The sequence below is a fragment of the Fodinibius salipaludis genome, from assembly GCF_002287075.1.
GTDB classification, from domain to species: Bacteria; Bacteroidota; Rhodothermia; order Balneolales; family Balneolaceae; genus Fodinibius; species Fodinibius salipaludis.
This window is the reverse complement of sequence record NZ_NSKE01000005.1, coordinates 115,343-173,013: the sequence shown is the minus strand read 5'-3', so window position 1 is coordinate 173,013 and position 57,671 is coordinate 115,343. Positions and strand designations below refer to the sequence as shown.

At 44.0% G+C, this 57,671-nt stretch carries 48 protein-coding genes (2 of these 48 running past the window's edge); 30 read left to right on the top strand and 18 right to left on the bottom strand.

Annotated features, from left to right (window positions below; genetic code table 11):
• Positions 1 to 1,453: the 3' portion of a ribonucleoside-diphosphate reductase subunit alpha gene (locus tag CK503_RS08250; protein ID WP_095606328.1), read on the top strand. It extends 983 nt beyond the left edge of the window; only the last 1,453 of its 2,436 coding nucleotides appear in the window; the start codon falls outside the window, past its left edge; the stop codon is at positions 1,451 to 1,453.
• 175 nt (positions 1,454 to 1,628) lie between these two features.
• Here the strand turns inward: CK503_RS08250 and CK503_RS16445 are convergent, their stop codons facing one another.
• The 5 genes from CK503_RS16445 to CK503_RS08225 all read right to left on the bottom strand — a co-directional run bounded on the left by CK503_RS16445 (position 1,629) and on the right by CK503_RS08225 (position 5,007).
• Positions 1,629 to 1,853: an energy transducer TonB gene (locus CK503_RS16445; RefSeq protein WP_095606327.1), complete on the bottom strand. Its 225-nt coding sequence runs from the start codon at positions 1,851 to 1,853 to the stop codon at positions 1,629 to 1,631.
• Positions 1,854 to 1,856: 3 nt separating this feature from the next.
• Positions 1,857 to 2,075: a hypothetical protein gene (locus CK503_RS08240; protein ID WP_095606326.1), complete on the bottom strand. Its 219-nt coding sequence runs from the start codon at positions 2,073 to 2,075 to the stop codon at positions 1,857 to 1,859.
• Positions 2,068 to 3,486: an NAD(P)(+) transhydrogenase (Re/Si-specific) subunit beta gene (locus CK503_RS08235; RefSeq protein WP_095606325.1), complete on the bottom strand. Its 1,419-nt coding sequence runs from the start codon at positions 3,484 to 3,486 to the stop codon at positions 2,068 to 2,070. Before CK503_RS08235 ends, CK503_RS08240 begins: the two co-directional genes overlap by 8 nt.
• A complete protein-coding gene (locus CK503_RS08230) occupies positions 3,479 to 3,772 on the bottom strand; it encodes an NAD(P) transhydrogenase subunit alpha part 2 (protein WP_095606324.1) in 294 nt (97 codons plus the stop codon). The genes CK503_RS08235 and CK503_RS08230 overlap by 8 nt, the downstream gene beginning before the upstream one ends.
• Positions 3,773 to 3,882: 110 nt before the next feature.
• The gene (locus CK503_RS08225; protein ID WP_095606323.1) at positions 3,883 to 5,007 is read right to left on the bottom strand and encodes a Re/Si-specific NAD(P)(+) transhydrogenase subunit alpha; all 1,125 of its coding nucleotides are present in this window, start codon (positions 5,005 to 5,007) and stop codon (positions 3,883 to 3,885) included.
• A 287-nt stretch (positions 5,008 to 5,294) separates the two neighbouring features.
• Here CK503_RS08225 and trxB point away from each other — a divergent pair, with 287 nt between their 5' ends.
• A complete protein-coding gene (gene trxB / locus CK503_RS08220) occupies positions 5,295 to 6,275 on the top strand; it encodes a thioredoxin-disulfide reductase (RefSeq protein WP_095606322.1) in 981 nt (326 codons plus the stop codon).
• 129 nt (positions 6,276 to 6,404) lie between these two features.
• On the opposite strand, the gene CK503_RS08215 is transcribed toward trxB, so the two are convergent.
• Entirely contained in the window at positions 6,405 to 6,830 is a 426-nt protein-coding gene (locus CK503_RS08215; protein WP_095606321.1) for a DUF4342 domain-containing protein, read from the bottom strand.
• A gap of 126 nt (positions 6,831 to 6,956) precedes the next feature.
• On the opposite strand from CK503_RS08215, the gene CK503_RS08210 reads away from it, so the two are divergent.
• From CK503_RS08210 to CK503_RS08155, 12 genes are all read left to right on the top strand, one after another.
• Complete coding sequence (locus tag CK503_RS08210) at positions 6,957 to 8,498, top strand: YifB family Mg chelatase-like AAA ATPase (protein ID WP_095606320.1); 1,542 nt, start codon at positions 6,957 to 6,959, stop codon at positions 8,496 to 8,498.
• 174 nt (positions 8,499 to 8,672) lie between these two features.
• Complete coding sequence (locus tag CK503_RS08205; protein WP_095606319.1) at positions 8,673 to 9,140, top strand: hypothetical protein; 468 nt, start codon at positions 8,673 to 8,675, stop codon at positions 9,138 to 9,140.
• A gap of 463 nt (positions 9,141 to 9,603) precedes the next feature.
• Positions 9,604 to 12,909: a SusC/RagA family TonB-linked outer membrane protein gene (locus CK503_RS08200; RefSeq protein ID WP_095606318.1), complete on the top strand. Its 3,306-nt coding sequence runs from the start codon at positions 9,604 to 9,606 to the stop codon at positions 12,907 to 12,909.
• 12 nt (positions 12,910 to 12,921) lie between these two features.
• Positions 12,922 to 14,565 (top strand): SusD/RagB family nutrient-binding outer membrane lipoprotein, encoded by a 1,644-nt coding sequence (locus CK503_RS08195; RefSeq protein ID WP_176466253.1) that lies wholly within the window; start codon positions 12,922 to 12,924, stop codon positions 14,563 to 14,565.
• A gap of 344 nt (positions 14,566 to 14,909) precedes the next feature.
• Positions 14,910 to 17,345, top strand: coding sequence for a replication restart helicase PriA (priA, locus tag CK503_RS08190; protein WP_095606316.1), 2,436 nt, complete (start codon positions 14,910 to 14,912; stop codon positions 17,343 to 17,345).
• A gap of 177 nt (positions 17,346 to 17,522) precedes the next feature.
• A complete protein-coding gene (locus CK503_RS08185; RefSeq protein WP_095606315.1) occupies positions 17,523 to 19,310 on the top strand; it encodes an InlB B-repeat-containing protein in 1,788 nt (595 codons plus the stop codon).
• A gap of 262 nt (positions 19,311 to 19,572) precedes the next feature.
• Complete coding sequence (locus CK503_RS08180) at positions 19,573 to 21,531, top strand: glutamate-cysteine ligase family protein (RefSeq protein WP_095606314.1); 1,959 nt, start codon at positions 19,573 to 19,575, stop codon at positions 21,529 to 21,531.
• The gene (locus CK503_RS08175; RefSeq protein ID WP_176466252.1) at positions 21,509 to 22,462 is read left to right on the top strand and encodes a succinylglutamate desuccinylase/aspartoacylase domain-containing protein; all 954 of its coding nucleotides are present in this window, start codon (positions 21,509 to 21,511) and stop codon (positions 22,460 to 22,462) included. The genes CK503_RS08180 and CK503_RS08175 overlap by 23 nt, the downstream gene beginning before the upstream one ends.
• Positions 22,463 to 22,536: 74 nt before the next feature.
• Positions 22,537 to 23,400, top strand: a complete 864-nt coding sequence (scpB, locus tag CK503_RS08170) for an SMC-Scp complex subunit ScpB (RefSeq protein ID WP_095606312.1) — start codon at positions 22,537 to 22,539, stop codon at positions 23,398 to 23,400.
• The gene (locus CK503_RS08165) at positions 23,372 to 24,178 is read left to right on the top strand and encodes a pseudouridine synthase (protein WP_095606311.1); all 807 of its coding nucleotides are present in this window, start codon (positions 23,372 to 23,374) and stop codon (positions 24,176 to 24,178) included. Before scpB ends, CK503_RS08165 begins: the two co-directional genes overlap by 29 nt.
• Before the next feature lie 158 nt (positions 24,179 to 24,336).
• Positions 24,337 to 25,212: an alpha/beta hydrolase family protein gene (locus tag CK503_RS08160; protein WP_255233363.1), complete on the top strand. Its 876-nt coding sequence runs from the start codon at positions 24,337 to 24,339 to the stop codon at positions 25,210 to 25,212.
• Between the two features lie 33 nt (positions 25,213 to 25,245).
• Positions 25,246 to 26,406, top strand: coding sequence for a tetratricopeptide repeat protein (locus CK503_RS08155; RefSeq protein WP_095606310.1), 1,161 nt, complete (start codon positions 25,246 to 25,248; stop codon positions 26,404 to 26,406).
• A gap of 67 nt (positions 26,407 to 26,473) precedes the next feature.
• Here CK503_RS08155 and CK503_RS08150 read toward each other — a convergent pair whose 3' ends face one another.
• Entirely contained in the window at positions 26,474 to 27,139 is a 666-nt protein-coding gene (locus CK503_RS08150) for a DUF4412 domain-containing protein (RefSeq protein ID WP_095606309.1), read from the bottom strand.
• A gap of 156 nt (positions 27,140 to 27,295) precedes the next feature.
• On the opposite strand from CK503_RS08150, the gene CK503_RS08145 reads away from it, so the two are divergent.
• Positions 27,296 to 27,784, top strand: coding sequence for a metallophosphoesterase (locus tag CK503_RS08145; protein ID WP_095606308.1), 489 nt, complete (start codon positions 27,296 to 27,298; stop codon positions 27,782 to 27,784).
• Between the two features lie 12 nt (positions 27,785 to 27,796).
• Here the strand turns inward: CK503_RS08145 and CK503_RS08140 are convergent, their stop codons facing one another.
• The 4 genes from CK503_RS08140 to CK503_RS08125 all read right to left on the bottom strand — a co-directional run bounded on the left by CK503_RS08140 (position 27,797) and on the right by CK503_RS08125 (position 31,508).
• On the bottom strand, positions 27,797 to 28,801 hold the full coding sequence (locus CK503_RS08140) for an isocitrate/isopropylmalate dehydrogenase family protein (protein WP_095606307.1): 1,005 nt from the start codon (positions 28,799 to 28,801) through the stop codon (positions 27,797 to 27,799).
• Between the two features lie 108 nt (positions 28,802 to 28,909).
• Complete coding sequence (locus tag CK503_RS08135; RefSeq protein WP_095606306.1) at positions 28,910 to 29,902, bottom strand: zinc-dependent alcohol dehydrogenase family protein; 993 nt, start codon at positions 29,900 to 29,902, stop codon at positions 28,910 to 28,912.
• A 14-nt stretch (positions 29,903 to 29,916) separates the two neighbouring features.
• The gene (locus tag CK503_RS08130; RefSeq protein WP_095606305.1) at positions 29,917 to 30,351 is read right to left on the bottom strand and encodes a DoxX family protein; all 435 of its coding nucleotides are present in this window, start codon (positions 30,349 to 30,351) and stop codon (positions 29,917 to 29,919) included.
• 14 nt (positions 30,352 to 30,365) lie between these two features.
• Positions 30,366 to 31,508 carry a PQQ-dependent sugar dehydrogenase gene (locus CK503_RS08125; protein WP_095606304.1) on the bottom strand — a complete coding sequence of 381 codons (1,143 nt, stop codon included), beginning with the start codon at positions 31,506 to 31,508 and terminating at the stop codon, positions 30,366 to 30,368.
• A 422-nt stretch (positions 31,509 to 31,930) separates the two neighbouring features.
• On the opposite strand from CK503_RS08125, the gene CK503_RS08120 reads away from it, so the two are divergent.
• Both CK503_RS08120 and CK503_RS08115 read left to right on the top strand, forming a co-directional pair.
• Positions 31,931 to 32,476, top strand: a complete 546-nt coding sequence (locus tag CK503_RS08120) for a fasciclin domain-containing protein (RefSeq protein ID WP_095606303.1) — start codon at positions 31,931 to 31,933, stop codon at positions 32,474 to 32,476.
• Between the two features lie 207 nt (positions 32,477 to 32,683).
• A complete protein-coding gene (locus CK503_RS08115) occupies positions 32,684 to 33,220 on the top strand; it encodes a fasciclin domain-containing protein (protein ID WP_095606302.1) in 537 nt (178 codons plus the stop codon).
• Positions 33,221 to 33,297: 77 nt separating this feature from the next.
• On the opposite strand, the gene CK503_RS08110 is transcribed toward CK503_RS08115, so the two are convergent.
• The 4 genes from CK503_RS08110 to CK503_RS08095 form a co-directional block, all read right to left on the bottom strand.
• Positions 33,298 to 33,897 (bottom strand): DJ-1/PfpI family protein, encoded by a 600-nt coding sequence (locus tag CK503_RS08110; RefSeq protein WP_095606301.1) that lies wholly within the window; start codon positions 33,895 to 33,897, stop codon positions 33,298 to 33,300.
• A 114-nt stretch (positions 33,898 to 34,011) separates the two neighbouring features.
• The gene (locus CK503_RS08105; RefSeq protein ID WP_217988372.1) at positions 34,012 to 34,476 is read right to left on the bottom strand and encodes an NUDIX domain-containing protein; all 465 of its coding nucleotides are present in this window, start codon (positions 34,474 to 34,476) and stop codon (positions 34,012 to 34,014) included.
• 23 nt (positions 34,477 to 34,499) lie between these two features.
• Positions 34,500 to 35,225 carry an SDR family NAD(P)-dependent oxidoreductase gene (locus CK503_RS08100; RefSeq protein ID WP_095606299.1) on the bottom strand — a complete coding sequence of 242 codons (726 nt, stop codon included), beginning with the start codon at positions 35,223 to 35,225 and terminating at the stop codon, positions 34,500 to 34,502.
• Positions 35,222 to 36,166, bottom strand: a complete 945-nt coding sequence (locus CK503_RS08095) for a cobalamin-binding protein (protein ID WP_095606298.1) — start codon at positions 36,164 to 36,166, stop codon at positions 35,222 to 35,224. Before CK503_RS08095 ends, CK503_RS08100 begins: the two co-directional genes overlap by 4 nt.
• 182 nt (positions 36,167 to 36,348) lie before the next feature.
• On the opposite strand from CK503_RS08095, the gene CK503_RS08090 reads away from it, so the two are divergent.
• From CK503_RS08090 to CK503_RS08055, 8 genes are all read left to right on the top strand, one after another.
• A complete protein-coding gene (locus CK503_RS08090) occupies positions 36,349 to 36,762 on the top strand; it encodes a hypothetical protein (RefSeq protein WP_095606297.1) in 414 nt (137 codons plus the stop codon).
• 136 nt (positions 36,763 to 36,898) lie between these two features.
• Positions 36,899 to 40,687 (top strand): efflux RND transporter permease subunit, encoded by a 3,789-nt coding sequence (locus tag CK503_RS08085; protein ID WP_095606296.1) that lies wholly within the window; start codon positions 36,899 to 36,901, stop codon positions 40,685 to 40,687.
• A complete protein-coding gene (locus CK503_RS08080; protein WP_095606295.1) occupies positions 40,687 to 42,021 on the top strand; it encodes a TolC family protein in 1,335 nt (444 codons plus the stop codon). The genes CK503_RS08085 and CK503_RS08080 overlap by 1 nt, the downstream gene beginning before the upstream one ends.
• Positions 42,014 to 43,837, top strand: coding sequence for an efflux RND transporter periplasmic adaptor subunit (locus tag CK503_RS08075; RefSeq protein ID WP_176466251.1), 1,824 nt, complete (start codon positions 42,014 to 42,016; stop codon positions 43,835 to 43,837). Before CK503_RS08080 ends, CK503_RS08075 begins: the two co-directional genes overlap by 8 nt.
• A gap of 67 nt (positions 43,838 to 43,904) precedes the next feature.
• The gene (locus CK503_RS08070) at positions 43,905 to 44,390 is read left to right on the top strand and encodes a DUF3347 domain-containing protein (RefSeq protein WP_141239903.1); all 486 of its coding nucleotides are present in this window, start codon (positions 43,905 to 43,907) and stop codon (positions 44,388 to 44,390) included.
• Between the two features lie 78 nt (positions 44,391 to 44,468).
• On the top strand, positions 44,469 to 46,478 hold the full coding sequence (locus CK503_RS08065; RefSeq protein ID WP_095606292.1) for a copper-translocating P-type ATPase: 2,010 nt from the start codon (positions 44,469 to 44,471) through the stop codon (positions 46,476 to 46,478).
• Between the two features lie 75 nt (positions 46,479 to 46,553).
• Positions 46,554 to 47,882 carry a Na+/H+ antiporter NhaC family protein gene (locus tag CK503_RS08060; protein ID WP_095606291.1) on the top strand — a complete coding sequence of 443 codons (1,329 nt, stop codon included), beginning with the start codon at positions 46,554 to 46,556 and terminating at the stop codon, positions 47,880 to 47,882.
• A gap of 219 nt (positions 47,883 to 48,101) precedes the next feature.
• Positions 48,102 to 48,590 carry a DUF4168 domain-containing protein gene (locus CK503_RS08055; RefSeq protein ID WP_095606290.1) on the top strand — a complete coding sequence of 163 codons (489 nt, stop codon included), beginning with the start codon at positions 48,102 to 48,104 and terminating at the stop codon, positions 48,588 to 48,590.
• 58 nt (positions 48,591 to 48,648) lie between these two features.
• Here the strand turns inward: CK503_RS08055 and CK503_RS08050 are convergent, their stop codons facing one another.
• Together CK503_RS08050 and CK503_RS08045 are read right to left on the bottom strand one after the other, a co-directional pair.
• Positions 48,649 to 49,254 carry a DNA-3-methyladenine glycosylase gene (locus CK503_RS08050; protein ID WP_095606289.1) on the bottom strand — a complete coding sequence of 202 codons (606 nt, stop codon included), beginning with the start codon at positions 49,252 to 49,254 and terminating at the stop codon, positions 48,649 to 48,651.
• A gap of 2 nt (positions 49,255 to 49,256) precedes the next feature.
• Entirely contained in the window at positions 49,257 to 50,162 is a 906-nt protein-coding gene (locus tag CK503_RS08045; RefSeq protein WP_095606288.1) for a YihY/virulence factor BrkB family protein, read from the bottom strand.
• Between the two features lie 129 nt (positions 50,163 to 50,291).
• Here CK503_RS08045 and mutS point away from each other — a divergent pair, with 129 nt between their 5' ends.
• Positions 50,292 to 52,976, top strand: coding sequence for a DNA mismatch repair protein MutS (mutS, locus tag CK503_RS08040; protein ID WP_095606287.1), 2,685 nt, complete (start codon positions 50,292 to 50,294; stop codon positions 52,974 to 52,976).
• Positions 52,977 to 53,291: 315 nt separating this feature from the next.
• Here mutS and CK503_RS08035 read toward each other — a convergent pair whose 3' ends face one another.
• Complete coding sequence (locus CK503_RS08035) at positions 53,292 to 54,926, bottom strand: redoxin domain-containing protein (protein ID WP_095606286.1); 1,635 nt, start codon at positions 54,924 to 54,926, stop codon at positions 53,292 to 53,294.
• Positions 54,927 to 55,333: 407 nt separating this feature from the next.
• On the opposite strand from CK503_RS08035, the gene CK503_RS08030 reads away from it, so the two are divergent.
• The 4 genes in view from CK503_RS08030 to CK503_RS08015 are tightly spaced (at most 56 nt apart) and all read left to right on the top strand, a layout consistent with a single transcriptional unit that may run on beyond the window.
• A complete protein-coding gene (locus CK503_RS08030) occupies positions 55,334 to 55,819 on the top strand; it encodes a GbsR/MarR family transcriptional regulator (protein ID WP_095606285.1) in 486 nt (161 codons plus the stop codon).
• A gap of 56 nt (positions 55,820 to 55,875) precedes the next feature.
• The gene (locus CK503_RS08025) at positions 55,876 to 56,832 is read left to right on the top strand and encodes an alpha/beta fold hydrolase (protein ID WP_095606284.1); all 957 of its coding nucleotides are present in this window, start codon (positions 55,876 to 55,878) and stop codon (positions 56,830 to 56,832) included.
• 3 nt (positions 56,833 to 56,835) lie between these two features.
• The gene (gene fabG, locus CK503_RS08020) at positions 56,836 to 57,579 is read left to right on the top strand and encodes a 3-oxoacyl-ACP reductase FabG (protein WP_095606283.1); all 744 of its coding nucleotides are present in this window, start codon (positions 56,836 to 56,838) and stop codon (positions 57,577 to 57,579) included.
• Positions 57,579 to 57,671, top strand: the start of a protein-coding gene (locus CK503_RS08015; protein WP_095606282.1) for a 3-oxoacyl-ACP synthase III family protein. The gene runs 897 nt beyond the window's last position; only the first 93 of its 990 coding nucleotides appear in the window; it begins with the start codon at positions 57,579 to 57,581; its stop codon lies beyond the right edge, outside the window. Before fabG ends, CK503_RS08015 begins: the two co-directional genes overlap by 1 nt.

Below are 57,671 nucleotides of genomic sequence, written 5' to 3'. Positions count from 1 at the left end.
CGACGAAATGATGCGTCGTATCAAAGAAGGGGAACCCCTGTACTTTTTTGATCCGGGAGAATGCCCCGAGTTGGTGGATGCTGTAGGAGACGACTTTAGAGCAAAATATGAAAAGCGTATTGAGCAGGCTGAGGCTGGAGGTTTAAAACAGTTTGACAAGCGCGATAGCAAAAACTTCTTCAAAAAATACCTCTTTAAATTGGCTAAAACAGGTCATCCGTGGTTAATTTTCAAAGACGAGCATAACCGTCATAACCCATGTCCGGAGTACAGCGTAATTAATAGCTCGAATCTCTGCACTGAGATTTCTATCCCCAATCACTCTGACTCTACCGCGGTGTGCACACTGGCATCGGTTAACTTGTCGAAACACCTAACCGATGATGAAAGTGACATAGATTGGGACAAGTTTGAAGATACGTTGGAGACGATGACGCGCGGACTCGATAACGTACTTGATAAGAACTTTTATCCCTCCGAGCCTGCCGAAAAGAATACTATGGATTTGCGTCCGCTGGGTATCGGACTCATGGGATTTGCCGAAGCACTGGTTGATTTAGGAATTCCCTATGATTCTGAAGAGGCTGTTATCCTGGCCCGAAAAATTGGTGCCTTTATGCGAAAAGTGACATATCGTACGTCTCAACAGTTGGCCGAGGAGCGCGGTGCTTTTGAGCATTACCGAGAGATGAAAGAAGCAGGTAGTCCCTATGATTACAAACCACGGCGTAATGCGGTACTGCTGGCCATTGCACCTACGGCTTCGATCTCTATTATTTCGGGTACGACTTCATCCATCGATAGTTATTTTAGTAACCTGTACTCTCGGGACACCTTGTCTGGAAAGCATATCGTTATCAATCGTCAGCTAATTGAGGATCTCGAAGAAAAAGGGCATTGGAGCGACGAGATGGCTCAGAAAATAAAAGCGAATAATGGCTCGGTGCAACCGATTCAAGAATTGGATGGTGTGATCAACAAAGATTTGTATAAGACCGCATATGAAATCCATCCGGAGCGACAAATTGATATTGCTGCAGCGTTTCAGGAGTCTATCGATCAGTCAGTTTCTAAATCGTTGTATATTGCTGAGCGTATGCGCGATGATATGGAGGAATTTTATCTCTATGCATGGGAGAAAAAACTAAAATCCACGTACTACTGCTTTATCGACAAAGTGGTAAAAGGCGAGAAATATACCGAAGAGGTCAACAAACGAGGTTCCCGTAAAGGGTTCGGAGCGGTTTCCTCCGATACCGGCAGTGAATCCTCAAACGGGACATCGTCTAAACCGGGAAAAGAGGAACAGGAATCGGTCAGTGATCGGGAAGAGCTGGAGGCCAGAGCACGGGAAAAATTCGGAGACGAAGTTGTTGATCAGGCCTTAAATGCTGATGCAGGTTCGTGTCCCACCGATCCGATGCTGCAGAAAATTTGCCCCAGCTGTGAATAATGTAGATAGTTTTCTGATATAATCATCAGCCTGGTTGCTGAGCATCTTGTTTTGGCAACCAGGTATATATTTTACTGTTGAAGTGTGGGGAGGTTATTGTTCGTAGTTTTGCGGAGGATCTGAGTCGGATGATCTATACCAATCAACTATCTACTTTTTCGCAATTCCATGTCTGTCAATGGCGTTGTAGTTCGGACTTTAAAGCCATTCTAAAATAAAAAGGTAGGCTGTACCATGTGTTAACAGGCTGGGAATTGATTTTACCCTGGGTAAATTTGGTTTCTTTAATAAGACGAAGAGCTTCTTTTGATAATATAGGATGGGGTGAGGATTCAATATAGTGTCCAATTCCATCCCCTTCTTTGGTAACCAAAAAGTTCACAACTACTTTTCCTTTAATTCCTCAATCTCTGGCTTTCCGGGGATATTCCATTTTAGATAACATATGTTGGTAGCCGCCCACCGGTTTTGGTTTCGGAGTAACTTCGGCTACTGAATACGTTTCAAGAGAATCAACGGGAATGGTGTTATGGCGGGGTATTTGATAGTTCGGGTTACATCCAGTAATCCAAATACCGAAAACTGCTAATAGTACAAGCAGTGAAATACTTTTCTTAGACATCGTCTAATGATTTTGCCAGGGATTGCAAGGTTTTCTTGGCATCACCGAAGAACATTTGGTTGGATTCTTTATAAAAAAGCGGATTATCAATACCGGCAAAACCGGGACTCAGGCTCCGCTTAAAAACAATCGTTCGTTCTGCCTCATCCACATTCATGATCGGCATACCGTAAATGGGACTGCCGGGTTCCGTTTTGGCTACAGGATTTACCACGTCATTTGCCCCAATGACCAACACCACATCTGTCGATTTAAATTCCGGATTGATCTGCTCCATGTCATAAAGCTGATCGTAAGGCACATCGGCCTCGGCCAAAAGCACATTCATGTGTCCAGGCATACGTCCCGCAACGGGATGAATACCGTATTTAACTTCAACGCCACGTTTTTCAAGCTTGTCGACAACTTCTTTGAGTACGTGTTGTGCTTGGGCAACCGCCAATCCGTATCCGGGAACAACAACCACGCGGTCAGAATAGGCGCATTGCAGAGCTACGTCATCGGGGGTCGTTTCTCGGACTGTTTTATCAGTGTCTGCGGCCGGTCCGGCCCCGGAACCACCGTCTCCCCCAAAAGCGCCAAAGAGCACATTGCCGAGGGAACGATTCATCGCTTTACACATAATATTTGTGAGGATGAGTCCCGCTGCTCCTACCAGCGCACCGCTGATAATGAGCAGATTGTTGTTGATTACAAATCCGGCCATCGAGGCAGCAATTCCGGAGTAGGAGTTCAATAGTGAAATGACGACCGGCATATCGGCCCCGCCAATGGGAATGACCGTCAAGATTCCGAGCAGGAGTGCAATCCCAAATAGGAGCCAAAAGATTAGTTGACTTGTGGGATCATAGGTGAGCCAGCCAACGAGTCCCAGCGTGCCGACAGTTAACAATCCGTTAAAAATATTATGTCCTGGAAAGGTAATCGGATTTCCACTGATGAATCCCTTAAGTTTCCCAAAGGCAATAAAACTGCCGGTAAATGTAATAGAACCGATAAGGATACTGAGTCCGATTGTCACCAAGTCTTGCGTAGCAATGGCGGAAGCTTCGAATCGGGTAAATTCGCCCCAGGCAACTACTGCTGATGCGCCGCCGCCGAACCCGTTAAAGATAGCAACCATCTCGGGCATAGCTGTCATTTCAACTTTTTTCGCTGCATAGGCGCCGATTGCGGCTCCAAATACAATACCAGCTATAATGTACTCATAGGTAATAATTTGTTGATCGAATAAGGTGACGACAACACCAATAAACATACCCAGTGCTGCCAGTTGATTTCCTGATCGTGCAGTTGCGGGAGAGCCGAGTCGTTTAATTCCAACAATGAAAATACCGGTAGCTACCAGGTAGACAAGCTGGATGAGGTCAGGTAAGATTGCTTGGATTGATGGAGGTAGAAAATCACTCATTGTTCTTATCTTTTTTCTTGAACATTTCCAGCATACGGTCGGTTACCATAAATCCGCCCACTACGTTGATGGTTGCAAAAACGATGGCAACAAACCCGATATACTGGGCAATTTGGTGATCCACCTGTCCTGCAACAATGAGCGCACCCAAAATGGTAATGCCCGAAATGGCGTTAGCACCCGACATCAGTGGAGTATGTAGTGTTGGAGGAACCTTCGAGATAAGTTCAAAGCCGATAAATGAGGCCAGTACGAAGATAAATAAATTAAAAATGAGTCCAGACATAGATTACTAATTTTTTTAAGATCTTATGTCATCCTGAACTTGTTTCAGGATCTGTACTAAACTTGGTAACTGTAGATGCTGAAATGAATTCAGCATGACATGGGTTTCTTCTAATTATCCTTTAGCATGGGGCTGATGATTTCGCCCTGATGTGTTATAGTTGTATTTAGCGTAATTTCATCCTCAAAATCGAATTCTGCTTTTCCGTCTTGAATCAGATGGTTCAGCAACGACAGCATATTTTTCGAATATAATTGGCTTGCATGATAGGCCAGCTGGCTGGGAATATTCAACGGGCCGATAACTTTCACGTCATTTTTTATGGCCGTTTCGCCGGGATCGGTAAGTTCGCAGTTCCCCCCTTGTTCGGCAGCCAGATCTACAATAACCGCCCCGGCGTGCATATCTTCAACCATCTCTTTTGTTATCAAAAGCGGAGCGGGTTTCCCGGGGATGAGCGCGGTAGTAATGATGATATCCGATTGTTGAGCGTGCTCATGAATAACCTGTCGCTGGCGCTCCTGCTCATCTTCCGCCAGTTCTTTGGCATAGCCGCCCTCGGTTTCGGATTCTTCATCAAGATCAGGAACCTCCACAAAGGTAGCACCCAGACTTTCAACTTGTTCTTTAACGGCAGGACGAATATCAAAAGCTTCTACTTTAGCGCCCAATCGTTTGGCGGTTGCGATAGCCTGTAGGCCTGCAACTCCTGCTCCTAATACCAATACTTTTGCCGGAGCCACCGTCCCCGCTGCCGTCATCATCATGGGCATATAGCGATCCAGTTCGTTAGCTGCAATAAGGGCTGATTTGTATCCGGCAATAGAGCTCATCGAAGAAAGTGCATCCATACTCTGGGCGCGCGAAATGCGAGGAATGGCGTCCATTCCCAGTGCCGTAATTTTCTTTTCTTGTAAAAAAGAAACCGTTTCTTCGTTTTGAAGCGCCCACAGAAAGCAGATCAGTATGCTTTCGGGTTTCATTTTTGCAAGATCTTCTTCCGGCGGTGTTTGGATACTGATAAGGATATCGGAATCAGCGAAAAGCTTGGTGCGATCGGTGATAATTTCAGCGCCCGCTGATTGATAGGTTTCATCTAAATAACTGGAAGCTTTGCCGGTATCAGATTCAACCCAGACATTGTGGCCATTTTCAACAAGCTTTGAGATGGTATCTGGGATAAGGGCCACCCGGTTCTCTCGCTCCGCCGTTTCTTTTGGAATAGCTATAATCACAATAGGTAACAGAAAAATTTAAGGTTAAAGCACAACTTATTGAAAAGTCACAGTATTGCAAATGTGATTTTTCTGATAACAAAGCAGGAAAGGATTTATATTGGGCTTCGTTAAGGGTTGACAAACTTGTGGGGTAAGATTTAGATGGATTAAGTCATCGAAGTGAGGTGAGTAGGATTTTTAATTGATGAATACTATAAGCGGTATAGGAAATATCGACTCAATTCTCACCTCTTATTTTTGTACTTTAACATGAAATTATTAAGCGAAAACAGGTAAAGTTACTCATGGAAGATATTGCAGGAAAAACATTTGATGTTGTTATCGTAGGAAGTGGTCCCGCAGGATTAACGGCTGCGCTGTATGCGGCACGGGCTGACTTGAATCCCATTGTGTTTGAAGGACCCGAGCCCGGCGGGCAATTAATGCAAACAACCGATGTAGAGAATTATCCCGGATACCCTGAGGGTGTGATGGGACCCCAAATGATGCAGGATTTTCGCGAACAGGCCCAACGTTTTGGTGCAGATACACGCTATGGAATGGTCACTAATATTGAGTTTGATGAGCGTCCATATAAGATTACCATCGATGAAGAGGTGGATATAAAAGCAAAGTCGATTATTATATCTACTGGTGCTTCTGCGAAATGGTTGGGGCTTGACAGCGAGCAAAAAATGCGAGGAAAAGGAGTTTCGGCCTGTGCCACTTGCGATGGGGCTTTTTTCCGAGATCAGCATGTAATTGTTGTAGGTGGTGGCGATACGGCCATGGAAGAAGCGACATTCTTAACTAAATTTGCCAGCAAAGTTACGGTGTTGCATCGACGTCAGGAATTGCGTGCGTCAAAGACCATGCAGCAGCGTGCATTTAACGATAAAAAAATTGAGTTCATGTGGGATACAGAGCTCGAGGAAGTGTTGGGCGAAGATGCCGTTGACGGTGTAAAAGTTATCAATAATGAGACCCGGGAAATTACCACACTTGATGATGTAAAAGGGGTCTTTATTGCGATTGGCCACAAGCCGAATACCGATCTGTTTAAGGGTGTGTTAGAAATGGATGATGTCGGATATATTAAAACAAAAGGGCAGTCAACGAAAACGGATATGCCGGGTATTTTTGCCTCCGGTGATGCAATGGACGCGGTTTATCGTCAGGCTGTTACGGCAGCGGGTACCGGCTGTAAGGCTGCTCTTGATGCGGAAAGCTATTTGGCTGAAATGGAAGTTTCCCAAGAAGCCGTAGCCGAAGAGCACTGGAAGTGATAACGGCAGACGCTGGGAGTGAGACGGCAAACGTCCTTTTTATTTCTAAGGGGCGGAAATATCACTTGGTATGTTACTCAGATTAGCTGGCATTTATCGGAAAGAGCTTTGCGTTTGCCCTCTGCCGTCTCACGTTTCTCCATCTTTTCCTACCGTTTTATCAGTCTTTTCTTCTGATTTGGATTCTCCTTTTTTGTCAGAAGTATTAGTCTCTTCCTCATCCCGGATTTCGATAAACTCGGCTTCTACCTCATACTCATCTTTTGTTTCCTCGGTTTCGTCCTCGGGATAGCGTTCGACAATAATTTTGACGTCGTTCATAAACAGGGCAAACATTCCAATGGCCGAAACAACAGGAGCAATACTTGTCAAAACAGCTGCTCCGCCTACGCCAACAGTAAGTTGAGATTGGAATAAGACTTTGTCTTTCGAGTTTTTAATAATTACTCGTCGAGCATTTCCTTCCTTGATTAATTTTTTGACTTGATTGATAATCTCAGAAATGGTGCCTTGGATTTCTTCCGTAAATGTTTTGCGAGAGTTTGAAGTATTCATAATGTAAGTTTTCCTCTTAGTATTCGGTGCTATTTTTCTAAAAAAAATAAACTCCTTTTGTAAGGAATCTTTTGTTACATGGTCTTACTACGTTAAATAATTGTAAATGATTCATCAGGAGATATTATGTTATCACGTGTTTACTGCGCTTCTACCATTGGAGTTGATGCCCGCCTCATTGAAGTAGAAACAAATATGTCTACCGGCGTACCCAAGTATTTTTTAGTGGGATTGCCGGATCGGGCCGTAAGCGAATCAAGCGATCGTATTGAGGCCGCACTAAAGAATTCAAATGCCGAGTTTCCCAAAGGACGCATTACAGTTAATTTGGCTCCGGCCGATCTGCCCAAGGAGGGAAGTGCTTTTGATCTGCCTATTGCGGTAACATTGTTGAATGTATCAGGACAAATTAAAACCGATAAGCTTGAAGAGACGCTGATATTGGGTGAATTAGCGCTTGACGGTAAACTACGTCCCGTAAACGGTGTATTACCAATGGCGGTACAGGCTCGGGATAAAGGGTTAATAAATATGGTGGTTCCTGCTGAAAATGGTCCCGAAGCTGCTGTTGTCGATGGTATAAACGTGTATGCATTTGAACATTTAACAGAGGTGATGGGCTGGCTTCATGATATGGATTCATATCAGCCTCTGAATGTAGATGTAAAAAAGATGTTCAGGCGAAATGGAGAGCAAGAAATATTGGATTTTAGTGATGTGCGAGGGCAGGAAAATGTTAAGCGCGCCTTAGAGGTTTCTGCCGCCGGTGGACATAATGTTATTATGGTGGGCCCTCCCGGATCGGGGAAGACGATGATGGCACGGCGACTGCCTACGATATTGCCTCCATTAACACTTGATGAAGCTTTAGAAACAACGAAAATTCATTCTGTAGCGGGCTTGTTACCAACGGGGGAAGCCTTGGTTACAAAGCGACCGTTCCGTTCCCCACACCATACGGTTTCGGATGTTGCTTTGGTTGGGGGCGGGAGCATCCCCATGCCGGGAGAAATTTCCATGGCACATAACGGGGTTTTGTTTTTGGATGAGCTGCCTGAATTTAAACGAAGTGCCCTGGAGGTTATGCGACAACCGCTCGAAGATGGATCTGTTAGTATATCGCGTGCGCGTATGAGCGTAAGCTATCCCAGCAGAATTATGTTAGTTGCTTCAATGAATCCGTCCCCAACCGGTGATTGGTACGACCCTGCAGATCCGGGAGGAGCTTCTCCTGCACAAATGCAGCGCTATTTGAGTAAAATAAGTGGCCCCATGCTCGATCGCATCGATCTGCATATAGAAGTACAAAAAGTGAGTTATGATGAGCTTTCAAGTAAAGCAAAAGGAGAGCCGTCGAATGAAATCAGAAAAAGGGTTATTCGAGCACGCGAAGTGCAAACGAAACGATTTATGGGGATAGAGGATGTATATTGTAATGCGCAGATGAATACCAAGATGTCGCGCAAAATATGTACACTCGATGATGCCGGCAAGCAGATGTTGAAAAAAGCGATTACTTCATTGGGGTTATCAGCCCGTGCGTACGATCGTATCCTAAAAGTATCCAGAACGATTGCAGATCTCGAGCAATCAGAAAATATCCGATCTAACCATATTGCTGAAGCCATTCAGTATCGCAGCTTGGATCGGGAGGGTTGGCTGGGGTAATGGATGAACAGAATGGCAGATTTTTATCTGGAGGAAATGAATAGCAAAAAAAGTTAAACAATAAATCAAAGGGGGTTTGAGGGACATAAAAAGAATCTGATGAGCCGTCTTTACTTGTTGACGATTAGTTTGTACTATTTTTAACAAGTAAACAGAAACCAAAAGAATATTGTTATGGAAATTGTAAACAAAGGGATAAAATTAATCATCGTATCATTACTTTTAATGATGGCCGGATGTGCAACAAGTAGTACGAGCCAAAGAAGTACAGCTGGTACCGATGGAACCGAAAATATGATATTAGAAGATCATCTTCGTCGTATTAATGGGGTTCAAATAAATGGCAGCGGTGATTATGCAAAGGTTGTATTGCGCCCTCGAGGAATTTCAGGAGTGAGTCGCGGAGTTTCTTCTTCACAGAAAGGAGATCCTGGCTTGAAAGATAGTAATCAGCGAGAGCCTTTATTTGTCGTTGATGGACAAAAGGTAGGGCGTGATTATCCCAATGTTAGGGACATGTTTTCAGAAGGAGAGATAAAGTCGGTTCGTCTACTTCCTGAATCAGAAGCTTCGCAATATGGAGGTCAGGGCGGATCTGGTGTGATTGAAATTATTACAAAGGCTGCAAATGATGATAAATAAAGGATAAAGTATGTTAATTATGGGTTGAAATGATCTTGTGACGTTTTTTTTATTAAAAAACCAGATAACTTTCTGAAGGGAAGGGATCGGATTTTTTTATCGAGTTTAGTTAGAAAGTTGCTTCAATTAGCTTTAAACTTTGAAAATCGACACTCAACGGTTTGTTGAAATAAACCTATTTAAAGTTCTTTTTTATAAACAATTATTTATTTGTTAAACGGCTTATGATCAGAAGTAACACTGTTGAAACGGTTTATTTTGTTGTATAGCAGTTAAATAGGGTTATCTGGTTGGAATTTTGATGTAAATAAGAGGACAAAGAGTGGCCAATATTATTTTTTCTTCTTTGCACGATTTTACATATATAAAGATATGGTTAAAAAACCATTAAGAAAGTGTTAAGCCAAATTACTTAGCACTCTCTTGAATTTAATCTAATCATAATTAAAAACAAATCAGGGCTATGGTAAAAAAACTACTATCTCTATTTACGTTATGCCTGATATTTTCCGCCACTGCCTTTGCGCAGTCCGGGACAATAACAGGTACAGTAACCGACGAAAGTTCGGGTGAAACATTACCCAGTGTAAACGTCTATGTGGTTGAGTTGCAGCGAGGAGCTGCTACCAACGCACAGGGAGAGTTTACAATTGAAGGGGTCGAATACGGTACGTATACCGTACGCGCCAGCTTCGTTGGGTATAACACCTTTGAGCAAGAGGTCACGGTTGACCAGTCAACGGTTACACTCGATATTCAGTTAGCATCGTCACAGATGCGGTTGGATGAAGTCGTTGTTACTGCTTTGGGGGAAGAGGTAAGCCAACGCCAGGTTTCCTTTTCTACTCAAGAAGTTGGTGATGAGGAATTGAATATTTCACAGAATTCGAATGTGAAAACAAGTTTAGCCGGTAAGGTTTCTGGTGTACAAATTGTCGGACAGGCCGGATCCAAACTTGGTAGCTTTGGTGACATTCGTATTCGTGGAGCAATTTCTCTCACTAATGAGTTGGCTGAACCATTGTACGTACTTGATGGGGTGCCCATTGAGAATCCAAACATTATCGATATGAATAATGTGCAGGAAGTTAGCGTTCTGAAAGGACCTAACGCTACAGCACTATATGGTCAGCGTGGTGAGAATGGTGTTGTCATTCTTACCAGCAAAAGTGGTAGCGGAACAGGAGCAAGTGTTGAAATTAATAGTTCCACTACCTTCGACCGTGTAGCATATCTTCCAAATTTCCAGAACCAGTATGGTAAGGGATATTATGCTTCTGATGGTGATCCTTCAACAAGTGGAGGCTTTGCAACCATTGAAGCTGGTGGAACAAGTCCATTTGGTGCGCCCTATCCAAGTTATTTAGATGAACTTGATGGAGAACGTTATATCGCATATGGCTACGCCGATGAGAGTTGGGGACCTGAATTTGATGGAGAGCCTTATGCTCCTTGGTATAGTTGGTATCCCGACAGTCCCTATTATGGCGAAACGCAACCATGGGATGCTTCGCCAAATAATATTAAGAACTTTTATGATACGGGTGTTACCAATAAAAGCAGTATTGCTGTGAATTATAATACTGAGCGTTCAAACACCCGTCTCACCTTTACCAATTTAGCACAAAATGGTATTATTCCGTCTTCGTCACTGGATAAGAAACAGTTGGGCGGTAACTTTAGTTACGATGTTACGGACGATTTTAATGTTGGGGTGAAAGTAAACTATTCTACCCAAGGTGTGATTGGTGATGTTCGGGATGACGGATATGGAAACCAGACTTCAGGTTCATTCAACTCTTGGTTTGCCCGAAACCTTGAAATGGACAAAATGCAGGAGTTGAAAGATTTAGAAACCCCTGAAGGTTATCATGCGTCTTGGAATGCCTGGGGCCCGGGATATATGGGATTTGGTGGCGGTTACAAAAAGCCGGCATTCTGGTATAATCCTTATACCTGGATGGATCGATATGACATCAAAAGAGATACCGATAACCTGTTGATGAATGTTGATCTTTCTTACCAGTTAACGGAAAACATTGAACTGGTTGGTAATGCTAGTTCTACCAGTGAAAGTTACAACCGTCGTTTTGAAATGCCCTACAGCTTAACGAAATCAGCTGATCAAACCGGTAGCTTTTACAATTACTGGGTAAACAGCTTCGGCGAACTTAGTGATGAGATAAATGAACACAATTTTAGTTCACGTTTAAAGTACGATGCCGATTATGGAGACTTTAGTGTGAATGGTTTTGCCGGGGCTCAGATGCGTATTGAGCAGTATAAAATGTTTCAGGCTGATATGGGACAAACCAACATTACCTATGGTGGTTTGAATGTTCCTGACCTATATAATTTTGCAAACTCTCGTGAGGAGGTTATTCCAGTTGAAGATAATTGGGATAAACAGGTGCTGAGTTTCTTTGGTAAAGCCACGATTGGTTACCAGGATTACCTATTCCTTGATGCTACATACCGTCAGGATTATAGCTCAGCACTGCCAGAAGGTAATAATGGCTATGGATATCCATCTGTAGGTCTTTCCTTCGTATTTACCGAGTTTATGGATAATGATATCCTAACGTATGGTAAGGTGCGTGCAGGTTATGCTCAGGTTGGTAATGATGTAGGAGCAGAGCTTATTAACCAAACATATAATGTACGGCAAATACCCTATCGTCATGCTGTTACCGGGCAACCCAAAACGCTGCTTTCTACCAGTTCTACGCTTGTAGATGAAGGTATTGAGCCGGCGTTAAACTCTTCTTTCGAAGTTGGAGCTGATCTTGAGTTCTATGACAATGTCTTTGGATTAGATCTAACATACTACAATGAAAAACGTGAAAATGAGATTGTAACGGCTTCAATGTCATCTGGTACCGGTTATACAGGGCTATTGACAAATGCTGGAGCTTCTGAGCGTGAAGGTGTGGAAGTTTCGTTCAGAGCTACTCCCGTTCAGAATCAAGATCTAAGGTGGGATGCAACGGTTAATTGGGCAATGAACGAGACGATTGTAACTGCATTGCCTGAAGGTGTAAGTTCTTATGAGCTTGGATCCAATTCTGCCTTTGGTTATATCTCACTAACTCATCGTTTAGGGGAAGAATGGGGTCAGTTAAGAGGACCTGGTATTGCAAGAAATGACGAGGGTCAACCCATCTTGAATGATGACGGGCTGTATGTAGTAGAACAGAATAAGTACTTCGGTAGCGTATTGCCAGACTGGACGGGTGGAATCATTAACACCGTATCTTATAAAGGTCTGCAATTATCAGCAAGTATTGACTACCAGAAAGGCGGTAAGTTTTTCTCTCTTACAGAACAGTGGGGAGGTTATTCTGGCCTGACAGAAGAAACCGCTGGAACCAATGATCGCGGAGGTAAAATTCGTGATTATCCGTCTGAAGGTGGAGGCGTGCACGTAACAGGTGTTGATCAACAAGGAAATAGTGTTGATACCTATGTTGGCGCCTATTCCTACTTCTCTCAATTCCAGGCGAATACGATTGCTGAGCCATTTATTAATGATGCAGATTTCGTAAAACTGCGTGAGTTGGCAATTAATTATACGTTGCCTAAACAGTGGACTGGTAATTTTATTAACTCCGCTACTATTGGAGTTGTAGGACGCAATCTTTGGATGATTGCTGTAGCTGATAACAATACACATAACTGGGATCCGTCTGAGCTGGCCGAAACATACGGTGAAAACGGACAGTTGCCGGGTACCAGAAGCTATGGCTTTAATGTAAAAGTAACTTTTTAAATGATATTAACTATGAAGAGATATAGTATTCTAACAGCGTTTATATGTATTCTTGCGGTTAGCATTACTTCTTGCGATAGCGTCGATTTTGGCGATATTAACGAAGATGATGATGCGCCTCAAGAAGCAAATCCAGAAGCCTTGATGGCCAATGCTATGAACCAGTATTTTGGACTTGCTGGTCGTAGTTATCAACTTAACCCTACATTGTATGTACAATACCAGACACAAGATACTTATACGACAGAAATGCGGTATGGGCAAAATCCATATCCATGGACGGCGTATTATTCCGGCGTGCTGAGTAACTTGGATCAAGTTTATGGTACAACTGCAGATGCAGCCGGTGATCCTGATGTAGAAGCGTTTGGTAAAGCGGAAAATCAAGCAGCGGTTGCCAATATATTTAGTGCTGTGGTCTTTAAACGGATTACAGATACTTGGGGGCCGGCACCATATAAGAGTGCGGATGGTGAGATCGGTGAAGCCTTGAATGCTGAAAATAACAAGGCACCGGCATATACCGATCAGGAGACCATCTATAAAAATATGATTTCACGTGTACAAAGTGCGCGTGATAATATTATTCCTGGTGCTGCTGGACCTACCGGTGATGTGCTTTATGGTGGGGATATGGAGAATTGGCAAAAATTTGCAAATTCACTGATTCTTCAGATGTCACTACAGCTTTCGGAAAAATATCCGAGTGCAAGTGGTTATGCAGCCACACAATTTAATGAGGCGCTTAACCACAGTGCCGGAGTGATTGATGAATTGTCAGAAGAGGCATGGTATAACTATGAAAACTCTCCTGGACAGATTAACCCATTTACAGAAAGTCGTGGTGCAGACTATCACCTTTCTGAAGGATTTACAGATGCCTTACAGGCAAAAACTCCGCAAGATTCAGCGATTGTTTACTCCTTTAATGGTGATGGATTGAAATCCATGGATGAGCGCATAAAAATCCTTTCGGATGATACCTCTGGTACTGGTGTTGGTGGTCCATATGGTACACCCGGCGGTGGTGATGGTATCAACATCAATAACCAAACAATTTGGACCGCTGAGGGAGATCTGCCTTATATGACTGCTGCTTATACGTATTTGAATAGGGCTGAAGCTGCTAATATGGGCTGGACCTCAGAAAACGTGGATCAGATGCTTCGTGAAGGTATCATGATGTCGTATGCAACGTTTGACGGACGGTATGATCCATATAATGAAAACGATGCATCAGTACAGACACCCAATCCTGATTTTGATTCAGGAGCGTTGCAAGCCGATGGTTCGAATTTTGCTACGGATCGTATAGCTGATGCAAATGATCCAAATGTGGCTCCTGGTGGCTATGAACAGGTTATCGCTGAAGAGAAATGGGTCGCCCTATTTCCCAATGGTTTTGATGCTTGGGCAGAGTGGCGCAGGACTTCAGAGAAAATGTCTTGGGGCACGAGTGGTGAAGGTTATGATATCAAAGGTTATCCCGGCCTCGTTCCTGCACCTTCGGCAACTAATGGTGGTATCATCCCACGACGTTACATTTATCCAAGTACAGAAGCAGGTGTAAATACTGAGTCTTATGATAATGGTGTTGATCTGCTAAGTGGTGATGATGACAACACTGCAAGCTTCTGGTGGGATCCACTTTATTAAGCCAAACGATTAATTTGATAGTATTTAAGGTTCCTTCCCTTACCGGAAGGAACCTTTTTTATTTAAAATTTTTCTTGTTGTCATATTGACTATTGCTAATTATAGATTAGTAATTCTCATTAAATATGATCCTGTTCTATGCAGAATATAATCAAACAGGATTCTCAGTACCTTTCTTAAAAATCTGACTTCTTTAATATGAAGAAGAGCTGTACCAACTTGTTGTAATTTGTATAACGGAAAATTACTTCACTAGTCACAAAATATTTTCTATTGACTCACAGCCACAGAATGAATATGCTTTGCTGCAGTTTATAACTAATAATAACAGTTAATTCAAAGGCTTGTCTTTATACACAGATATTGTATTTCCTACTGCTGTCCGTAGGCAGTTTACCTATAGCTTGCCTGACGAGTTTAAAGAAGATATTGAAGTAGGTAAACGGGTATGGGTACCCCTGCAAAAGCATAAAAAAATCGGGGTTGTTGTTAATATTCATGATGAAAGCCCCGAATTTAATACTCGTCCGGTGCAGCAAGTGCTTGATGAAAAGCCCATTATTTCTGAAGAGTTATTAAAGCTAACAGAATGGATTCACCACTTTTATTACTGTGGATGGGGTGAGGTTATACAGGCGGCGTTGCCGGTGGGATTAAATTTTTATGCCCAGAAATATTTGAAGGCAAGAGAAAGTGAATTACCTAATTTTCTTAATGATGATGAGGCTGAAATCAGGAAAGAAATACAACAGAGCGAATCCTATTTGTTAGCCGAAGCCCAAAAAAGATGGGGCGATAAAATCTTAGATAAGCTGGTGGGTCAGAAAGTGTTGGAGGTGTGGGAACAGCCGGCCATGAAGATGGATCCCAGTACAGATAAATTATGGCAATGGAAGGGAAAGGAGAGCAGAAAGAAGGCTAAGAGAATTGTCGAGGAGCATGAAGAAGTGGGTAAGAATTATAAATGGGTCCGAGCATTAAAAGTATTACTTGACTTAGAGCTGCCGGAGTTTCAAAAAGAGCTGACAGACTTTGAGATGTTGGAATACTATACGCTCAATCGAATTGCTGAAGAAGGCTTACTCACATATGATGAGGTAGAGACCACCAATTTAAGTATAAAGTTGGAGTACGATCCCAGCCAGCTTAATACGTTGAATGAAGGACAGCAGGCTGCTTTTAAAGAGATTAAGAAATCGATTAATAAAGAATCGTTTGGCAGCTATTTGCTGTATGGCATAACGGGCAGTGGAAAAACGGAAGTGTATATTCATGCTTTAAAAAAAGTCTTGGAACAAGGAAAGGGAGGGTTGGTTCTCGTCCCTGAAATTGGTTTGACCCCGCAAATAGTAAAGCGATTCCACCTGATATTCGGGGATGATATTGCCGTATTGCACAGCAGACTTACTGATCGGGAGCGGTATGATGCGTGGCGTGCGCTGCAAAAGGGGGAAAAGCGAATCGCTATAGGAGCGCGGTCTGCCGTTTTTGCTCCGGTTCAGAATTTAGGGCTTATTGTAGTGGATGAGGAACACGATATGTCGTATAAACAGGAAGACCCGGCCCCACGCTATAACGGACGGGATGTAGCGATCATGCGAGCTCATATCAATGATGTACCGGTAGTTATGGGATCAGCAACGCCAAGTATGGTTTCTCTCTATGGCACCAAAAAAGGGAAAAGCGAATACCTGGAGCTTAAAAAGCGTCCTTTTGAAGCAAAGTTACCGGATGTGACTTTGCTTGATCTCAAACAATATCAGTCTGCCATGAAAGGACCAATTGCTATTCCCCTTTTTGAAGCAATTAAGGAGGCAGTTGAAAGAGATGAACAAGCCATCCTATTATATAACAGAAGAGGCTTTGCTTCATACCTGCAGTGTGCAACCTGTGGTGAAATACCTGAATGTCCGAATTGCTCGGTGAGTTTGACGTTCCATAAATCAAAAAAACAGCTAAGATGTCACTACTGTGGTTATTCCGAACGTCAGCCCCGACGGTGCAAGAAATGTGGAAAAAATACGGTAGAATCCCGAGGAAGTGGAACCCAGCAGTTGGAGGAGCAAATAGCTGAGCTCTTTCCCGATGCAGAAACGTTGCGTATGGACTTTGATACGACTTCAGGCAAGAATGCACACTCAAAAATTCTAAAGGCATTCGGACGAAAAGAGGCAGATATACTGGTTGGTACTCAAATTGTGGGGAAGGGATTGGATTTTCCTGATGTGACAGTTGTGGGAGTAATTGATGCTGATACGGAGCTCGCTTTTCCTTCATTCCGTTCGGGAGAGCGAATGTATCAGCTGTTGAGCCAGGTGGCCGGACGTTCAGGGAGGGCTGATAAAGAGGGTAAGGTGTTTTTTCAGACCTGGCAGTCCGATCATCCCGCAATACAAAAAGCGAAAGAACACGATTACAAGTCGTTTGCTCGTCAGGAGTTGGCCTACCGTAAAATGCTGCAGTATCCACCCTATTCACGCATTATCAGATTTGTATTTAAGGGAGAACAAGAAGGGCGCGTTCGTAGGGTGGCTGAAACGTATACAGAATGCCTGACTGAGGTATTGGGCAGTTTTGATTCGGTGCTGGGTCCGTCACCGGCGGCTATTGCCAAAATGCAGAATTTTTATCGGTGGGAGAGCTTTATTAAAATAAATCCTTCCAATGGAGCCTCGGCTATTGAGCAAATGCTTGACAGGACCTTTGATCTGTTTGATGATCGGAAACCAAAAGGCGCCAGCTCAGTTCGTATTAATGTTAACGTGGATGCTTTGGAATAGATTTTTTGCTCGGGGTATTTTGCGTTTGCCTTTTGGAGACATGATATCTGAGTTAGGAAAGAGATGACCCATCTTTAGGTTAGTTTTACGTATTAGGTAATGGGGGACCTGAATTTAGTAGGTAAAGCATCCCTCGAGAGCAAATGCTAAAAAACCTAATATAAACCACTTCTTGTTATGAAACGATTGTTACCAATATTCATCATTTCTATCTCACTCATTTTTATGTCATGCGGGGGCAATAGCACTGGCCCTGATCCGGAGAAGGGCGCTGCCAGTACAGAAGCGGCGATCTATGATGTAGACCTGTCCATTAACCCGTCTGACGGAGGAACAGTATCACCATCGGGACAAAATACGTACGAAGAAGGAGAGCAGATCGACCTGCAGGCTCAGGCAAACGAGGGCTATGTTTTTGCAGGGTGGACGGGTGATATAAGCAGTTCAGATAATCCCCATTCGCTTACGGTTGATCAAGATTATACGATAGCAGCTAATTTTGAAGTGAGAAATTATGAGCTGACGATTAATACCGAAGGACAGGGAACCGTTAACGAAAAGATTGTAGAACAGCAGTTCAAGGAGTATGAACACGGTACTGTGGTGGAATTAACAGCTGATCCGGCAAAGGGATATCGGTTTGTAGAATGGACCGGTGATGTAACAGGTACAGAGAATCCGGTTCAGCTTACCGTGGAAAGTGCTAAAGAAGTGACGGCTGTATTTGAGAAGAAATCTTTCGTCCTAAACGTTACAGCGAGTGGAGAAGGGACGGTGGTATTGAATCCCGATCAGCAGGAGTTTTTATACAATTCGACGGTTGAATTGGAAGCTAATCCCGCTCAAGGGTGGTCATTTGTGGAATGGCAGGGAGATATCACCGGGACGGATACTCTTGTTACTGTAACGGTGGATACAGCAAAGACCATAACGGCTGTATTTGAGAATCATTTTTCCGGGGGTAATGGGACAGAATCAAATCCTTATAAAATTTCGACAGTTGAGGATCTGCAAAAAATAAACAGCATGTCATATGATTCCAATCTTCATTTTTTGCAGATAAATAATATCGACGCTTCAGAAACGGAAAATTGGAATCTTGGAAAGGGCTTCGAGCCACTATATTTATCTGGCGGTGTGTATGATGGACAGGGATATACAATATCGGATTTAACCATTGATCGTGGTGATAAGGTAGGATTGTTTGTCAGCGTAGGTGATGGCGTTGAGGTAAGAAATATAAAACTTGAAAATGTAGATATAACTGGAAGTGGCCGAGGAACCGGGGCATTAGCTGGTATGGTTAATCAGAATGGAAAAGTATCTAATTCATCGGCAACGGGTAAGGTCCATTGTACAGACAGGAGATGTGGTGGCTTGGTTGGCGATAACTATGGAAGCATTGAAAGCTCTTTCGCCGATGTTACGGTAACTTCTATTGAGGATTATGTTGGCGGACTTGTTGGACTCAGCTGGGGTAGTATCGAATATAGTTACGCTATGGGCAGTGTATCTGGGATATATAATGTTGGTGGCCTGGTAGGTAGAATGACTAATAATAACGATTCCTATATCGGTCATGTGAAGAAATCTTATGCCAAGGGAGATGTGACCGGTAAGGACCGTGTTGGAGGATTGGTTGGAAGTAATAGTTCAGATATCCGTATAACTTATTCTTATGCCTCCGGAAAGGTGACCCCTTCAACAACAGGTAATACAAAAATAGGGGGACTGATAGGCACCTATTACGAAACTGACAGTGTTCTGCAAAACTGTTACTGGGATACCGAGAGTACCGGGCAAACTGAGGGGGCAGGAGGTAGCACCAGTCTTAGTTCGTATAATTATGGTTTGACTACCTCAGAGATGACCGGTAGCAATGCTAAAACTAATATGTCTGAATTTGATTTTGTTAGCATATGGCAGGAGGTTGATGGCGATTATCCGGCTCTGTTTTGGGAGTAACTGAGTACAGTGATTTTCATAAGGTTAGAAGGGTGGCCGATGGGGTTCGGTCATCCTTTTTTTGTTGGATTCAAGAAGTTGACATAGTATATAACTTCAAAGCTGTTCGATGATGAGTATAGATGTTAGATAAAGGCTAATTTTTTAAATTATTTGATTCTATAATATGTTAGGGGGTATGGATAAAGAACGCTTGCATTCTGTACAATAAATTCGATTATTACAGCGGAAAGTTACCTTAACAATCAATAATGAGGAGCCTATGGGTGAATCCAGGGTAAAATTGGCCGACAGTCAGGAAGAAGTACAGCGCTTTATGAAGTATGTGTTAAAAGACCTTCGAGCGCTGGACCGAATGCTTAATGAAGGCGATTGGTTTGAAACCGACCCCATCCGGATTGGAGCTGAGCAAGAACTTTGTCTTGTTGACCAACAGGCAAAGGCATGGCCACGCAATATGGAGGTGCTCGAAAAGTTGCAGGAAACTGAAAATGGCAACTTTACTACAGAGTATGCAAAATTCAATCTCGAAATAAATATGGAGCCCCTTGAATTCAATGGGGATTGTCTTTCGAAAATGGAGCAGAATCTCCAAAAGCAGGTCGATAAAGTTCGAGCTGCGACGGAAGAGCTCGGAGGGGAGATCGTATTGACAGGCATTTTGCCAACAATTCGCAAGGTTGATATCGATCTGAAAAACCAGACTCCTTTGCAGCGTTATAGGGCGCTTACGCAGGCCATCAATAAGCTGCGTGGTGGTGATTATGATCTGCGTATTCAGGGTATGGATGAGCTGTTAATGAAATTTGATTCCCCGCTGTTAGAGGCGTGTAATACTGGATTTCAGGTGCATCTGCAGGTAGGACCCGAGGAATTTGTGCCCAAGTATAATATTGCTCAGCTGGTAACAGCCCCGGTTCTGGCGTCAACGGTAGGTTCCCCCATTCTGTTTGGGAAGCGATTGTGGAATGAAACCCGCATTGCTCTTTTCCAACAATCAGTAGATACGCGAACGGTGGGGGATCATCTGCGAGAAAGTAGTCCGCGTGTAACGTTTGGTAATAAGTGGGTAGATGAGAGCATTCTCGAGATTTTCCAAGAAGATACTGCCCGTTACCGGGTAATGCTGAGTTCGGAAGTTACCGAAGATGTGGAAAAGCTATTGGATGAAGGCACACCACCCGATTTGCGAGCTTTGCAGGTCCATAATGGAACGGTCTATCGTTGGAATCGTCCCTGTTACGGCATTACTGATGGGAAGGCACATCTGCGTATCGAGAACAGGGTTTGTCCCGCTGGCCCGACGGTTACGGACGAGGTGGCTAATTCTGCCTTTTGGCTGGGGTTGATGAATAAGATGGAGGATTATTATCCCAATATATCTGAAGAGATGGATTTTGATGATGCCCGAATGAATTTTGTGGCGGTTTCTAAGATGGGACTCGATACGAAGTTGCGGTGGTTCGATGATCAGCGGATTAATGCAGTGGATCTTATTACCGAAGAACTGCTGCCGATTGCCAAGGAGGGACTCCGGGAAGCGAAGATTGATGACAGCGATATTACAGAATACCTGGATATTATTGAGCAGCGAGTGACGGCGGGACAAACACCATCGTATTGGATGCTAAATAATTATGCGTCGCTGATGAAGGAGCATGGATCTAAAGAGCAGACGCTGGCGGCGATAACAACGGCGATGATCAAGAATCAGAAAAAAGGTGAACCGGTACATAAATGGGGACGTGCCCGCATGGAGGATCTTGAGCACTGGAAGCCTTCGAGCTTAATCGTCGAAGAGTTTATGACGACAGACCTTTTTACGGTACAGAAAGATGACCTGGTAGAGTTTACGGCAAACTTGATAGATTGGCGCCGTATACGGTATGTTCCGGTAGAGGATGATAAGAAACACCTTGTTGGGCTGGTGACAATGCGGATGGTTTTTAATGCCTATTCCAAGTCGGTAAATCATGATGAAGGTGTCGTGGAGACGGTTGAGGATATCATGATTGAAAATCCCATTACTATTCATCCGGAGGCCTCTATTATGGAAGCCATGGAAATTATGAATAGCCAGGAAATAGGATGTCTTCCCGTAGTAAAGAATAACCGGCTGGTTGGAATTATTACCGAGCATAATTATATGAGAATAGCACGCAGATTGTTGAAAGTATTACATTTGAATAATGAGGAGAATGAGGAATCCGAGGAAAACTAATATCGCGACAAGAAAAGAAGGCGATCGGATTTTAGGAACCATTGAAGGTGATCCCGGTGGGCCGACCGTAGTATTGGTAACCGGTTTGCATGGTAATGAGTTTGCCGGAGTTGAGGCGGCCCAGAATATATTTGATATGCTCGATGGTATTCGTCCGCAAATTAATGGGCGACTAATTATTCTCCGTGCTAATTTGCCGGCGCTTGAGCATAATGTCCGTTATCTTGATGAAGATATGAATCGTCTGTGGTTTCCCTCCATAATTGAAAAGATTCGAGATACGCCGGAAGCTCGTATTAAATCGAATGAGCGTAGGCAGATGAAGCAGTTGCTCCCTATACTTGATGATATTGAGGAGCGCGACGATGAGCCGGTTGTATTGGCGGATGTTCATACGTTTTCTGCTGAGGGTAGTATGTTCAGTATTACGAGTTCTGATCCCCGTCAACGCGAACTGTTATCCAACTTGTATGTACCCATGGTTTTTGGAATTGAGAAATCACTCCGCGGTACGGCGCTGGGCTATTACCAAAATCAGGGATTTATCTCATTTGGATTGGAGGGCGGACAGCATGAAAATGAGCTGACAGAATATAATATTACAGCTTCGCTTTTGCTTTTACTACACGCAGTGGGAGCTATCGAAAAACAGTATGTGGAAAAAATAAAGGAGTATGAACGCCATTTGAAAGCTCACACCCGGCATTTGCCGGTGGAGACCGAACTGGTATATCAGCACATCATTGAGCCGGGCGACGGTTTTGCGATGCGTCCGGGCTATTCAAACTTTCAGCCTATTAAAAAAGGAGAGTGGCTGGCCAATGATAATGAGGGGAAAATTATCGCACAAACGGACGGCTATATTTTGATGCCCCTGTATCAGCAACAGGGTAACGACGGCTTTTTTATCATTAAAGAGAATGAAGGGTAAAAAATTTGTTATTTTATGCCCTTGTGAATTCAGCCGTAATCTAAAGAAGAATTATTCCTACAACGGGAACAGTTATGCAAGACTATCAGTTTGTTGACGGTACGCGCCTGTCCTCAGTAATTGAAGCGCTTATTTTTGCCAGTCCGGAGCCGATTTCAGAAGAGAAGATTTGTGAGATTATCGCAAAAGGTGAGGAGAACCTGGGATTGGAAATTAATGCTATAGAACCTTTTGTAGAGAAATTGAATCAGCGGTACGAAGAAAATGGACTGGCATTCAATATTGAGCATGTAGCGGGGGGATATACGTTTTCAACGAAAAAGCGTTTTGAGCCCTGGCTCAGTATTTTTCAGCACGAAAGTGCCTACCGAAAATTGTCGCAATCGGCTATTGAGACCCTTGCCATTGTAGCGTACAAGCAGCCGATTACCAAGCCCGAAGTGGATGATATTCGGGGCGTGGATTCCGGTTATATGTTGCGCCAGCTGTTGGAGAAAGTACTTATTGAGGTTTCGGGTCGGTTGGATGCTCCCGGGAAGCCTCTCCTGTATCGCACAACCAAACATTTCTTAAAGCATTTTGGCATTAACTCTATTGATGAGCTGCCGAAGCCGCGCGAAATTGAGGAGATCCTTAAAGATGATGACATGGCCGAGCATCGCCAGTTTTTGTTTGATCGTCAGCTGGAGCTCAAAGAGCTGCAGGAAACCGCGGAGGATAAGGACGCAACGGAAACGGCGATGTCGCTTATTGAGGCGGTCGAAAAAATTGATGAGGAGGAAGTGCCAGACTTAGATGAATATACGGCGGATGTGTTGCAGCTCGATGACGAGGAAGAAAATGATGAAGACGACGAGACAAGTAAGGAATTGGAAAATGAATCGGATAGTATCCAAGAAAATTTAGAAGATGAGTCGACGAAGAAAGAAGAGGAGTAAACGCGGAAAAATTGAAGAGCCTAACCACCAGGTTGACCAGAATTATGATGAAGACGAAGAGATTCGTCTGAATAAATACATTGCCCACTGTGGGTTTACCTCCCGGCGTAAGGCGGATGACTATATTGCAGCCGGCAAGGTGAAAGTGAATGATGAGGTAGTAACCCAGATGGGGGTAAAGGTGCAGCGAACGGATAAGGTTGAGGTCGAGGGACAGGTTTTGAGCCTCGAAAAGTTTGTGTATATCCTGCTGAATAAGCCAAAGGATACAATTACCACAACTGATGATCCCCGCAACCGCGATACGGTAATGGATAAGATTGAGAATGCGACGGGCAAGCGGGTTTATCCCGTGGGCCGCCTTGATCGCCATACCATGGGATTGTTGATTTTAACCAACGATGGCGATTTGGCGAACCGACTTATGCATCCCAGTTATGAGGTTCGAAAAACGTACGAAGTTGAAACCGAGCGCGGTCTGAAAGATGATGAGCTTCAGAAGCTGTCCGAAGGTATTGAGCTTGAAGACGGGACGGCACAGGCGCATAACCTTGCGCGAACGCCTAATGGTTTTGTACTTTCCATTTTTGAAGGACGAAATCGTCTCGTACGCCGGATGGTTGAGTATTTCGGTACAGAAGTCACAAAGCTTAAACGAGTTGAATATGCAGGGCTTACGCTCCGCGATGTAAAAATGGGTCGCTGGCGCTACCTTAAGAAAAGCGAGATTAATGGTTTGCGTAAGTTGGTAAAACTCGGTCCCCTTGATTTTGATTAGGATCTAAGATCTTGAAATTATCCTAATTGTGTCATCCTAAAATAAATTTAGCATGATGCGCATATAGGATGTTTTTTATCTCGTTCCGTTGCTCTGCTGCGGAACAATATTCCATTAAATCATAAACAAGCATAAAGAACAGAGCCTTATTTATATTCATGAAGGATATTGAAGTCAAAAAGATTTCTGATTCAGTACCATCTGCCGAAAATCTTCCCATCTATTACCATTTATATTATCCGGAGAACAGGGGGGAGGATAACTTGCCGGTAATATTATTTCTGCATGGATTCAAAGGGTTTAAAGACTGGGGAGCCTTTCCGGATGCCTGTCGTGAACTTAGTAAAGCCGGATTTGCGGTTTTGGCGATGAACTTTTCACTGAATGGAGTAGGTGAAAGTATGACTGAATTTGATCAACTTGATCTGTTTGCCCGGGAAACCCTAAGCCAGGATTTGGAGGATGTTGGAACCGTTATCAAGGCGTTGAAAGACAATGATATTACGGGACAAGATATTTCTTTGGATGCGAGCAGCATTGGTGTCTTGGGTCACTCACGCGGGGGACATACTGCGGTGGCCGCATCAGCAGAGTATCCCGAAATAAAGTGTTTGGTCACGTGGTCGGCAGTAGCCGATTACAATGCCCGTTGGAGTGATGAGATGATTAATGATTGGGAAGAAAAGGGCGTCACTGAAATTAAAAATGGACGAACCGGTCAAATAATGCCGGTTAAAGAGGTAGTCTACAAAGATGCTATTGAAAACGCCGATCACCTGATGGCTGTAAAACGTGTTCAGGAATTGGAACTGCCAGCCCTTTTTGTTCACTCTAAAGGTGATGAGGCAGTATCCTATAGCGAGGCGGAAAAGTTGTATGAACATTGTAATGCTCAGGATAAAGAAATAAAGCTGATTCCAGACTCCGGTCATACCTTTAATACAGCGCATCCATTTGAAGCCGATAAGTTTCCTGAACCATTTGCCGAGGTTGTCAATGCGACTCAGGAGTGGTTTCAATCACATCTAAAATAAGTTAGGCTTGGATCAGTTATTACAATAAAAAAGGTGAAGATTATTCGCTATTTATTTCTTCTACTCTTCGTTTTAATTATTACTCAGCCTGTACGTGCCCAAGTTCCCGAACTTATTAATAACCCAGATTTTAGAACAGATGCCAAAGCTGCAGTTGATTCGGTATATAACCTGAATTTCGAGGGTGCTGAAGAGAGGCTGGCTGTATGGAAAGATAGACATCCCGAGCATCCCCTGTGGACCCTTTTTGAGGGTATGCAATTGTGGTGGACCGTGTTGACAGATCTTCACGACCGTTCGCATGACGAGCATTTTTTTGAGATGATGCAAAAGACTGATTATCGAGCGGGCAAGTTGTTACACCGCCAGCCCAAACATGTAGACGGACTGTTAATTCGAGCGATAAGTAATGGCTATATGGCACGCCAATACGCGAATCGCGAAAAATGGATTACCAGCATTAATTATGGGCGTAAAGCGATAGAAGCTTATAATGTCCTTTTAGGTGTTCAGCCTGAACTTAATGATCTAAAACTTGCTGAGGGACTAAAACTCTATTATCTGGATTACATTCCCAATGAATATCCCGTAGTAAAAACGGTTAGCTGGGCACTGTCCGATGGTGATAAACAAGAAGGACTGGAAGCTATAGAGGAAGCATCAAAAAATGCAGTTTTTGCAAGGGCCGAAGCCATTTATTTCCTGGGAAATATTCATTACAACTATGAGAAGAACTATGGAGTAGCGGTTCGTAATTTCGAAAAACTCTACAAGCAATATCCTAATAACAGCTATTATATTCGGATTTTGGTAAAGAGCTATTATAAACAGTCCCGGTTTGATGAAGCGTTGGAATTTATTGACAGTAATTTACAAAGATGGAAGAAGAAAGACCTTCCGGATTTCAAGGTGGTGCAAGAAGAGTTACTTACATGGAAGGGCCGTATTATGGATAAAAGAGGACGCACCGACGAGGCTATTGATTGTTATACCAGAGCATTTACATTGGGTGAGCAGCTGCCGGATACAAAAAACCGCTCTTTCTATGTTGTTTCGGGCTATCTGGCGGGGAAATTGCTATCCAAAGAGGGGAATATAGATGAGGCGCAGAATATACTAAAAAAGGTGGTAGAAGCGGAAGCCGAAAAAGAATATCGTCAGCAAGCAGAAGAGTTACTTGCAGAGATCAATTAGCAAATAAAAAAGCGACACCTCTAACCAAGGTGTCGCTTTAGTAAAAATGGGCTAAATTCTTTGGGATCTAATTCCCATTTTGCATGCCTTTCATCATACCACTCATATCCCGATATCCTTCCGGTATTTCAAAAAGATCATCAGAAAGTGATTTTTCTTCAATCTTTGTGGCTTTCATCTGAACAGTGCGATTTCCATTTTTGATTTCAACAATTTCAAGGGGCATCGCACCTTCTTCTGAAAACTTTTGAACCCAGGCCGGTGCCTCTCGCTTTTGCATCTGATTTTGTGGCATCATAAATGTCCCCATCCCTTTGGCCATGCAAGTTTCAAAGATGCCATCTTCTGACTTCATTTTCCATACCTCACACGTTCTACCGGCAATTGTTTTTGTTTCGCCGGTATTATTGAGGTCAGCATCATCGATGTTATCGGTGCTTTCTCCCTCTTGGCTTGTATCCATTTCTATATATCCGTTCATCTGTTCAATAAGAATGACCATTTTTGATTGCTCAGGAAGCATAAGCATAACGCTTTTTTGTCCCCTGTGACTTACTTCCATGCGCCCTTTATTTCCTTTAACCATGTATGGCATTTCTCCCATCCCCTGTTTGGCTAAGTCAGCCATTTCGAAATGAATAACACCCTCAAAATCTTGGGCAGTAGTAGAGGTTGGAACACCAATAAAGCAGATAATTGATAATGTTAGTACAAATTGTGATAATTTTCTCATAATGGTAACGTCTCTGTTTAAAGTTGAGTCAAAAGTATGATAATTATAGAAATTACTTTTCTGTAAAGCCAATAAAATTAGTTGGATGTAGAGAGTTAGCAATCTCTTTATTGAATCTTAAAATATCTATAAAACTCAAGAAATAAAGTAAAAACTATGTTAATTGGACTTATCGCGGATTCCCATGATCATGTGCGCCATATTCAAAAAGCAGTTAAAATATTTAAGGAACGTAATGTTGAACTTGTTTTGCATGCCGGTGATTTTTGTAGTCCCTTCACTATTCCACCTTTTGAAGGATTAACCCTGAAGGGTGTTTTTGGTAATAATGATGGAGACCATTATTTGATCTTGCAAAAATTTAGCGAAATAGGAGCAACGCATTTAGGAAGCTTTGGTGAAGTGACGGCTGACCAAAAAACCATTGCTCTGTATCACGGAACAGATATGCCCATTACGGAAGCATTAGAACAGGCCGGTAAATATGATGTGGTGGTATCCGGACATACCCATGAGAAGAAGGTCGAATTTGTCGGCAATACGTTAGCAGTAAACCCCGGTACGGCCCACGGTTTTGACGGGGAGTCGTCTATTGCTCTATTAGATACCGATACAATGGATGTCGCTTTTATTGAGCTAAATTAAATGGCAGAAATATTACTTATTTAGATTTTTAACGACAGCTTCGGTAAAAGCAGTCGTTGAGCCGCTCCCGCCAATATCGGGAGTGCAAACGGATTTATCTTCAAGTGTTAGATAAACGGCTTGGCGAATGCGATCAGCTAAATCGTTTTCGTCAATGTGTTCAAGCATCATTAATGCTGAAAGTAGAAAAGCGATGGGATTTGCTACATTTTGGCCAGCAATATCGGGAGCAGATCCGTGAACAGCCTCGAACATAGCGGCATCATCACCAACATTGGCAGCACCTGTTAAGCCGAGTCCGCCCACCAATCCAGAAGCCAAATCAGAGAGGATATCCCCAAAAAGGTTCGTTGTTACGATTACATCGAACTGTTCCGGCTGCAAAACCATCTGCATAGCCATGTTGTCGACGATCAGATCTTCATACTCAATTTCAGGATAATCCTTTGCAATTTCTTCGCCCACTTCCATGAAAAGACCACAAGTGAATTTGAGAATATTTGCTTTGTGTATAAGCGTTACTTTCTTTCGGTTCTTCTTCTTGGCGTATTCAAAAGCAGAGCGGATTACTTTCTCGCTGGCCTCGCGGGTAACAACAGCGATGCTTTCGGCGTGACTGTTCTCTTTAACCCACTGTTCTTTGCCGATGTAAAGCCCTTCGGTATTCTCGCGAAACATTACTAAGTCCACATTATCAAACCGGCTTTCGATATGGGGAAGTGTCTTTGCCGGACGAATATTGCTGTGGAGTTCAAATTTTTTGCGCATAGCAACATTTACCGAGCGGAATCCAGCTCCGATGGGGGTTGTTAGAGGTCCTTTAAGCGCAAGTCGATACTTTTTAATAGCATCAAGAGTTTCATCGGGCAGGGGATTGCCGAGTTCTTCCTGTGCTGTAAGTCCGGCGGTACATTTAATCCAGTTGATGTCCGCACCGGCAGCATCTAAAATGGTTGTTACTGATTTTGTAATTTCGGGGCCAATGCCGTCGCCGGGAATTAAAACAATATCGTGCATGAGAATAAATGTGTTTAGAAGAACTCGAATTATTTTTGTCTGCTATATATAGCCCGCAAAGATACTAATAATCGCACTTTATGTCATAACTTATCTGTGTGACTAAAGTTACCCTTTGCCAACAGTTAATACAGCTGATCCGTCAAAGTTACCGGCTCGTAAATCATCGAGTGCTTGGTTGGCCTCAGTAAGGGGATAGGTCGTAACTTGAGATTCAATGGGGACTTCAGGAGCCAGCTGCATGAACTTTGTGCCATCGCGACGAGTTAGATTGGCTACCGACTCGATGGATCGCTCTTGCCAAAGGTCGTTATAGGGAAAGCCCGGAATGTCACTCATGTGGATGCCCGCACAGACGACTTTCCCGCCTTTTTTAATGGATTTAAGCGCTTGTGGTACAAGCGGTCCAACGGGGGCAAAAATGATAGCGGCATCCAACTTTTGGGGTGGCAGGGTCTCAGATCCGCCGGCCCATGTTGCTCCTAAATTTTTGGCAAACTGTTGTCCTTTTTTATCACCCGGACGGGTAAAAGCGTATACTTCTTTATTTTGATGAAGGGCAACCTGGGTGAGGATATGGGCAGCTGAACCAAATCCATAAAAACCTAACCGCTTAGCATTGTTGGTTTTACGTAACGATCGATAGCCGATGAGACCCGCGCAGAGCAGGGGTGCAGCTTGTTCTTCCGGATAGTTTTCGGGAATGGGAAAACAAAATCGGGCATCAGCTACGGAATATTCGGCAAAGCCGCCATCGATATCGTAGCCGGTGAATCTGGCGTTGTCGCAGAGATTCTCTCGATTATTTTGACAGAACTCACATTCACCGCAGGTGTAGCCCAGCCATGGGACTCCCACTTTCTCACCTGCTTTAAATCCTGATACATGTTCACCCACTTCTTCTACTGTACCTACTATTTGATGTCCCAATACAAGCGGCAAGTTGGGATCTTCCAGTTCACCGTCAATAATGTGAAGATCGGTTCGGCAAACACCGCAGGTTTGTACTTTTAACAGTAGCTGGTTTTTATCAGGATTGGGCATTGGAATATCCCGGAGTTCCAGAGGTTCTCCAGCAGTATGTAAAACCATCGTTTTCATAAGGAAAAATACTTTTAGTAACGCCGATTGTTTCTTTTCTGGAGTTTACGGTCCAAGCTGAATTTACCGGGACCTATAAATAATAATCCGGTCATAACGATAGCAATTTCAATGCTGTGAGAATAGGCTGTGAATCCATCGCCGGCCCCAATGTGCTGAATGGTAGCTACCAGCATCACGATAAAAAGGAATATTACACTGGGTGTAAAAAACAGACCGAATAATAGAAATATGCCTCCAAAAAATTCGGTGACTCCGGCCATAAAACCAAAAAACATGGGTGCAAAATCGATTCCAAGAAACTGCATAGCCGATCCCACTTGGACCCAGGTATCAGGACCGCCAAACATCTTGGGATAGCCATGTAGAATAAACATGATACCCAGTCCAATTCGAATGATTAAAAGTCCAACATTACGATAGATACCTCGTTTTCGAAGTGGTGACATTTGATAATATTTATTTAACCGTTTTGATAACTAATGCGATAAATAACGCCGCTGTGGTCGTCAGAGATAAGTACTGATCCATCCGGCAGTTGTAACAAATCGACGGGTCGTCCCCATACCGATTCATTATCCTGAAGCCAACCTGTAATGAACGGTTCATACGAAGTGGTTTCACCGTCTTTAAGAGTAACCCTTGTTATACGATACCCGATTTTTTCCGTTCTGTTCCAACTTCCGTGTTCTGCAATTAAAATTTGGTTATGATATGCTTCCGGAAACATGTCTCCGGTGTAAAAAGTCATCCCCAGAGGTGCTACATGAGGATCCAAAGCCTGGGCCGGATCTCTGAATTCACGATCCATCGACTTTCCCTTCTCACCAAATTCGGGATCCCAAATATTGTGACCGTGCTTGTAGGGATAGCCGAAATGCTGTCCTTTTTCTGATAGATGATTTAGCTCGCAGGGGGGACGATTATCACCCAGCCAGTCACGGCCGTTATCAGTGAACCAGAGGTCGTCCGTTTTGGGATGCCAGTCGAAGCCTACCGAATTTCGAACGCCTTCAGCAATAATTTCCCGATCGGTTCCATTCGGGTTTATACGAGTGATACTGGCATAAATGTCATCATCCGGGTTACAAATATTGCAGGGAGCGCCTACAGGCACGTATAGTTTGCCATCGGGTCCAAAGTCAATAAATTTCCATCCGTGATGTCCGTCAGTAGGATAGTTGTCAGTAACTATATCAGGGGCGGACGGATTTTGCAGGTTCTCTTCAATATCATCAAAGCGGTAGATGGTACTGACAGCAGCCACATAAAGCGCACCGTTTCGATAGGCTATCCCGCTTGGCATGTTTAAATCTTCGGCAATAGTGTAAACACGATCAGCCTTATAATTTTTGTCCTTATCTACAATGGCATATACATTTCCTGCTTCACGGCTACCGGCATAAATGGTGCCGTTTGTTCCCATAGCAAGTTGACGGGCATTCGGTACGTTTTCCGCGAAAACTTGAACTGAAAATCCCTTCGGAAGCTCAAGTTTTTCGAGAATATTGTCTGTGCTGGGAGGTGTGGAAGTGCATCCCCAGAAAAAAGCGGTAATAAACAGAAGGAGACTGTGACGGGCAACTCGTATAAGTCTATTGACCATTCCTTTAAATTTTTGCAGCCAATATTTTAAATGCTATTTCCTAAATACTCCACCATTATACAATGCTTTTGCATTAATATCGAATGATAGAGCTGTTTTGTTGTATAGTAATTGCAAATATGAATGCAAGAATAAGAGAAAGCAGCGAAGGTAGTTAAATTATTGAAATAATTTGCGACTATTACGAGAGGGTATCCAAACAGAAATAATCTGTTTAGAACATTGATAATTGATGCAAGGATTAGGTGGAGAACTTTGTAATGGAATCTCCTTTGAGACTGACAGTAAAAATACGGTTTGTAATGTAATACAGGAATTGTGCAATTAACCGGTGGTTAAATGATATAATAACCATTGTCTACTGGATATTTGAACAGCTTACAATGGAATGAATAAAAATAATCAACGAATGGTTAAACATTATGAAAGCTTTAAAAATTGTACTGTTACTGGTAATATCACTTATGATGTTAGCATTTACTTTAAATCCTGAAAAAACTATATCAGATAAAGTAGCTGAGAAAGAAAATCTTTCAACGTTATTAACTGCTTTAGAAGCAGCTGATTTAGTTGACGTCTTTACGAGTGAAGGACCTTATACGGTTTTCGCTCCTACGAACAAGGCATTTGAAAATTTACCTGAAGGTAAACTTGAGGATCTGCTGAAAGCCGAGAATAAAGAAGAGCTTATCAAGATTCTCAAATATCATGTCTTTGCTGGGAAAATTCATGCAGGCGATATTGGGGAAGAAACCATGATTGAGACGTTAGAAGGAACTCAACTAAAACTCACGACTCAAAGCTCAGCAGGTGAATACATGGGGGATGAGGCTGGAGCGATGAATAAAGTTATGGTTAACAATGCGATTGTGACCGAAGCAGATATTATGGCATCAAATGGTGTGATCCATCTCATAGATGGTGTTGTTATGCCTGCAGATATGGAAGTACTGGGAGCGAAAAATTAACAATTTTTCCTAAAAGGAAGGATAGAAATATATTCGCATCCCCAAATAATGCCTTTTGTCAGAAGAAATAAAAAGGCCGGAGAAATCTAAGAAATCTCCGGCCCCAGTGAATGGTGATCAATCCAATAGCGTTAATCGATCACAATGCAAAACATTGAATAAGAATGTTTTGCAACTCACAATCCTAAATAAAAATAGAAGGTAAATATGAAGCTTTCAAGAACTTTAGCGTTAATGCTGGTAGCCGTTGTGTTAATGGCGTTTACGCAAAATTCCGCAACCGAGCAAAAGGTTGATCACCATAATAAAATTGTATCAATTGCGCAGGATACCGACCAGTTATCTACTTTAGTGACTGCTGTAAAATCAGCTGATTTAGTTGAAACGCTGAATGGGGAAGGCCCTTTCACGGTTTTTGCACCTACCAATCAGGCATTTAATAATTTGCCGGATGGTACGCTGGATATGCTGTTGAAAAAAGAAAACAAAGGGCAGCTGCAGAGTATTTTAACATACCATGTAGTTTCCGGGAAAATTATGGCTTCCGATCTTAAGGACGGGCAAATGGTAGAAACCGTTCAAGGGAATAAAATAAAGGTTTCGTTGTCTGACGGAGCGATGATAAATGGTGCCAAAGTAGTGAAGGCAGATGTTGAAGCATCAAATGGTGTAGTTCACATTATTGATGCAGTAGTTATGCCATCTGATAATGAGGAAAAAGAAGATATGGAGTCCGATTATTAATGACTTAATCGGTTAACTAATATTAAAGCGAGGAGCTATAAACTCCTCGCTTTTTTTATTGCTAAAAAAAGTACGTGTTAGGCTGTTGCTTTTTCTTGGTGAGTTATTTTAGTGCCAAGAACATCCAGAAAAGCGCTCAACCACTTTGGGTGTCCAGGCCAAGCGGGGGACGTAACAAGCTTACCATCAACAACAACTTCCGTTGCTTCTACATCCTTGTAATCGGCACCGGCAGCTTCCATCTCGGGTCCACATGCAGGATAGGCCGTTAAGGTTTTACCGTTTATTACGTCGGCTGCGGATAAAATCTGGAGTCCGTGACAAATAGCTGCAACGGGTTTATCCTCCTCAAAAAAGTGGCGAACCATATCTAATACTCCGTCTTCGCGACGAAGGTATTCTGGGGCGCGCCCACCGGCAACAACAAGTGCGTCATAATCAGCCGGATCAACCTTGTTGAAAGTAGCATTAAGTCCAAAGTTATGACCGGGTTTTTCGGTATACGTTTGATCCCCTTCAAAATCGTGGATCGCCGTTTTCACCGTGTCACCTTTCTCTTTGCCGGGACAAACGGCATGTACGGTATGACCCACCATCTGCAATGCCTGAAAAGGCACCATGATTTCATAATCTTCTCCAAAATCTCCCACAAGCATTAATAATTTTTTTCCTTCCATAGTAATCTCTTCAGTTTAAATGGTTAATTGTTGATATCTGTGAATAGCTGTTTTTATAACTATAAAGAAGAATGAAACGTTCTGTTAAAAGAGAATTGCAAAAGGATATAGCTATTAATTACGACTACAGTGATCAATAATGCGGGTTATAAATTTGCGCTGGGCAGGATTTATTTTCTTGCGCGCTTCGAATGGTCCAAAGTATTCGATCCGATCAATATCGGGAAAGACTTCTGATTTTCCAGAGTTGGGCGGCCACTCCATTTTAAATTCATTGGGGGCAAAAATAAAGTCATCGGGGATTTGATATTCTACGGCCCAGCAATGGACTGTTTCGCCACCTGTTTGTTTTACCGATTCCAAGTTGATGAAATCTCCTTCGGGAATAAAGTTAAGCTGTTTCTTGAATTCTCGTTTTGCTGCATCGAGCAGGTCTTTATTTTTTTCGACTTCTCCCTTGGGAATCGACCAGGCTCCTTCCTCTTTGTCCCACCAATAAGGCCCGCCGGGATGCGCCAGTAATATTTCTAAGCTGGGTTTACGGTTAAAAAGTAGTATTCCTGCGCTAATATGTGACACTTTTTCTAAGAATAGTTTAAAATTTACATTCGGTTCCACATCCAGTTGGGAATCATTTTTACAAACCATCCCACAAGTCGCCATCGTTTGGTGATATAAGCTTCATTCTTTTTGCTTTCGATGGCATTACCGATTTGTTGGGCCGCTTTTTCTGTTTCTTGTACCCAGAACAGGTCTTTTTTACCCTTGATCATTTCGGACTCTACAAAGCCGGGCAAAATAGTTGATACAGAAATATCTGCATCGGAGTGATTGGCCTTTTGCCGATATCCCTGCAAGTAGGTATTTACGAATGCCTTGGATGCATTGTAGGGGATGTTTAATCCCCAGCCAAACAGTGAAGCTACTGATGAGATGCCCACAATGTGACCGTGTCCCTGTTCTTCAAAAAGATTAAAGCTATAGCTTGCCAGGTTGGCAAAACCCCGAATGTTGACATCAATAACGTGCAGATCAGCTTGCCGTCCCACCGACTCTTTTTGGTAGTTCGAAACGCCGGCATTGAGCACAATGATATCGAGTCCGCCCATCTCTTTTTTAAGCTGATTGAGCTGGTCAATGGCATCATCAAGCTCCGCCACATCCATAAATTGCGTATGGATTCGGGTATCGAGTTGTTGCTTCAGCTCCTGCAGCCGTTCAAGCCGGCGACCCGTTGCACCAACCGTATATCCCCGGTTGTGCATTTCTATCGCCAGTGCTCGGCCGATGCCGGAGGTAGCTCCGATGATAGCTATTTTTTTCTTCATCCTAATGAATTTATCGTTTGGTGAAACTGGTGCGTAGCAAGATTAATCCATTCGGGATGTCTTTCGTCTCGGAATAGTGATGGGTGTATAATCTCTGCCAAAATACGGGCCGAATCTACAAGACGAGGCCCCGGACGATTGAAATAGTGATCGCCGTCAGCAATGAAAACCTGCTTGTTTTTTACGGCGCGGAGCTGTTTCCATCCATTGCGAGACGTGAGTGTCGAAATTTCTGAAAGGGTCTGCTCAATAGAATAGCCGCAGGGGATGATCGTGATAATATCGGGATTTAGTCGTTGTACTTTATCCCACGATATCTGCGGAGAATGAGTCCCAGCTTCAGCCGCAATCGGAATACCGCCCGCAATTTGCACCAGTTCGGGGATCCAATTGCCGGCCGTCATAAGCGGATCCATCCATTCTATGGAAAGTACTTTGGGTGGAGTGAGCTCACTTGTTTTTTGCTGGATGTCCTGCAATTTCGATTTCATGTGTTGTGTAAGTGCCTCGGCAGCCTTTTCGGCATCAATAGCCCCCGCGATGGTTCTGATCGATTGCACCCAGCTGGACAAATCAGTGGGAGAGACTGAAATAACTTTGACATTTGCTCCCAGTGTTGACTTTACGGCTTCTTGAACCTCATCAAACGAAGCCGCACAAACCTCGCAGTGATCTTGTGTCAAGATGATATCCGGATTCAAGGTTGTTAACTCTTCTTCATCCACTCGATATACCGAAAGTCCTTCCTGCAAAAGTGCCTTTACACGCTGATCGATTTCATAACTGCTGCCATCGGGATTGAATTTTGGTTCGGTGCAGGAGGGGAGCTCATCAATTCCATCAGGGTAATTGCATTCGTGTGACCGGCCGACAAGCTGATCGACTTTACCGAGTGTCGCGACGATTTCGGTAGTACTGGGTAACAGGGAAACTATGCGCATGCGAAGTTAAAGGGTTGAATAATATATGAATTGAGTGTCAAAAAACACGTAATGGAAAATGGAGTTTCAGCAATGCCAGAATGGTTTATGCCAACTGGGTATCAAAAAATATATAACTAATTGAACTATAATAAATAAATTGCCTATATTTATTTCGATTTTATAAGTATAAACTATACCGATTGAAAGCACTCACAAAGACATATCAGATTGCGGTAATTTTTACGCTGCTGCTATTTTCAGTCAACCTGATAGGTCCTGCCGGTGCGGCAGCAATTAGCTTGCATTGCGATATAGATACCGAAGTTCAGGGCATGTACGGTTGTTGTGAGGATTCTGAGATGGATCATCACAATAAGTCGGAAGTTACTGATGACTGTATGATATTGTCAATTTGTGAACAAACGGTGCAAAGCAGCCAATCTGATATTTCTGCCGTTATACAGCTTTCAAAACATGTTGTTGCTGTACCGATTGCTGATGCAATTGAAATTGTACCTGAACAAAATGATCGGCCTGATCTGTTTAGTGATAAATCTGCATCAACATTTGATACCCCGCCTCTTTTCCTGCTGAACAGTGTTTTTCTGAATTAGCGGTTAGTCCTTTCCTTGCAGCCTCAAATTGAGGCTCAACCATATGAGATGCATACAGGACAATTATATCTATTCCATATTTCGTACTGCATTTCTTTCGTCCTAATACTCATGACTCAATACTCAGGACTAACCAATGCTCGACAAAATAATACGTTTTTTTCTTGAAAATAAGCTCATAGCCGTACTCATGTTGGTCGGTTTTACGGCTTGGGGCATGGCCACTGCACCTTTCGGCTGGGAAATCGACTGGCTGCCCCAAGATCCCGTAGCTGTTGATGCCATCCCTGATCTGGGAGAAAATCAGCAGATTGTATACACCGAGTGGCCCGGACGATCGCCCGAAGATGTGGAGGATCAGATTACCTATCCGCTCACTACCCAACTGCTGAATGTGCCGGGGGTAAAATCGGTGCGCAGCAGTTCCATCCTCGGCATGTCGAGTATCTACGTCATTTTTGAGGAGGATATAGAGTTCTATTGGAGTCGATCGCGTATCCTCGAGAAATTAAACTCGCTACCGGCCGGAACGCTTCCCCGAGATGTCCAGCCTGCGCTTGGTCCTGATGCTACTGCACTGGGACAAATTTTCTGGTATACCCTCGAAGGACGTGATAGCGACGGGAATCCTGCGGGGGGATGGGATCTGCAGGAGCTGCGAACGTTGCAGGATTTTTATGTTGGATACGGACTTTCTTCGGCCAATGGGGTAGCAGAGGTAGCTTCTATTGGTGGGTACGTCAAAGAGTATCAGGTAGATGTCGATCCGCAGGCCATGCAGGTTTATAATGTGAATATGAACCAGGTGTACCGTGCGGTACAGAACAGTAATGCCGAGGTGGGAGCTCGTACCATGGAGCTCAATAACGTAGAGTACTTTGTGCGGGGACTTGGCTATGTGCAGGAGATTGCTGATCTGGAAGAGGCGGTTATCGCAACTAATGATAACGTCCCCATTCGTATTGGAGATATTGCTAAAGTAAGCATGGGCCCGGCTCTACGGCGCGGTATTCTCGACAAGGGGGGAGCCGAAGCAGTGGGCGGCGTAGTGGTAGCCCGCGACGGCGAAAACCCTATGAAAGTACTCAATAACGTTAAGGAAAAAATAGCTGAGCTTTCATCCGGGCTCCCTTCTAAAACGCTGGAGGACGGCACTGAGTCACAAGTTGAAATTGTACCCTTTTACGATCGATCCGAACTCATCCAGGAAACAATCGGTACCCTCGAGGAAGCGCTCAACCTCGAAATTCTGATCACTATTATTGTTGTGGTCGTTATGCTGATGAACCTGCGTAATTCTGTGCTCATCTCCGGGATGCTTCCGCTGGCGGTGCTGATGACCTTTATTGCCATGAAGATCGTCGGGGTGGATGCCAATATTGTTGCCCTGTCGGGTATCGCCATTGCCATTGGTACCATTGTGGATGTGGGGGTCATCCTCTCGGAGAACATGCTTCGACATATTGAGGAATCCAACAGGAATGAACCCCTGCTCGAAATCATTTTCCGTGCTACCAGCGAAGTAGCTTCCGCCGTTTTGACAGCCATCGCCACTACTATCGTTAGTTTTCTACCGGTTTTCACCATGATTGCCGCCGAAGGCAAACTCTTTCGTCCGCTGGCCTATACCAAAACCTTCGCGCTGGTGGCTTCGCTTATCATCGCCCTCACCCTGATTCCGCCTTTTGCCCATTGGCTGTTTTCCATCAACATACGCCGTCGCTGGATTAAACTCGGGTGGAATGGATTGCTGGTGGCCGTGGGAACGATCGTACTTTTTACGGGACCTGTCTGGGGCGGACTGGCACTGCTCGGCTTCGGGCTGATTAACGGGCTTCCGCTGCTGGTCGATCATCCCTATACTCAATATCAGTCGCTGATCAATAATAGCTTAATAGTTGGCATTGTGACGTATCTGCTGGCGCGCTATTGGTTGCCTTTGGGTCCTGCTACAGCGCTTTTCTGGAACCTGCTTTTTGTGGCGCTATTGCTGGTTTTGGTGCTTGGTTCATTCTATCTGGTCATAAAATATTACAGCCTTATTCTTGATTGGTTCCTGGATCATAAAGCGCTGTTTTTGTCGGTTCCCTCCGCACTAATGGTTCTTAGTGTGGTCATTTGGCTCGGATTTTCATCCGTTTTTGGATTCGTCGCCCGTGGCTTTGATACCATCGGCGTGGATATTGAATCCACTCGTTTATGGACCGGCGCCGAAGAGGCTTTCCCGGGACTTGGCGAAGAGTTTATGCCTCCATTGGATGAGGGCTCTTTTCTGCTGATGCCTACTACCATGCAGCATGTGGGCGTAGAACAATCCGAGGAGTATATGCAGAAAATCGACAAACGTGTAAGCTCTATTCCTGAAGTAGAAAATGTGGTGGGTAAGTTGGGACGTGCTGAAACCGCTCTTGATCCGGCTCCAACTTCCATGTTCGAAAATCTGATCACCTATAAGTCAGAATATAAAACAGATGATGACGGTCATCGCGTGCGCTATCGGGTGGATGAGGACGGAGAATTTGTTCGTGATAATAATGGTGAACTCATCCCGGATTCGGATGGACAATACTACCGGCAGTGGCGTGATGAGATTCAGAGTCCGGATGATATTTGGGAAGAAATTGTAGATGCTTCGCGGATGCCGGGACTCACTTCTGCACCCAAACTCCAGCCCATCGAAACGCGCCAGATTATGTTGCAGTCGGGCATGCGGGCTCCGATGGGCATTAAGGTGAAGGGGCAAAATTTGAAGAATATCGAAGAATTCGGGCTGAAGCTTGAAGAACATCTCCCTAATGTGGAAGGGGTGCAGCCTTCGTCGGTCTTTGCCGACCGCATTGTCGGCAAGCCCTACCTTGAACTCAATATTGACCGCGAGGAGCTGGCTCGTTACGGTATCCCAATGCAGGAAGTTCAACGGTATATCGAAGTGGCGCTTGGCGGTATTTCGTTAACTCAAACAGTAGAAGATCGGGAGCGGTACAGCGTTCGGGTGCGTTATGCTCGGGAACTTCGCGACAGTCCCGAAGATCTGGAAAATATGCTTGTGCCTACTTCAGATGGGGCACAGATTCCACTGGGACAATTGGCGGAGATCACTTATCGGCAGGGACCGCAAATGATTAAAGCTGAGGATACATTTTTAGTGGGATACGTCATTTTTGATAAGCAGGACGGATTTGCCGAGGTAGAGGTGGTCGAGAATGCCCAGCAACATCTGCAGCAGCAAATCGATGAAGGTAATTTGGATGTTCCCCAAGGCATCAGCTATGAATTTGCCGGCAGTTATGAGAACCAGGTGCGGGCCGAAGAACGGCTTTCTATTATCCTGCCGATAGCCTTACTGGTGATTTTTCTCATTATGTATTTCCAGTTTCAGTCGGTTCCTACCACCGGCATGATTTTCAGCAGTATCTTTGTAGCCTGGGCGGGTGGGTTTTTACTTATCTGGCTCTATGGACAGCCTTGGTTTATGAATTTCGATCTATTTGGTCAATCGATGCGCGAGCTGTTCCAGATGGGTACGGTGAATCTGAGTATTGCCGTGTGGGTAGGATTCATTGCCCTGTTCGGAATTGCCGCCGACGGGGCCGTGGTGATGGCGACCTATCTCGACCAGCTTTTTGAACGCAATAGACCGACTACTTTACAGCAAATTCGTGCCACGGTAATACGGGCGGGACAGCGCCGAATTCGTCCTACACTCATGACCACGGCCACCACGATTCTGGCGCTTATTCCTGTGTTGACGTCTACCGGACGCGGAGCCGAAATTATGATTCCGATGGCTATTCCCAGCGTGGGGGGCATGTTGCTGCAGGTCGTAACCTTGTTTGTAGTTCCGGTGCTCTACGCCATCTACAAAGAATGGCAGCTTAAACGGCGAACCGGTACATGGCACCAACAAAAATTATCAACTAACTAATGATGAATATAGAAAATACTTTTTTACGATGTTTGAATGCGCGGGTTTGCATCATTGTGCTGCTTATTTTAACAGTACCGTATGTAGTTAAGTCACAGGATGCATCCCAGCCAAATACCGATCTCCAACTTGAAGACTACTTGAGTTTGGCGGTTGAGGAAAATCCGGAGCTCCGATCAGCTTATAATGATTACCTGGCTTCAATGGAGAGCATCCGGCAGGCCGGAGCATTGCCCGATCCGGAAGTCAGCTTTGGCTACTTTATTAGTCCGATCGAAACACGGCTGGGTCCGCAAAATGCGCGATTTTCAGTCGGACAGACGTTTCCCTGGTTTGGAACGCTGGGCGCCCGAAAGGCAGTAAGAAGCAGTGAGTCGGATGCCAAATTTCGGATATTCCAACAGCAAGCCAATAAACTTTTTTACGAAATAAAGTCTATTTGGTACGATCTGTTTGTGATGCAGCGGCGTATCACTATTGTAGAGGAACACATCAACATTCTCGAGACGCTGGAAGAGCTTGCGATACAAAATTATGAGGATGGTAATACCGGTCAGGCCGATGTACTCCAGGCTCAAATTGAGTTAGATGATGCCCGCGTTAAGCTGGAAAATCTATTAGAGGATCATGAAGTGCTGAAGCAAAATTTTGCAGAATTATTAAATACTGATTCGGTAGATATGTCTGACCGCATGACTGTTTCGGCAGAACCGCTGCCGAATAGCAAAGAAGCATTAAAGGCAATGGTATTCGAAAATAATCCCCAATTGGATCAGCTTGAGGCACAACAACAGGCTTCGAGAGAAGCCATACGAGTAGCTAAACTGGACGGGCGGCCCAAGTTCGGGCTGGGTATGGACTATATCCTAACTGGTCAAAGTGATATGGACATTGTTGACAGTGGACGAGATGCGATGATGGTGCGGGCCACCGTTAAGATTCCGCTTTATCGCGGTAAATATCGGGCACAAAAAACGCAGGCTGAACTACAAAGTCGGTCGGTGCAACATCAGCAGGTATCCCGTAAAAACAAGCTGCAAACCCGGTTCGAAGAAAGCCTTAGGGATTACAAAAATGCCGAGCGGGATCTGAAAAATTATACTGATCAACAGATCGAACGTACTCGTCAGGCAATCGATGTGCTTACCGAAGATTACGCCAGCGCCGATACTGATTTCGAAGAAATTCTGAGGCTGCAGCGCCGACTGTTGAACTACCAGGAGGGTCAGGCCGAAGCTATTGGCCGGCAAAATACAGCTGTCGCACGCATCGAAATGCTGACCGGTACCCACAATTTGAACGAAAATGAATTAACAAATGAAAACGATGAATAAGCGAACTCTAAGCACCTATATAGCTATACTGGTTGGTGGAATTTTTATTGGTTGGCTGTTTTTTAGCGGATCCGGAGAACCATCCGATATTAACGAGCATGTGCAGGAACAGCATACCGATGAAGAGGGCAATATTGTTTATACCTGCAGCATGCATCCGAATGTTCGAGAGGATGAGCCGGGAAACTGTCCCATTTGCGGAATGGAACTTATTCCAGTTGATAACGTGGATGAAAATGATTCCGAAGAAGATCCATACGCCTTAACGATGACTGCCACCGCCATGAAATTGGCAGAAGTACAGACTACCGAAGTCAGGTCCGAACCGGCTATAAAAGAATCGCGCATGCCAGGCAAAGTAACAGTGGATGAGCGACGTACCGCAGTTATACCGGCCCATTTCCCCGGTCGAATCGAGAAACTCTATCTTGATTTTACCGGGGCCCACGTGGAGCAGGGTGACCCCATTGCTTCGGTCTATGCGCCGGAGCTGGTATCTGCCCAGAAAGAATTGCTGGAAGCCTACGAAAGACGCGAGTCCAATCCCCGTCTGTATCGTGCTGCTCGGCAAAAGTTGATTAACTGGGAGATCTCGGAAACTGTCATTGACAATATTATCGAGGATGGTGAACCTCGGCGTAATTTTGATATTCATTCACATCGCAGCGGATATGTGACCACGCGACATGTCTCGGTGGGGGATCATATTCATTTTGCTGAGCCCATATTTGAGGTTGCCGATCTTTCTTCGGTCTGGGTAGAATTCGAAGCCTATGAAAACGATCTCAGTGGTCTGGCCGAAGGTGACTCCGTATCGTTTACCGTGCGCTCGCATCCCGGTGAAACGTACAGCGGACAAATCACCTACATCGATCCCATACTGGAAGACCGGCTTCGCACGGCCACAGTTCGGGCCGAGGCCGAAAATGCAAATGGCGACCTAAAACCCAATATGCTGGCCAAAGGTACCGTTTCCTCATCGGTTGCTGGTGGTAAAGCCCAATTACAAGTACCTGCCTCGGCGGTGATGTGGACTGGTGAACGGTCGTTGGTATACGTAGAGAATTCCAATAGCGAGCGGACCTCTTTCAGTGCACGTCAGGTACTGCTTGGTCAGCGGGTGGGCAACTTCTACATCATAAAAGAAGGATTGGAAGAAGGCGAACGGGTGGTTGTGCACGGTAACTTTATGATCGACAGTGCGGCACAACTGGCTGATAAGCTTAGCATGATGAATCCTGAGCCCGGTACTGGTGCCAATACCGGTGGACATGATCACGGAAGTATGGGCGAAGAGTCATCCGATAAAGGAGATTATAGCGAGCACACTGATATGAGATCAGAAATTAGCGGGGCAGAATCGGAAGCACCTCAAGAATTTCGCGATCAGCTGAAATCAGCCATCGAAGTGTATCTGGAGCTGAAGAATGCGCTGGTTGAAGACGATGCGGAATTGGCATCTAAATCTGCCCAAAATCTACTCGAGGAGTTGGAGAATATGGATATGACGCTTCTTGATCAAGAACAGCACAATCGTTGGATGGAACTGAAGGAAACCTTGAACGGAGAGTCGGAAAATATCGTCGAAGCCCAAGATATTGATGATCAGCGGGAGGCGTTCTTTCCGCTTTCCGAATCTCTCATAGAAAGCGTGCGCGAATTTGGTGTGGATGGCGTGCTGTACTACCAATATTGTCCGATGGCCAATGATAATGACGGTGCCTATTGGCTAAGCGAGGAGGAAGAAATCCGAAATCCCTATCAGGGTGAGGATATGCTCGGCTGCGGAGAAACTATTGAAGAAATTGAATTTTAGAAATCATTAAGAATAAACTAACGCAAAGAACTATGTATTACCTAAAAACTATTTTACTTACCTTTTTTTGCTGATAACAACTGTGACCGCCTATGGACAGAAACATCAGCATAACGATCACCTTTTCGAGATGTTGGAACACTATATGGAAGTCAAAGATGCGCTGACCGAGGATGATGAGTCCGAAGCGCGGGAACACCTCAAAAATTTGTCCGAAGAAGCTAAAAATAATGAGGAGATGAAAAGCCACGAAGATCACGCAGAAATGCATGCCGAGCATCATGGACAGATGCTGGAGGCGCTCGGTAATGCCCAAAGTGCTGATAATATTGATGATTTCCGGTCGGCATTCGCTGATATTTCGAAACATTTGGCAAAAGCGGTTGAAAATCAGGATTATGAAGGAGGTGAAGAACTGCACTTACAGTACTGCCCGATGGCCAATAATAACGATGGTGCCCACTGGCTGAGCCGGAATGAAGAAATTATCAATCCGTATATGGGAGAAAAGATGCCCAGTTGCGGTGTGCAAAAGGAACATGTTGATTACTAATCTGATATCGATGAATCAGAGGTGTAGAATAGTTTAAATTACTGAACACTACCTAATTTTAATTTAACTTTTTGAGCTATGGAACATCAGCACGAGGAGCACGAACATCATGAAGTTCAAAATGGACATGAAAATCACCAGGGACATCATGCCGCTATGGCAGAGGATTTTAAACGGCGGTTCTGGATTTCGCTGATTGTTACGGTACCGATCTTAGTACTGTCTCACATGATTCAGGGATTTTTGGGGCTTGGAGATAGCCTGCAATTTGAGGGCGATCTGTATATCTCATTTGTACTGTCATCCTTTGTTTTTTTCTACGGCGGATGGCCTTTCCTGAAGGGGTTATATGATGAGCTGAGCAAAAAAGAGCCCGGCATGATGACGCTGATTGGGCTGGCTATTACGGTAGCTTATGTGTACAGCACGGTGGTAGTGTTTGGTGTCGAGGGTGAAGTCTTTTTCTGGGAGCTGGCCACGTTGGTGGATATTATGCTGGTAGGCCACTGGATTGAGATGCGTTCGGTGATGAGTGCTTCTCGTGCCCTCGAAGAGTTGGCGAAGCTGATGCCCGGTGAAGCTCATCGCGTTACGGAAGATGGAGATACAGAAGATATTCCCCTCGAGGAATTGGAAGTGGGAGATCGTGTACTCATAAAGCCTGGCGAAAAAGTGCCGGCTGATGGAACTGTTATAGAGGGAAACTCTTCAGTTAACGAATCACTGATGACGGGCGAATCAAAGCCGGTATCTAAAGAGGAGGGAGATGAAGTTATTGGTGGATCGGTGAATGGAAAAGGGTCGTTAAAAATTGAAGTAAATAAGACAGGTGATGATTCTTTTCTATCGCAAGTGATTGAGCTGGTTAAGCAGGCGCAGGAAAGTAAATCGCGTACCCAGGACTTGGCTAACCGCGCGGCCTTTTGGCTTACATTAATAGCATTGGGAGCCGGAGCGTTGACGTTTTTTGGGTGGACGTACTTTTCGTCCCAAAGCTTTATTTTTGCACTGGAACGTACCGTTACTGTAATGGTGATTACGTGTCCGCATGCATTGGGATTGGCCGTGCCGCTGGTGGTGGCCGTTTCCACGTCACTGGCTGCCCAGAACGGTTTCCTTATTCGTAATCGAACTGCTTTTGAACAGGCCCGGGCGGTGGACGCCATTATTTTTGATAAAACCGGTACACTCACAGAAGGGCAATTTGGGGTAACCGATGTGCTGACGTTCACCGACTCATATGATGAGGATGAACTACTAAAACTGGCAGCATCCGTGGAGCAAAATTCCGAGCATCCGTTGGCGGAGGGGATCCTCGAAGCTACCGATACAACCTATGAGGTGCAGAGTTTTGATTCGATTACCGGCAAGGGGATCAAAGGAATAGTAAATGGAAAGCAGATATATGTCGTAAGTCCCGGATATGTGGAAGAACAAAACATGGAGCTGCCTCGGAAGCGGTATGAGAAGCTATCCACGGAAGGAAAAACGGTAGTGTTTGTGATTGTTGATGATGTGCTGGTGGGAGCTATTGCGCTCGGTGATCAGATAAGAGAAAGTTCGTACGAAGCCATTCAAAAGTTAAATAATATGGGTATTCGCTGCATGATGCTGACGGGTGATAATGAACAAACCGCGGCTTTTGTAGCGGAGGAGCTGGGACTCGAAGAATTTTTTGCCGAAGTACTTCCTGAGGAAAAAGCTGATAAAATTAAAGAAGTGCAGCAGCGCGGACTTAAAGTAGCGATGACCGGTGATGGGGTAAATGATGCTCCTGCTCTGGCTCAGGCCGACGTGGGTATTGCCATTGGGGCGGGCTCCGATGTTGCCGTGGAAACAGCCGATATTATTTTAACTGACAGCAATCCGAATGACGTGGCCGCTGTGATCCAATTGGCCAAATCCACCTACCGAAAGATGATCCAAAATTTGTTTTGGGCAACCGGATATAACGCTTTTGCCATTCCTTTGGCAGCGGGAGTACTGGTAAGCTATGGCATTGTGCTGAGTCCGGCTGTTGGAGCGGTGCTGATGTCGTTAAGTACCGTAATTGTGGCAATTAACGCCCGGTTCCTCAGCATTGAATAATTGCATTCTACTGGAAAAACACAGATTATTGGCAATAATAATTTGCTTTAATTCCGGTATAGCATTCTGAATACCATGATTACAAATCATCGTGCGGCCAAGCGTTCGCTACTTCCAATTCTGCTTTTTATTAGTCTCTTTTTGGGTACCGGGTTAACACTGCAATTTTTTGGTGTTGACCATCCCTTTCAGCAGTTGCCGGGACAGGTTGCTATCATTCCGGCACTTATTTTGGCTGTTATATTAAATCCTAAATCACTGGCTGATTCTATCGCGGTGCTGATTAAAGGCGCCGGTAATGACAATATTATCACGATGTGTTTTATCTTTTTACTGGCCGGAGCATTCTCCAGTGTGGCGACGGCTACCGGTGGTGTAGATGCGGTAGTGAATGCGGGACTGTTGTTGGTACCACCGGGATATATATTGCCGGGACTATTTGTTATTGCGGCACTCATTTCTTTGGCGATGGGCACATCGGTAGGTACTATAGCTGCTTTGGCTCCTATTGCTTTGGGATTTGCAGAGCAAACCGGAACCGGCGAACCACTCATTGCAGGTGCGCTATTGGGTGGTGCCATGTTTGGAGATAATCTCTCCATTATTTCTGATACCACCATCGCGTCGACCCGTACTCAGGTGGTGGGGATGAAAGAAAAGTTCTGGGAAAACATGAAGTTTGCTCTCCCGGCTTTTATTATCACTACACTTGTGTTTGGCTTTTTAGCTACCGACTCGGCCCCGATTACGCCCGAAGCTTTTAGCTGGGCGGCAACACTACCGTATTTGGCAATCTTGGTACTGGCTGTAAGCGGGATGAATGTTTTTCTTGTGCTTCTTTTAGGAATTGTGATGGCAGCTTTGCAGGGGGTCTTTTTTACCGGCTATGAAATTTCGGCACTTGGTACCGATATTGCCGGGGGATTTGCTGATATGCAGGGTATTTTTATACTGGCGATGTTTGTGGGGTCATTGGGAGAATTTATTAAACAGCAGGGAGGTCTGCAGTGGATATCGGATCACATCAATCGATTGGCAGAAAAAGTATCCAGAACCGGAAATTTTGCTCAGCAGTTTGCGATTGGCGTGCTTGTTTTTATCACCGATTACTGTATCGCCAACAACGTGGTTTCTATTGTTGTGACCGGTGACCTGAGTCGAGACTTGGCCCGAAAGCACGATATTTCTCCCAAACGAAGTGCTACTGTACTGGATACGTTCGCCTGTATAGCTCAAGGCTTTCTACCCTATGGCAACCAAGCTCTGTTACTTAGTGGTACCTTTGCTATTTCTCCCTGGGAGGTTGTAACCCACAACTATTTTGGGGCAGCACTGTTGGTGGTTACCATCGCAGTCATATTTCTCGGTACGTTATCACAAAATCCTTTGGTCATCTCCGAATAAAAAGTATTCATGAAGATGCATATTCCGAAAAGAAATGTTATTCAACGATACTGAAAGTGGAGTATAATTTTTTGTAAAAGCATTCGTTAGCCCACCTCAAATCACAAAAGCCCTAAAACAGCTTGACAAAGCTATTTTATATCGGAGTAAATTATCTCTATGTTTACAGGGCTTATTTTTAAAGTAAGATCTATTTAATTTTAAATTACTCAATATTTTATGAAGTTTTTTAAACAATCCGCGGCTTTTGTACTTGGTTTTCTGTTAATGGCCGGTTCGGTCTTAGCACAAGGCAATCCCATGCAACAGAAGATGCAGCAAACACAGCCAGACAGTATCAGTGATGAAGAGCTGAAAAAGTTTGCCGCTGTTACCAGTGAAGTAAATGAAAAAATTGATGCCGAGATTGTCTCCTTATTAGCTGATAAGGAGATGGATCCTGAGCGGTTTCAAGAGATTATGATGAAACAAAGGAATCCTCAAACTGATTCTGCGGATGTTTCAGAGCAAGAGCAGAAAACAGTGGATGAAATCCAGCCGAAATTGATGAAGGTTCAGCAAAAAGAAATTATGAACGCAATGGAGAATAATGGACTTCAGCCACAGCGATTTCAAGCTATTGTAAAGGCATTGCAATCAAATCCAGAGGTAGTTAAGCGCTATCAGAAAATTACACAAGAACAGCAGCAGCAAAACGGACAGAACTAACGCTCTTTTTTGATATTCCATTTTGAAAGCCTGTTTCGTTTAGCGAAACAGGCTTTTTCTATTTCTGGCTCACCCATTTACTTTCTTGGGGATAAAAACGCCACGGGAGCTTTGCATCTTTTCCGGCGTAATCGACTCCTACCCGTTTATTTGCTACCAGGGAAGAACCAAAATCAATCTGCCGATCTTCTATCCAGATCGAATTTGCAATAAGTGGTGTGCCATCAAAACCGGTGGTGATGCCCAGCGCCTGGGTTAACCGCCCGGGACCTGCGGTTAGTGCAGGATTAATGTTCTCTTTGTTGCGACGCTGCAACATCTCTTTTTTGCCATCAAGAGGTTGAATAGCACGGATAAGAACAGCATCAGCTTTGTTTTTAGCATTTGTAACCACATTAAAAAGGTGATGAATGCCATAGCACAGATAGATGTACGCAATGCCCCCGGCTTGATACATGGTTTCCGTTCGATCTGTTCGGGTACCATTATTGGCGTGACATGCTTGGTCGCCTCGGCCACAGTAAGCTTCCGTTTCGGTGATAATTCCACTGGTCAAAGAAGCACTGCCGATCCGGGTACATAATACCTTGCCAACAAGTTCTTGTGCTATGGATACTACATCTTGTCGCCGGTAAAAAGAAAGGGGAAGCTTCCGGTTGCTCATATTTAAGAAATCGTAGTATAAGGATTTTCTTGCATGTTTTTATCCTCCAGAAATACTTCCTGATATGATTTTGCAATAATGGTGGTAACCACGAAAAGAACTGCTGAGTAGAAGGCCCATATGCCAATAATAACCAGAATCGTATATCCTTGATAGAAATAACGATAGGAGCTTAAAGCATACTCGAGGTAGTACCCTACTCCCATCTTGGCAAGTTCGAAGAGGGCCGAATAAACCACTGCTGCCAGTAAAGCTACTTGCGGTTTCATCCGTTTTTCGCTGATATATCGAAAGATGATGAAAAACAGGATGAGGGTAAATAAAATGGGAATCAGGAAGTTGAGAAAGTCATAGATCCAGCCGATCTCAAAGACGATATTGGTAAAGGGGAGTGCAAGCTTGTCGATTGATACCAGGGAAATCAGCGAAATAACCAGGCTAAAGAACAGGAAGGCTCCGCCAACCAAACCAAAAGTAAAAAAGTTATAGACCATTTCGAGGATAGGGTGGCGCCGATCTTCAATCTCGAAAATATCGAAGACTACGTGCTTGAGCGTATGGAAAAAGCCCTGCGAGAAAAAGACTAAGATAATGGTACCCACAATACCGAAGATACGCCGCGCCCCGATAAGCGGTTCAAGGAGGGTTTCTAACGTTACGGCTCCACGAAATACATCACTGCTGTGCGATTCGTAGGTAAAGCTTGGAAATAACTCGCGTCCATAGCGTAATATTTCAGCAAATGCTTTTTCATAGGAGAGAATATACCCGATGATCGAAATCATCAACAGTATAAATGGGATAGCACAAATAAAGATATTAAATGTGATGGCGGAGGCGTTAAAAAACACATCTTTCTTTTTTGCCAATTTTACGATGAGCCGCCAGAAATCCTTATACTTCTGCACTGATCAATAAATGCTGATTAATGAGTTTACGAAAGTTACATTGTTCGCTTTTGTTTTGCTACTCTAATTTGATCAAAAGATAACGAACTTTACAAAATTAAATTCTAAGCACAAAAACACTGCTTGTAAATGAGTACCAAGTCCAAGTCGTTAACCCCGCTGATGCGCCAGTATCATCATATAAAGGAAGAACATGAGGGTGCTATATTGCTTTTTCGAGTGGGTGATTTTTATGAGTGCTTTGCTGATGATGCGGAGCTGGTCAGTAAAGAATTAGGCATAACCCTGACCAAGCGTAATAACGGGGGTGATCAAACTCCTATGGCAGGATTTCCTCATCACGCGCTGGATACCTATTTGCCAAAGTTAGTAAAGAAAGGTTATCGGGTGGCCGTTTGTGAGCAGGTGGAAAATCCATCCGAGGCTAAGGAGGCAGGTCGTAAGATCGTGAATCGCGAGGTGACTGAGATTACAACTCCGGGTGTAACGATGTCGGAAAAGCTGTTGGAGCACAAGCGGAATAATTATGCTGCGGCTGTATATTGGGATGGAAAAACTGCGGGTGCCGCTTTTGCTGATGTTTCTACCGGAGAATTTTCGGTAAGTGAAGTTCCCAAAGATCGGCTCGATGATCTGATGCAGTCTATTGCTCCGGCGGAGCTGTTGTTGTCTCAAAATCTTAAGAATAATGTGCCCGAATTTCTGCTCGATTATAACATGACGTTTATTGAGGAGTGGGTCTACGAAGGTGAATACGGTTATAATTTGCTGACGGATCATTTTGAGACGCATTCTCTCAAAGGTTTTGGTGTTGAGGATTTGGAGGTTGCCCACGTGGCAGCCGGCGCACTGATGCATTATATCCAGGAAACACAGAAAGCTTCGCTGGGACATATCAAGCGTATTCAGAAGTTTGAGAGCAACGATTTCATGTCTTTGGATGGTTCGACCAAACGAAACCTCGAGCTTACCACCACGATTCAGGAAGGAGGTAGTAGTGAGGGCACCTTGATCTCTATTTTGGATGACACTGCTACGGCTATGGGCGGACGAATGCTGCGCAAGTGGATTATGCGTCCGCTAAAACGGATGAAGCCCATTCGCGCTCGCTTGAATGCGGTGGAATCACTGAATGTAAATCACGATGTGCGGGAAAAGGTGCGCGAAGAGCTTGAAAAGGTCGGTGACCTGGAGCGGCTCATTTCGCGTATTTGTGTAGGACGTGCAAATCCCCGTGATTTGGTGAAGCTGAAAGACTCCCTGGCACAGACGCCAATCACAAAATCACAGTTTAATCACCTCGATGAGTATCTGCTCAACGATATTCTGGAGCGCATGAAGTTGCTTATCGAGGTTCAGGAAAAGATCGAGGAAGCAATTGTTGAAGATCCTCCTACCAGTCTGCGCGATGGGGATATTTTTAAGGATGGCTACAATGAAGAGTTGGATGAGCTTCGCAATATCGCCCGCAATGGCAAGGACTATATAGCGGATATCAAAAACGAGCTGGCCGAGGAAACGGGCATTGACTCACTAAAAATCGGCTACAATAAAGTGTATGGCTATTACATTGAGGTAACCAATACCCATGCAGAAAAAGTGCCCGAACATTTTATTCGTAAGCAGACGCTGGTGAATTCCGAGCGGTATATAACACCCGAGCTCAAAGAGGTTGAAGAACGTATTTTATCCTCCGAAGAGCAGAGTAAGGGTTTAGAATATGATCTTTTTGAGGAGTTGCGTATTGAGATAGCAGGGTTTGCCGAGGATGTTCAGCAAGTGGCACGAGCAGTTGCCGAACTCGATTGCCTGCAGAGTTTTGCAGAAGTGGCGTATCACAATAATTACTGTAAGCCGGCTATTGCTGACGATCAGAAAATTGATATTACAAAAGGACGTCATCCGGTAGTAGAGAAAACACTGCCGCCGGGAGATCCGTTTATCCCAAATGATATTCATACTGAAAATGAGGATGAGCAGATTCTGATTATTACCGGTCCCAATATGGCGGGTAAGAGTATCATCCTGCGCCAGACCGGCTTGATAGTACTCCTGGCTCAAATCGGCTGTTTTGTTCCGGCCGAGGAAGCCCATATCGGATTAGTAGATAAAATATTTACACGTGTGGGAGCGTCGGATAATCTGGCTGCGGGAGAAAGTACGTTCCTCGTTGAGATGAATGAGGCTGCTAATATCCTTAACAATGCTACTCGCAATTCTCTGATCCTGCTGGATGAGGTTGGGCGGGGAACCAGTACGTTTGACGGACTCAGTATTGCCTGGGCGCTGGCGGAGTACTTGCATAATCAGCCTTCAGTGGCAGCCAAAACGCTTTTTGCCACGCACTATCACGAGCTTAACGAGCTCGAGAACATGTATGATCATATTGTCAACTACAATGTGTCGGTTAAAGAGCACGATGACAAGGTGATCTTTCTGCGTAAGCTGGTTCGCGGCGGTGCCGATCACAGCTATGGAATTCAGGTAGCTGACATGGCTGGGTTACCCTCAATTGTTATTGAGCGAGCCAAAGAAATTCTGTCTAATCTTGAAAGTCACAGCTTAGATCTTACCGACAGCAACGGTACGCTTGAAGATGGGGCCAAGAAAAAGAAAGCGGCCGTTAAAAAAGCGGCCAAAGAGATGGAGAAACAAGATCAAATTACGCAGCCGTCGCTGTTTCAGGCGCAGCTCGACCCCAATACCGAGCAGCTCATTGATAAGCTTGAAGCATGTGATCCCAACCGGATGACGCCCATCGAATCATTGATGCTGGTTTCGGAGCTCAAAAAGCTGGTTGAAAAGCGGAGTTAATCCGATCCGAGAAGTAGAGCGATATTTATCTCGGTTTTTAGTTTCTGTAATTCTGAAACGAGTTCCGATTCCGAGTACTCGAGAAGAAATTTTTATCCAAACAAAGATCTCTCCCTGACGGTCGAGATGACAGTCAGAGTAGTTGTTGTTATTAAATTGCTCTGTTTGGCTGGTCGATTTCTGAGCTCATACTTTCCACCTAATTCTCATTTCGAATAGAGTGTAACGAAATGAGAAATCTATGTTTTCTCGAATGGGGAAAATATAGATATTATTGGCGAAATCGATTACGTTTGTTCCGATGTGATTTAATTGCTACTTCAAATATTGTTCGATCGTTGGAATGAGTTCTTGGCCGGATAGGCTACTTCCTTTTTCCAAAACTTTTCCGTCCGGACCGATGAGGTAATGTGTGGGGTATCCGCGAACCAGAAATTTTGAGCTGCATTTTCCTTTTTCATCCGTAATCTGCGGCCATGGTAACTGATATTTTTCCAATGCTTTATCCAGTGATTCGCGACTTTGATAGGCAAAACCAATCATCTCAAAATTTTGATCTTTAAATTGTTGATAGGTTTTCTTCAGCAATGGGATTTCTTGGATACACGGTCCGCACCAGCTACCCCAGAAATCTAAAAGGATATATTTTCCCCGCAGATTCTCTGAGCTGAGTATTTTACCTGTGACAGCAGTTGCTTGCCAGTCAGGAGCCGGTTGTCCGTCCGCAATCTTCTTTTTTGCACTTTTATTTGGTGCAGGACGCAAGCGAATCCATTCTCCGTGGGGTTCAATATTGGCAACTTGCCAGCTGTTTTCTCCAAGTTCAAAAGATGGATAACTGAAAAACTTCTGTTTCCTGCGCATTTGACTAAGATCACTACTGTACACTTCATTGGAGCCGGAACCAACTTCCAAGGTGTCGTTTTGGTTGCGGTCGATGAGCACCTGATTATGACTACTAAATGGAATGAAATATAGGGTAGAAACATAAAATATTTGATCATTATAAGTTGCCCGGCGATTTTTGAGTGGTAATTCAAAGGTAAGGTCGGGTGCATTAGTACCAGGACTGGAAGTGTATCCTCTGGGTAAATCAGGGGCATATTGAAGAGAAAAAGTAACCGAGTCGATAATCGTGTTGTTATTTTTTATTTCTTTAACCGGAATTTTTCCCGACCATTCGTACTTTTCTTCATCATTACTGATGGTGAATACTTTTTCCTCTTTTGAGATTTTTTTATCACCGTTCTGATCAACAAAGATATTCCACGGACCTTCGGGGGCTGTTTTTGCTGCAGAAATGAGCTGGAGATCATCAGTAGTAGCTGAAACCTTCTGGTAATAATAGGTGGCATCGTAAAAATTATCGGGTATCTCTTTAACTTGTGTGGCATTTTTATTGAAATCATAAAATTGAGTGCCGGTTGCTTTGTCATATAAAACTGTACCTATGCCATCCATCAGATGGTCATCAGACATTATAGTGATATCTGCCTCTTTTAGTTTAAGATGCGGCCAGTTTTGCGTCAGTGACTTTGGTGGGATATCATGCCAGGCTTCAACCGTATCTCTGACAGTTTTAGTCTGATTAAATACTACTTTTCGAGTGGGGCGATAGGTGTAGTCAGCGCGTTCCTCTGCACTGTAAATCGAGCCGCGAGTATATTTGTAGGATTCTTCACTGTTTTTGGGAGCTGTTATACTGGTGGTCCAGCTGCCCTCGCGATATGTCAGTGGCTGAGCATATTCTTTTTGCCCAAATCCTTTTCCCTGATTGCCCGGATCCCAGCTGTTGAGTGATCCCGCCCCAAAGATAGTGGCGTCCTCCGGGGTGGTCTCCGGTACAGCTACTTCAAAGGTTACGGTAACGCTGTCGGATACCGGTTGATGAGATGCAGCAGACGTTAAATTGGATAAGATCCCAAGTAAAAGAAACACAAATAATTTCATACTGGATAAATTTCTTATCGAGTACTACTTATATAGTATTATATGTCTTAAAAATCAAAACCCATATAGTAATATTCTAATTTAGAAATGAAGTATATGTTAAATGACCTGTCTTGTGGAATATATGACAGTGCTAATGTAACGGGACAAGTGTTGTAATTTGTTGGCAACAAGATCTTTCTAATGTCTATTTTGTACATTATCAACTCCGATTTACTACTTTTAATCGTCGATTTGTAGCTACTGATACATTAAAGGTCGTGTACCCAGATTATGGGCAAATCCATGCCTAAATAGGTCCGAGAATTTTTATATTCAAAAATAAGTTTCATTTTGTTTGCAAATATTTCAAAAGTTTCAAATTATAGTACAGCAATTTTAGCGCAGCAGTAATAACCAAAATATTTATGGCAAAGAATAGAGATTTAACTCAACAGATTGTAGCCGATTTTGCCGAGGGATATAGCAATTTTGGCTTAAACCCATTGATGGGACGCATTGTAGGGCTTCTTATTATATCGAAAGACCCACAATCGCTGGATGATATTGTTGAACAACTGGAAATGAGTAAGGGTCCTATTTCACAGATCTGCCGGCGGCTTAAGGAACGCGGACTGATTGAAAAGGTTTGGATTCCGGGTGATCGCAAGGATTATTACCAGGCAGCGGACGATATATTTGGCAAGGCTTATGCCAATCAGATAAACAAGATGCAGGATAATATAGAGATTGCTGAAAAATATCTTTCCATGGCCCAATCGATGGATTCAGATGATGCTGAGTTTATTAAAAAGCAGATGAAGCTAATGAAATCTTTTTACGAGTTGATGGATGAGTACAACAAAAAGTTTGTTGAAGCGTGGGAAGAAAAGCACCAGGAGCTAATGGAATAATTTTTTTTATCAATTAACGTTTGGAACTTTTCAAATATTTAATAAATTAATTTTCTATGGACGAAAGAAAGCGAATATCGGTTTTTTTAGTAGGATTTATACTGTTGCTGGTCTTCTCTACTGGCAGTATACAGGCCCAGATCAACCAGTTTTCAGATCTGGATTACCCGTATTCCGTCGAGTATCAACAGTTGGAGGATGGGCAAAAAGTTGCCTATATGGATAAAGGCAAAGGGGAGCCGATTATCCTGATTCACGGACTCGGCAGTTATATTCCCGCGTGGAAACAAACTATACCGGCGTTGTCAGAAAAATATCGTGTTATAGCATTGGACCTACCTGGATATGGTAAGTCATCCAAAGATGTGGATAGTTATTCCATTCCGTCTTTTGCTAAAACAGTTGCTGACTTGCAGGATTCACTGGAAATTGAAAAAGCTACTTGGGCAGGCCATTCCATGGGTAGTCAAATTGCATTGTGGGCAGCGATAGACTATCCGGATAAAATTAGCAGGCTCGTACTGTTGGCCCCGGCCGGATTTGAAACCTTTACGGAGCAGGAAGGGGCAATGATGAGTAATTTCGTAACGCCACAATCTATTAAAGCTACGCCAGATTCCCTTATCCGTCAGACGTTTAAAGCAACGTTTTATGATTTTCCCAAGGAAGCACAGTTTATGATCGAAGATCGGGTGGCCATTCGATCGGCGGAAAATTTTGACGGTTATGCACGTGCCTATGCTGGATCGGTGCAGGCAATGTTGGACGGCCCGGTATTTGAGGAATTATCACGTATTAATCACCCTTCGCTCATCATTTTTGGCAAGCAGGATATGCTGATCCCAAACCGACAGCTCCACAGTAATTTAACAACAAAAAAAGTAGCAGAGTCGGGACATGAGCAGTTGCCTAATAGCAAATTAAAGATAATCGATCAGGCCGGACATTTTGTGCATTTTGAGCAACCGGAAATGGTAAACAAAGAGATTTTAAATTTTTTAAACAGCAAATAGATTATGAACGATTTTGAAGGTAAGGTAATACTTATTACGGGCGGTGCCGGTGGCATTGGTCGCGAGACGGCTCAGCAATTTTTGGATCGAGGAGCTAGTGTTGAGCTATGGGATATGGATAAAGATGCCGGTGATAAGCTGGTAAAGAAATGGACCGATGAAGGGCATAAAGTTCACTTTGAAAAAGTTGATGTGACTGATTTTGAAGCGGTTAAAAAGGCAATGAATAATTTGCAGGAACGCTGGGAACAATTAGATATCTTGGTCAATAATGCTGGTATAACCCGCGATGCTACGCTCAAGAAAATGAGTCCTGAGGAATGGAAGCAGGTTGTTGATGTAAATCTGAATGGCGTATTCTATTGCGGTAAAGCCGCCGCAGAAGTAATGCGGGAGCAGGAATCAGGTGTTATTCTCAATGCAAGTTCGGTTGTTGGTGTGTATGGTAATTTTGGACAAAGTAATTACGTAGCTACAAAATCTGGTGTGATCGGTCTTACCAAGACTTGGGCTAGAGAACTTGGGCGAAAAGGAGTCCGTGTAAATGCAGTGGCACCCGGATTTATTGAAACGCCCATGGTAGATACTGTTCCTGATAAGGTATTAGAGGAATTGAAAGGGCAGACGCCCTTGGGGCGCCTCGGTAAACCGGAAGACATCGCTTCGGCGTATGTCTTTCTGGCTTCCGAGCAGGCAGCGTTTATTACCGGAACGGTACTTCAAGTGGATGGGGGACTCGTATTTTAATGAGGCATTCCAGAATTATAGCAAGTGGTTCATACGCCCCCGATCGGGTTATCAAAAATGAGTGGTTTAATGAGCAGCTGGGTGAAGATGTG

Excerpts from the sequence above, each read along its gene's own strand:
- CK503_RS08240 (WP_095606326.1), bottom strand. The coding sequence starts at position 2,075 with ATGTCTAAGAAAAGTATTTCACTGCTTGTACTATTAGCAGTTTTCGGT.
- CK503_RS08235 (WP_095606325.1), bottom strand. The coding sequence starts at position 3,486 with ATGAGTGATTTTCTACCTCCATCAATCCAAGCAATCTTACCTGACCTC.
- CK503_RS08230 (WP_095606324.1), bottom strand. The coding sequence starts at position 3,772 with ATGTCTGGACTCATTTTTAATTTATTTATCTTCGTACTGGCCTCATTT.
- trxB (WP_095606322.1), top strand. The coding sequence starts at position 5,295 with ATGGAAGATATTGCAGGAAAAACATTTGATGTTGTTATCGTAGGAAGT.
- CK503_RS08215 (WP_095606321.1), bottom strand. The coding sequence starts at position 6,830 with ATGAATACTTCAAACTCTCGCAAAACATTTACGGAAGAAATCCAAGGC.
- CK503_RS08210 (WP_095606320.1), top strand. The coding sequence starts at position 6,957 with ATGTTATCACGTGTTTACTGCGCTTCTACCATTGGAGTTGATGCCCGC.
- CK503_RS08205 (WP_095606319.1), top strand. The coding sequence starts at position 8,673 with ATGGAAATTGTAAACAAAGGGATAAAATTAATCATCGTATCATTACTT.
- CK503_RS08200 (WP_095606318.1), top strand. The coding sequence starts at position 9,604 with ATGGTAAAAAAACTACTATCTCTATTTACGTTATGCCTGATATTTTCC.
- CK503_RS08195 (WP_176466253.1), top strand. The coding sequence starts at position 12,922 with ATGAAGAGATATAGTATTCTAACAGCGTTTATATGTATTCTTGCGGTT.
- CK503_RS08185 (WP_095606315.1), top strand. The coding sequence starts at position 17,523 with ATGAAACGATTGTTACCAATATTCATCATTTCTATCTCACTCATTTTT.
- CK503_RS08180 (WP_095606314.1), top strand. The coding sequence starts at position 19,573 with ATGGGTGAATCCAGGGTAAAATTGGCCGACAGTCAGGAAGAAGTACAG.
- CK503_RS08175 (WP_176466252.1), top strand. The coding sequence starts at position 21,509 with ATGAGGAATCCGAGGAAAACTAATATCGCGACAAGAAAAGAAGGCGAT.
- scpB (WP_095606312.1), top strand. The coding sequence starts at position 22,537 with ATGCAAGACTATCAGTTTGTTGACGGTACGCGCCTGTCCTCAGTAATT.
- CK503_RS08165 (WP_095606311.1), top strand. The coding sequence starts at position 23,372 with ATGAGTCGACGAAGAAAGAAGAGGAGTAAACGCGGAAAAATTGAAGAG.
- CK503_RS08160 (WP_255233363.1), top strand. The coding sequence starts at position 24,337 with ATGAAGGATATTGAAGTCAAAAAGATTTCTGATTCAGTACCATCTGCC.
- CK503_RS08150 (WP_095606309.1), bottom strand. The coding sequence starts at position 27,139 with ATGAGAAAATTATCACAATTTGTACTAACATTATCAATTATCTGCTTT.
- CK503_RS08145 (WP_095606308.1), top strand. The coding sequence starts at position 27,296 with ATGTTAATTGGACTTATCGCGGATTCCCATGATCATGTGCGCCATATT.
- CK503_RS08140 (WP_095606307.1), bottom strand. The coding sequence starts at position 28,801 with ATGCACGATATTGTTTTAATTCCCGGCGACGGCATTGGCCCCGAAATT.
- CK503_RS08135 (WP_095606306.1), bottom strand. The coding sequence starts at position 29,902 with ATGAAAACGATGGTTTTACATACTGCTGGAGAACCTCTGGAACTCCGG.
- CK503_RS08130 (WP_095606305.1), bottom strand. The coding sequence starts at position 30,351 with ATGTCACCACTTCGAAAACGAGGTATCTATCGTAATGTTGGACTTTTA.
- CK503_RS08125 (WP_095606304.1), bottom strand. The coding sequence starts at position 31,508 with ATGGTCAATAGACTTATACGAGTTGCCCGTCACAGTCTCCTTCTGTTT.
- CK503_RS08120 (WP_095606303.1), top strand. The coding sequence starts at position 31,931 with ATGAAAGCTTTAAAAATTGTACTGTTACTGGTAATATCACTTATGATG.
- CK503_RS08115 (WP_095606302.1), top strand. The coding sequence starts at position 32,684 with ATGAAGCTTTCAAGAACTTTAGCGTTAATGCTGGTAGCCGTTGTGTTA.
- CK503_RS08110 (WP_095606301.1), bottom strand. The coding sequence starts at position 33,897 with ATGGAAGGAAAAAAATTATTAATGCTTGTGGGAGATTTTGGAGAAGAT.
- CK503_RS08100 (WP_095606299.1), bottom strand. The coding sequence starts at position 35,225 with ATGAAGAAAAAAATAGCTATCATCGGAGCTACCTCCGGCATCGGCCGA.
- CK503_RS08095 (WP_095606298.1), bottom strand. The coding sequence starts at position 36,166 with ATGCGCATAGTTTCCCTGTTACCCAGTACTACCGAAATCGTCGCGACA.
- CK503_RS08085 (WP_095606296.1), top strand. The coding sequence starts at position 36,899 with ATGCTCGACAAAATAATACGTTTTTTTCTTGAAAATAAGCTCATAGCC.
- CK503_RS08080 (WP_095606295.1), top strand. The coding sequence starts at position 40,687 with ATGATGAATATAGAAAATACTTTTTTACGATGTTTGAATGCGCGGGTT.
- CK503_RS08075 (WP_176466251.1), top strand. The coding sequence starts at position 42,014 with ATGAATAAGCGAACTCTAAGCACCTATATAGCTATACTGGTTGGTGGA.
- CK503_RS08065 (WP_095606292.1), top strand. The coding sequence starts at position 44,469 with ATGGAACATCAGCACGAGGAGCACGAACATCATGAAGTTCAAAATGGA.
- CK503_RS08060 (WP_095606291.1), top strand. The coding sequence starts at position 46,554 with ATGATTACAAATCATCGTGCGGCCAAGCGTTCGCTACTTCCAATTCTG.
- CK503_RS08055 (WP_095606290.1), top strand. The coding sequence starts at position 48,102 with ATGAAGTTTTTTAAACAATCCGCGGCTTTTGTACTTGGTTTTCTGTTA.
- CK503_RS08050 (WP_095606289.1), bottom strand. The coding sequence starts at position 49,254 with ATGAGCAACCGGAAGCTTCCCCTTTCTTTTTACCGGCGACAAGATGTA.
- mutS (WP_095606287.1), top strand. The coding sequence starts at position 50,292 with ATGAGTACCAAGTCCAAGTCGTTAACCCCGCTGATGCGCCAGTATCAT.
- CK503_RS08035 (WP_095606286.1), bottom strand. The coding sequence starts at position 54,926 with ATGAAATTATTTGTGTTTCTTTTACTTGGGATCTTATCCAATTTAACG.
- CK503_RS08030 (WP_095606285.1), top strand. The coding sequence starts at position 55,334 with ATGGCAAAGAATAGAGATTTAACTCAACAGATTGTAGCCGATTTTGCC.
- CK503_RS08025 (WP_095606284.1), top strand. The coding sequence starts at position 55,876 with ATGGACGAAAGAAAGCGAATATCGGTTTTTTTAGTAGGATTTATACTG.
- fabG (WP_095606283.1), top strand. The coding sequence starts at position 56,836 with ATGAACGATTTTGAAGGTAAGGTAATACTTATTACGGGCGGTGCCGGT.